At 71.1% G+C, this 57,671-nt stretch carries 53 protein-coding genes and 1 riboswitch (2 of these 54 cut by a window edge); of the genes, 9 read left to right on the top strand and 44 right to left on the bottom strand.

The annotated features are described in order from the left end of the window. The 10 genes from G412_RS0122380 to ribD form a co-directional block, all read right to left on the bottom strand. Positions 1-742 carry the 5' portion of a hemolysin family protein gene (locus G412_RS0122380; RefSeq protein WP_028814032.1) on the bottom strand. It extends 353 nt beyond the left edge of the window, so 742 of the gene's 1,095 nt are visible here — the first part of the coding sequence; it begins with the start codon at positions 740-742; its stop codon lies beyond the left edge, outside the window. Beyond that, a complete protein-coding gene (locus tag G412_RS0122385; protein WP_028814033.1) occupies positions 739-2,073 on the bottom strand; it encodes a hemolysin family protein in 1,335 nt (444 codons plus the stop codon). The genes G412_RS0122380 and G412_RS0122385 overlap by 4 nt, the downstream gene beginning before the upstream one ends. 181 nt (positions 2,074-2,254) lie before the next feature. Continuing rightward, complete coding sequence (locus tag G412_RS0122390) at positions 2,255-2,707, bottom strand: PH domain-containing protein (RefSeq protein WP_028814034.1); 453 nt, start codon at positions 2,705-2,707, stop codon at positions 2,255-2,257. 44 nt (positions 2,708-2,751) lie between these two features. After that, positions 2,752-3,609, bottom strand: a complete 858-nt coding sequence (hisG, locus tag G412_RS0122395) for an ATP phosphoribosyltransferase (protein WP_028814035.1) — start codon at positions 3,607-3,609, stop codon at positions 2,752-2,754. 63 nt (positions 3,610-3,672) lie between these two features. Continuing rightward, entirely contained in the window at positions 3,673-3,954 is a 282-nt protein-coding gene (locus G412_RS0122400) for a phosphoribosyl-ATP diphosphatase (protein ID WP_028814036.1), read from the bottom strand. A 35-nt stretch (positions 3,955-3,989) separates the two neighbouring features. Further along, entirely contained in the window at positions 3,990-4,475 is a 486-nt protein-coding gene (ribH, locus tag G412_RS0122405; RefSeq protein WP_028814037.1) for a 6,7-dimethyl-8-ribityllumazine synthase, read from the bottom strand. A 41-nt stretch (positions 4,476-4,516) separates the two neighbouring features. Then, complete coding sequence (locus G412_RS0122410) at positions 4,517-5,806, bottom strand: bifunctional 3,4-dihydroxy-2-butanone-4-phosphate synthase/GTP cyclohydrolase II (protein WP_028814038.1); 1,290 nt, start codon at positions 5,804-5,806, stop codon at positions 4,517-4,519. After that, entirely contained in the window at positions 5,803-6,456 is a 654-nt protein-coding gene (locus G412_RS0122415; protein WP_028814039.1) for a nicotinamide mononucleotide transporter family protein, read from the bottom strand. The genes G412_RS0122410 and G412_RS0122415 overlap by 4 nt, the downstream gene beginning before the upstream one ends. Further along, on the bottom strand, positions 6,453-7,070 hold the full coding sequence (locus G412_RS0122420) for a riboflavin synthase (protein ID WP_028814040.1): 618 nt from the start codon (positions 7,068-7,070) through the stop codon (positions 6,453-6,455). Before G412_RS0122420 ends, G412_RS0122415 begins: the two co-directional genes overlap by 4 nt. A 1-nt stretch (position 7,071) precedes the next feature. Next, the gene (gene ribD / locus G412_RS0122425) at positions 7,072-8,157 is read right to left on the bottom strand and encodes a bifunctional diaminohydroxyphosphoribosylaminopyrimidine deaminase/5-amino-6-(5-phosphoribosylamino)uracil reductase RibD (RefSeq protein ID WP_028814041.1); all 1,086 of its coding nucleotides are present in this window, start codon (positions 8,155-8,157) and stop codon (positions 7,072-7,074) included. Positions 8,158-8,367: 210 nt separating this feature from the next. Continuing rightward, a riboswitch (FMN riboswitch) is annotated at positions 8,368-8,498 on the bottom strand. Between the two features lie 184 nt (positions 8,499-8,682). Here ribD and G412_RS0122430 point away from each other — a divergent pair. Then, positions 8,683-11,013, top strand: a complete 2,331-nt coding sequence (locus tag G412_RS0122430) for a chitinase C-terminal domain-containing protein (RefSeq protein WP_028814042.1) — start codon at positions 8,683-8,685, stop codon at positions 11,011-11,013. 61 nt (positions 11,014-11,074) lie between these two features. On the opposite strand, the gene G412_RS0122435 is transcribed toward G412_RS0122430, so the two are convergent. Next, entirely contained in the window at positions 11,075-12,283 is a 1,209-nt protein-coding gene (locus tag G412_RS0122435) for an ROK family transcriptional regulator (protein WP_028814043.1), read from the bottom strand. Between the two features lie 115 nt (positions 12,284-12,398). On the opposite strand from G412_RS0122435, the gene G412_RS0122440 reads away from it, so the two are divergent. Both G412_RS0122440 and G412_RS0122445 read left to right on the top strand, forming a co-directional pair. Then, a complete protein-coding gene (locus G412_RS0122440) occupies positions 12,399-13,616 on the top strand; it encodes an MFS transporter (RefSeq protein ID WP_028814044.1) in 1,218 nt (405 codons plus the stop codon). Positions 13,617-14,211: 595 nt separating this feature from the next. Continuing rightward, on the top strand, positions 14,212-15,594 hold the full coding sequence (locus G412_RS0122445; RefSeq protein ID WP_028814045.1) for a uracil-xanthine permease family protein: 1,383 nt from the start codon (positions 14,212-14,214) through the stop codon (positions 15,592-15,594). Positions 15,595-15,661: 67 nt separating this feature from the next. Here G412_RS0122445 and G412_RS0122450 read toward each other — a convergent pair whose 3' ends face one another. Next, positions 15,662-16,912: a glycoside hydrolase family 6 protein gene (locus tag G412_RS0122450; protein ID WP_244283184.1), complete on the bottom strand. Its 1,251-nt coding sequence runs from the start codon at positions 16,910-16,912 to the stop codon at positions 15,662-15,664. Positions 16,913-17,032: 120 nt separating this feature from the next. Here G412_RS0122450 and G412_RS0122455 point away from each other — a divergent pair, with 120 nt between their 5' ends. Further along, positions 17,033-17,746: a DUF5995 family protein gene (locus G412_RS0122455; protein WP_028814047.1), complete on the top strand. Its 714-nt coding sequence runs from the start codon at positions 17,033-17,035 to the stop codon at positions 17,744-17,746. Between the two features lie 151 nt (positions 17,747-17,897). Then, positions 17,898-19,436, top strand: a complete 1,539-nt coding sequence (locus G412_RS0122460; protein WP_028814048.1) for a substrate-binding domain-containing protein — start codon at positions 17,898-17,900, stop codon at positions 19,434-19,436. A gap of 80 nt (positions 19,437-19,516) precedes the next feature. On the opposite strand, the gene G412_RS0122465 is transcribed toward G412_RS0122460, so the two are convergent. From G412_RS0122465 to G412_RS0122480, 4 genes are all read right to left on the bottom strand, one after another. Continuing rightward, the gene (locus G412_RS0122465) at positions 19,517-21,208 is read right to left on the bottom strand and encodes a flavin monoamine oxidase family protein (RefSeq protein WP_028814049.1); all 1,692 of its coding nucleotides are present in this window, start codon (positions 21,206-21,208) and stop codon (positions 19,517-19,519) included. Positions 21,209-21,270: 62 nt separating this feature from the next. Then, positions 21,271-22,068 (bottom strand): carbon-nitrogen hydrolase family protein, encoded by a 798-nt coding sequence (locus G412_RS0122470; RefSeq protein ID WP_028814050.1) that lies wholly within the window; start codon positions 22,066-22,068, stop codon positions 21,271-21,273. 403 nt (positions 22,069-22,471) lie between these two features. Next, positions 22,472-22,927, bottom strand: coding sequence for an Lrp/AsnC family transcriptional regulator (locus tag G412_RS0122475; protein ID WP_028814051.1), 456 nt, complete (start codon positions 22,925-22,927; stop codon positions 22,472-22,474). Positions 22,928-22,937: 10 nt separating this feature from the next. Continuing rightward, entirely contained in the window at positions 22,938-24,329 is a 1,392-nt protein-coding gene (locus G412_RS0122480; protein ID WP_208857920.1) for an amino acid permease, read from the bottom strand. A gap of 375 nt (positions 24,330-24,704) precedes the next feature. Between G412_RS0122480 and G412_RS35585 the strand changes: the two genes are divergently transcribed. Both G412_RS35585 and G412_RS0122490 read left to right on the top strand, forming a co-directional pair. Continuing rightward, complete coding sequence (locus G412_RS35585; RefSeq protein ID WP_051338546.1) at positions 24,705-25,751, top strand: GDSL-type esterase/lipase family protein; 1,047 nt, start codon at positions 24,705-24,707, stop codon at positions 25,749-25,751. A gap of 102 nt (positions 25,752-25,853) precedes the next feature. After that, complete coding sequence (locus G412_RS0122490) at positions 25,854-26,225, top strand: ATP-binding protein (RefSeq protein ID WP_028814053.1); 372 nt, start codon at positions 25,854-25,856, stop codon at positions 26,223-26,225. Between the two features lie 105 nt (positions 26,226-26,330). Here the strand turns inward: G412_RS0122490 and G412_RS0122495 are convergent, their stop codons facing one another. From G412_RS0122495 to fmt, 6 genes are all read right to left on the bottom strand, one after another. Next, on the bottom strand, positions 26,331-27,773 hold the full coding sequence (locus G412_RS0122495) for a GuaB1 family IMP dehydrogenase-related protein (RefSeq protein WP_028814054.1): 1,443 nt from the start codon (positions 27,771-27,773) through the stop codon (positions 26,331-26,333). A 163-nt stretch (positions 27,774-27,936) separates the two neighbouring features. Beyond that, on the bottom strand, positions 27,937-29,019 hold the full coding sequence (locus tag G412_RS0122500) for a sugar-binding transcriptional regulator (protein ID WP_078607259.1): 1,083 nt from the start codon (positions 29,017-29,019) through the stop codon (positions 27,937-27,939). Positions 29,020-29,098: 79 nt separating this feature from the next. After that, on the bottom strand, positions 29,099-29,785 hold the full coding sequence (rpe, locus tag G412_RS0122505; protein WP_028814056.1) for a ribulose-phosphate 3-epimerase: 687 nt from the start codon (positions 29,783-29,785) through the stop codon (positions 29,099-29,101). 153 nt (positions 29,786-29,938) lie between these two features. Next, positions 29,939-30,475 (bottom strand): cysteine hydrolase family protein, encoded by a 537-nt coding sequence (locus tag G412_RS0122510; RefSeq protein ID WP_028814057.1) that lies wholly within the window; start codon positions 30,473-30,475, stop codon positions 29,939-29,941. 51 nt (positions 30,476-30,526) lie between these two features. Continuing rightward, on the bottom strand, positions 30,527-32,002 hold the full coding sequence (locus G412_RS0122515; protein ID WP_028814058.1) for an RsmB/NOP family class I SAM-dependent RNA methyltransferase: 1,476 nt from the start codon (positions 32,000-32,002) through the stop codon (positions 30,527-30,529). A 37-nt stretch (positions 32,003-32,039) separates the two neighbouring features. Further along, the gene (fmt, locus tag G412_RS0122520; protein ID WP_028814059.1) at positions 32,040-32,990 is read right to left on the bottom strand and encodes a methionyl-tRNA formyltransferase; all 951 of its coding nucleotides are present in this window, start codon (positions 32,988-32,990) and stop codon (positions 32,040-32,042) included. 285 nt (positions 32,991-33,275) lie between these two features. Here fmt and G412_RS0122525 point away from each other — a divergent pair, with 285 nt between their 5' ends. Further along, a complete protein-coding gene (locus G412_RS0122525; RefSeq protein WP_028814060.1) occupies positions 33,276-33,818 on the top strand; it encodes a hypothetical protein in 543 nt (180 codons plus the stop codon). A gap of 180 nt (positions 33,819-33,998) precedes the next feature. On the opposite strand, the gene G412_RS0122530 is transcribed toward G412_RS0122525, so the two are convergent. The 14 genes from G412_RS0122530 to pyrR all read right to left on the bottom strand — a co-directional run bounded on the left by G412_RS0122530 (position 33,999) and on the right by pyrR (position 50,529). Then, positions 33,999-36,143: a primosomal protein N' gene (locus G412_RS0122530; RefSeq protein WP_028814061.1), complete on the bottom strand. Its 2,145-nt coding sequence runs from the start codon at positions 36,141-36,143 to the stop codon at positions 33,999-34,001. Between the two features lie 96 nt (positions 36,144-36,239). Further along, positions 36,240-37,448: a methionine adenosyltransferase gene (gene metK / locus G412_RS0122535; RefSeq protein WP_028814062.1), complete on the bottom strand. Its 1,209-nt coding sequence runs from the start codon at positions 37,446-37,448 to the stop codon at positions 36,240-36,242. A 242-nt stretch (positions 37,449-37,690) separates the two neighbouring features. After that, positions 37,691-38,893, bottom strand: a complete 1,203-nt coding sequence (coaBC, locus tag G412_RS0122540; RefSeq protein ID WP_028814063.1) for a bifunctional phosphopantothenoylcysteine decarboxylase/phosphopantothenate--cysteine ligase CoaBC — start codon at positions 38,891-38,893, stop codon at positions 37,691-37,693. Between the two features lie 103 nt (positions 38,894-38,996). Beyond that, a complete protein-coding gene (gene rpoZ / locus G412_RS0122545; protein WP_028814064.1) occupies positions 38,997-39,269 on the bottom strand; it encodes a DNA-directed RNA polymerase subunit omega in 273 nt (90 codons plus the stop codon). 28 nt (positions 39,270-39,297) lie between these two features. Then, positions 39,298-39,891, bottom strand: a complete 594-nt coding sequence (gene gmk, locus G412_RS0122550; protein ID WP_037649579.1) for a guanylate kinase — start codon at positions 39,889-39,891, stop codon at positions 39,298-39,300. Between the two features lie 39 nt (positions 39,892-39,930). Continuing rightward, the gene (locus G412_RS0122555; protein WP_028814066.1) at positions 39,931-40,254 is read right to left on the bottom strand and encodes an integration host factor; all 324 of its coding nucleotides are present in this window, start codon (positions 40,252-40,254) and stop codon (positions 39,931-39,933) included. A gap of 259 nt (positions 40,255-40,513) precedes the next feature. Further along, entirely contained in the window at positions 40,514-41,353 is an 840-nt protein-coding gene (pyrF, locus tag G412_RS0122560) for an orotidine-5'-phosphate decarboxylase (protein ID WP_028814067.1), read from the bottom strand. 5 nt (positions 41,354-41,358) lie between these two features. Continuing rightward, positions 41,359-42,468, bottom strand: coding sequence for a quinone-dependent dihydroorotate dehydrogenase (locus G412_RS0122565; RefSeq protein WP_028814068.1), 1,110 nt, complete (start codon positions 42,466-42,468; stop codon positions 41,359-41,361). Positions 42,469-42,547: 79 nt separating this feature from the next. After that, entirely contained in the window at positions 42,548-45,859 is a 3,312-nt protein-coding gene (carB, locus tag G412_RS0122570) for a carbamoyl-phosphate synthase large subunit (RefSeq protein ID WP_028814069.1), read from the bottom strand. Further along, on the bottom strand, positions 45,852-46,988 hold the full coding sequence (carA, locus tag G412_RS0122575; RefSeq protein WP_028814070.1) for a glutamine-hydrolyzing carbamoyl-phosphate synthase small subunit: 1,137 nt from the start codon (positions 46,986-46,988) through the stop codon (positions 45,852-45,854). The genes carB and carA overlap by 8 nt, the downstream gene beginning before the upstream one ends. Beyond that, entirely contained in the window at positions 46,985-47,566 is a 582-nt protein-coding gene (locus G412_RS0122580) for a PH-like domain-containing protein (protein WP_028814071.1), read from the bottom strand. Before G412_RS0122580 ends, carA begins: the two co-directional genes overlap by 4 nt. Continuing rightward, positions 47,563-48,849, bottom strand: coding sequence for a dihydroorotase (locus G412_RS0122585; protein WP_028814072.1), 1,287 nt, complete (start codon positions 48,847-48,849; stop codon positions 47,563-47,565). The genes G412_RS0122580 and G412_RS0122585 overlap by 4 nt, the downstream gene beginning before the upstream one ends. A gap of 2 nt (positions 48,850-48,851) precedes the next feature. Continuing rightward, positions 48,852-49,856, bottom strand: a complete 1,005-nt coding sequence (locus G412_RS0122590; protein WP_028814073.1) for an aspartate carbamoyltransferase catalytic subunit — start codon at positions 49,854-49,856, stop codon at positions 48,852-48,854. A 97-nt stretch (positions 49,857-49,953) separates the two neighbouring features. Then, positions 49,954-50,529, bottom strand: a complete 576-nt coding sequence (gene pyrR / locus G412_RS0122595; RefSeq protein ID WP_028814074.1) for a bifunctional pyr operon transcriptional regulator/uracil phosphoribosyltransferase PyrR — start codon at positions 50,527-50,529, stop codon at positions 49,954-49,956. Between the two features lie 195 nt (positions 50,530-50,724). Here pyrR and bldD point away from each other — a divergent pair, with 195 nt between their 5' ends. Next, positions 50,725-51,225 carry a transcriptional regulator BldD gene (gene bldD / locus G412_RS0122600; RefSeq protein WP_028814075.1) on the top strand — a complete coding sequence of 167 codons (501 nt, stop codon included), beginning with the start codon at positions 50,725-50,727 and terminating at the stop codon, positions 51,223-51,225. Between the two features lie 163 nt (positions 51,226-51,388). Here the strand turns inward: bldD and nusB are convergent, their stop codons facing one another. The 8 genes from nusB to aroC all read right to left on the bottom strand — a co-directional run. Next, positions 51,389-51,817, bottom strand: coding sequence for a transcription antitermination factor NusB (nusB, locus tag G412_RS0122605; protein WP_028814076.1), 429 nt, complete (start codon positions 51,815-51,817; stop codon positions 51,389-51,391). A 2-nt stretch (positions 51,818-51,819) separates the two neighbouring features. Then, positions 51,820-52,386 (bottom strand): elongation factor P, encoded by a 567-nt coding sequence (gene efp, locus G412_RS0122610; RefSeq protein ID WP_028814077.1) that lies wholly within the window; start codon positions 52,384-52,386, stop codon positions 51,820-51,822. A 71-nt stretch (positions 52,387-52,457) separates the two neighbouring features. Next, complete coding sequence (locus tag G412_RS0122615; RefSeq protein ID WP_037649583.1) at positions 52,458-53,573, bottom strand: aminopeptidase P family protein; 1,116 nt, start codon at positions 53,571-53,573, stop codon at positions 52,458-52,460. Positions 53,574-53,707: 134 nt separating this feature from the next. Next, on the bottom strand, positions 53,708-54,604 hold the full coding sequence (locus tag G412_RS35590; RefSeq protein ID WP_037649585.1) for a Pro-rich N-terminal domain-containing protein: 897 nt from the start codon (positions 54,602-54,604) through the stop codon (positions 53,708-53,710). A 120-nt stretch (positions 54,605-54,724) separates the two neighbouring features. Further along, entirely contained in the window at positions 54,725-55,165 is a 441-nt protein-coding gene (locus tag G412_RS0122625) for a type II 3-dehydroquinate dehydratase (RefSeq protein ID WP_028814080.1), read from the bottom strand. Further along, on the bottom strand, positions 55,162-56,256 hold the full coding sequence (aroB, locus tag G412_RS0122630; RefSeq protein ID WP_028814081.1) for a 3-dehydroquinate synthase: 1,095 nt from the start codon (positions 56,254-56,256) through the stop codon (positions 55,162-55,164). Before aroB ends, G412_RS0122625 begins: the two co-directional genes overlap by 4 nt. Then, entirely contained in the window at positions 56,253-56,735 is a 483-nt protein-coding gene (locus tag G412_RS0122635) for a shikimate kinase (RefSeq protein WP_051338550.1), read from the bottom strand. Before G412_RS0122635 ends, aroB begins: the two co-directional genes overlap by 4 nt. Before the next feature lie 38 nt (positions 56,736-56,773). Then, a protein-coding gene (aroC, locus tag G412_RS0122640; protein WP_028814083.1) for a chorismate synthase crosses the window boundary here: on the bottom strand, positions 56,774-57,671 show its 3' portion. The gene runs 287 nt beyond the window's last position; 898 of the gene's 1,185 nt are visible here — the last part of the coding sequence; its start codon lies off the right edge, out of view; it ends in the stop codon at positions 56,774-56,776.

Raw genomic sequence — 57,671 nt, forward strand, 5'->3', positions numbered from 1 at the left:
AGTAGCCGGTCCGCACCGTCAGCTCCTCGATCTCGCGCGGCGTGACCGACGGCTCCACGGTGACCAGTGACGCCCGGTCGAGCAGCACGTCGGTGACCGGCAGGCTGCCCAGCTCCAGTGCGTCCTCCAGCCGCTCCTGCTCCCCCGGCTCCAGGAGACCGGCCTGGCCCGAGTCCTCGACGAGCCGGTTGAGCTGCTCACTGGTGAACACCGCCTCCACCTCGTCCCTGGCCTCGACGCCGAACAGCCGCAGCACGGCCCGCGCGCACGCGCCGAGCCCCGCCGTGACCGGACGGCACAGCCGGGCGAATCCGACGAGCCCCGGGCTCAGCCACAGCGCGGTCCGCTCGGGCGCGGCCATGGCGAGGTTCTTCGGCACCATCTCGCCGATGACCAGGTGCAGGAAGACGACCACGGCGAGCGCGATCACGTACCCCAGTGGATGGATCAACCCCTCCGGCAGGTGCACAGCGTGGAAGACCGGCTCAAGGAGATGCGCCACGGTGGGTTCCGCGACCGCGCCGAGTGTCAGCGAGCAGACGGTGATCCCGAACTGCGCCGCCGCCATCATCTGCGGCAGGTTCTCCAGACCTTGCATGACCTGTCCGGCGCGGGACGAGCCGGCCGCCGCGAGCGGTTCGATCTGGCTGCGGCGTACGGAGACGAGCGCGAACTCGGCGCCGACGAAGAAGCCGTTGGCGAGCACCAGCAGCATGGCGAACAGCAGTTGGAGAACGCTCATCGCACGGCCTCCGTGACGGCCCGCGCGGTACGGACGAACCGCACCCGCTCGGCGCGGTAGCGGTCCACCTGCCGCACGGAGAGCCGCCAGCCAGGCAGTTCGGCGCGGTCGCCGGGGGCGGGGATGCGCCCCAGCAGGTCGGCGACCAGGCCCGCCACGGTCTCGTACGGCCCCTCGGGCACGTCGAGGCCTATGCGGCGCAGGGTCAGGACCCGGCAGCTTCCGTCCGCCTCCCAGGCGGGGCTGCCGTCCTCGGCGGGCGCGGCGGCCAGTTCGGGCCGCTCGGCGCCCTCGTCGTCGTGCTCGTCCCTGACCTCTCCGACGAGCTCCTCGACGATGTCTTCCAGGGTGACGACCCCGGCCGTGCCGCCGTACTCGTCGACGACCACGGCGATGGGCTGCTCGCTGCGCAGCCGTTCGAGAAGCTGCTGCACGGGGAGGGTCTCGGGGACCATCAGCGGCGGTACGGCGACCCTGGCCACCGGGGTCCGCAGTCGTGCGTGCGGCGGAACGGCGAGCGCGTCCTTGAGGTGGACCATGCCCACGACCTCGTCGATGCGGTCCCGGTAGACGGGGAAGCGCGAGAGGCCGGTGGCGCGGGTGAGGTTGAGTACGTCGGCCGCGGTCGCCGTGGACTGCAGGGCGCTCACCTTCACACGCGGCGTCATGACGTGCTGCGCGGTGAGCCCGCCGAGCGAGAGGCTGCGTACGAACAGGTCGGCGGTGTCCTGTTCCAGGGCGCCGGCCCGCGCGGAGTGGCAGGCGAGCGAGACGAGTTCACCGGGGGTGCGGGCGGAGGCCAGCTCGTCGGTGGGCTCGACGCCCAGCAGGCGTACGAGCCGGTTGGCGACCGCGTTCAGCAGGGAGATCACGGGCCGGAAGACGGTCGAGAAGAGGTGCTGCGGTCCCGCGACGAACCGCGCGACCTGCAACGGCCTGGAGACCGCCCAGTTCTTCGGAACGAGCTCACCGATCACCATCTGCACGGCGGACGCGAGCAGCATGCCGACCATGACGGAGACGCCGGGGACGGCTCCTTGGGGTATGCCGGCCGCGGTGAAGGGACCGGACAGCAGGTGGGCCAGCGCGGGCTGGGCCAGCATGCCGACCACGAGCGAGGTGATGGTGATGCCGAGCTGAGTGCCCGAGAGCTGGAAGGACAGCTCGCGCAGCGCCTCGACGACGGTGCGGGCGCGCCGGTCGCCTTCGGCGGCGGCGCGTTCGGCGTCCTGCTTCTCGACGGTGACCAGGCCGAATTCGGCGGCCACGAAGAAGCCGTTGGCAAGGATCAGGAGGAACGCTGCGGCAAGCAGCAGGAGGGAGATGGTCATGCCGCCGCCTCAGCGGAAGGGGCGGCGCAGATACTGCCGGACGATCCGTCCATTGCTGGAGGGAGTCACTCCTCGGGTCGCAGGTGCCCCGCGGGCCGTGGGGACCCTGAAACGCGGAGCGGGGCGCACTCGGCGCCGCCTCCCACAGAGTAAACGGGACCAGGGCGCGTCAGGCAGGTGCTCAGCCGGTGTGTGTGCCGGTGCCGCGGGATTCCGCGAGGGCGCGCAGGGCGCGGGCGTCGCGGATGGCCTGCTGCTTGGCGACACCGGGCTGGATGCCCAGGGCGGGCAGGCTGGTGCCGTCGCTGAGGTCGAGGAAGACCCACGCGTCACCCGGGCGCAGGTTGACCCGTACGATCTCGGCCCATTCCAGCCGGCGCCGGGTGGTCAGGTTGACCACGGTGACTCCTGCCTCGTCGGCCACGACCTTCGGGCGGCTCAGCAGCAGCAGTACGCCGAAGAGCAGCAGCGCGGTGAAGATGAACGCCGCCCGCTCGGCGCCGCTGAGCGTGTCGAGCATCAGCGCGACGGCGGTGATGACGGCGAACATCGCCACCCCGACGGTCACGAGGACGGCCCGCGTACGGGTCGGCCGGAAGGTGACCGGCAGGGTGGGGAGGTCGGGCTGTGACACGGCGGCGCGGTTCCTTAGCGGGAGTGCGGGCGGCGGTACGGCGATCAGAGGCGGCAGGCGTGGATGGCCGTGGTGAGGATGGCGCGGGCGCCGAGCTCGTACAGGTCGTCCATGACGCGCTGGGACTCCTTGGCCGGGACCATGGAACGGACGGCGACCCAGCCCTCGTTGTGCAGCGGTGAGATGGTCGGCGACTCCAGGCCGGGAGTGAGGGCGACGGCCGCTTCGAGGTGCTCGGCGCGGCAGTCGTAGTCCATCATCACGTAGCTGCGGGCGACCAGGACGCCCTGGAGGCGGCGCAGGAACTGGGCCACCTTCGGGTCGACGGCCTCCTCGGCGGAGACGCCGGTGCGGCGGATCACGACGGCCTCTGACTTCATGATCGGCTCGCCGATCACTTCGAGGCCCGCGTTGCGCAGGCTGGTGCCGGTCTCGACGACGTCTGCGATGACCTGCGCGACGCCCAGCTCGATGGCCGTCTCGACCGCGCCGTCCAGGTGGACGACGGCGGCGTCGATGCCCTCGTCGGCCAGGTGCTTGGCGACGATGCCCTCGTACGAGGTGGCCACCGTCATGCCGCCGAAGTCCTTGACGCCGGTCGCGGTGCCGGGCTTGGTGGCGTAACGGAAGGTCGAGCGGGCGAAGCCGAGCTGGAGGATCTCCTCGGCGCTGGCACCGGAGTCCAGCAGCAGGTCGCGGCCGGTGATGCCGATGTCGAGGCGGCCCGAGCTGACGTAGATCGCGATGTCGCGGGGGCGCAGGTAGAAGAACTCGACCTCGTTCTCGGGGTCGACGAGGCGCAGCTCCTTCGACTCCTTGCGCTGCTGGTAACCGGCCTCATGGAGCATCTCCGACGCAGGTCCGGAGAGGGAGCCCTTGTTGGGGATGGCGATGCGCAGCATGAGGTCAGGTTCCTTCTGTGCGGTGGGAGTCGTGGGTCGGTGCGTATGTGGGGGCCGTGCGGCTCAGAGGTGGGCGTAGACGTCGTCGAGCGAGATCCCGCGGGCGACCATCATCACCTGGACGTGGTACAGCAGCTGCGAGATCTCCTCGGCGGCGGCTTCCTTGCCCTCGTACTCGGCGGCCATCCAGACCTCGGCGGCCTCCTCGACGACCTTCTTGCCGATGGCATGCACGCCCTTGCCCACCAGCTCGGCGGTGCGTGAGGTGGAGGGGTCGCCGTTGGCGGCCTTGAGCTGGAGCTCGGTGAAGAGCTCTTCGAAGCTCTTGGTGGGTTTGTTCGCCATGATGGTCCTAAGAGTACGGGGTGGCACGCTGCCACTCAGCGCCAGGGTTCGGCGACCGTGCGCAGTGTGGTCGCGGTGGCGACGGCGGCGGTGACCGCCTCGTGGCCCTTGTCCTCGTTCGAGCCTTCGATCCCGGCCCGGTCGAGCGCCTGCTCCTCGGTGTCGCAGGTCAGTACGCCGAAACCGATGGGGACACCGGTGTCGACGGAGACCTGGGTCAGGCCGTTCGTCACGCCCTGGCACACGTACTCGAAGTGCGGGGTGCCGCCCCGGATGACGACGCCGAGCGCGACGATGGCGTCGTAACCGCGGCCCGCGAGGACCTTCGCGACGACCGGGAGCTCGAAGCTGCCGGGGACCCGCAGCAGGGTCGGCTCGTCGATGCCCAGCTCGTGCAGGGCGCGCAGCGCGCCGTCGACGAGGCCGTCCATGACCTTCTCGTGCCACTGCGCCGCGATCACCGCCACCCGAAGGTCTCCGCAGTTCTTCACACTCAGTTCGGGTGCGCCCTTGCCGCTCACGCGTCTCTCCTTCTTACTGACGTACTGGATTACTGACGTGGTTACTGGTTGCCGCAGGTGGAGGCGGAGGCGCCGTCCAGCCACGGAAGGTCGTGTCCCATCCGGTCCCGCTTGGTCCGCAGGTACCGCAGGTTGTGCTCGCCGGCCTTGACGGGCATGGGCTCGCGCCCGATGACAGTCAGGCCGTGCCGTACGAGCGCGGCGGTCTTCTCGGGGTTGTTCGTCATCAGCCGCACGCTCCGCACGCCGAGGTCTTCGAGGATCTGCGCACCGGCCGCGTAGTCGCGGGCGTCGGCGGGCAGGCCCAGCTCCAGGTTGGCGTCGAGGGTGTCGCGGCCGAGCTCCTGGAGTTCGTACGCGCGCAGCTTGGACAGCAGTCCGATGCCGCGCCCCTCGTGGCCGCGCAGGTAGACGACGACGCCGCGGCCGGTCTCGGTGATGCGCTGCATGGACGCTTCCAGTTGCGGCCCGCAGTCGCAGCGCTGCGAGTGGAAGATGTCGCCGGTCAGGCACTCGGAGTGGATCCGCACGAGGACGTCGTCGCCGTCGCCGATCTCACCGTGGACGAGCGCGACGTGCTCGACGCCGTCGACCGTGGAGCGGTAGCCGTACGCCGTGAAGTCCCCGAACGACGTGGGGAGCTGGACGGTGGCCTCCCGGCGGACCTTGGGGTCCGAGGTGCGGCGGTAGGCGATCAGGTCCTCGATGGAGATGATCGTCAGACCGTGCTTGCGGGCGAACGGGATCAGCTCGGGCAGCCGCAGCATCACGCCGTCCTCGCCGGCGATCTCCACGATGGCGCCGGCCGGGCGCAGGCCCGCGAGCCTGGCGAGGTCCACGGCGGCTTCGGTGTGGCCGTTGCGGACGAGTACGCCGCCGGGCTTGGCACGCAGCGGGAAGATGTGGCCGGGGCGGACGAAGTCGCCCGCGGTGGAGCGGCCGCTCGCGAGGAGCCGGAGCGTGGCGGCGCGGTCGGCGGCCGAGATGCCGGTGGTGACGCCGTGCGCGGCGGAGGCGTCGACGGAGACGGTGAAGGCCGTACTCATCGACTCGGTGTTGTTCTCGACCATCTGCGGGAGTTCGAGCCGCTCCAGCTCGTCGCCCTCCATGGGAGCGCAGATCAGGCCGCGGCACTCGCTCATCATGAACGCGACGATCTCGGGGGTCGCCATCTCGGCGGCGATCACCAGGTCGCCCTCGTTCTCGCGGTTCTCGTCGTCGACGACGACCACGGGGCGGCCGGCCGCGATGTCGCGGATGGCCTGCTCGACGGGGTCGAGGGCCAGGTCCTCGGCGTTGGCGGTGCTGTACCACGTGGGCAGGGCGGTCATGCTGCTGCTCCTTCCATGGCGGGCTTCACGCTCGTACGCGTGCGCTGCCACCAGTCGTAGGCACCCCAGAGGACGAGGGCGAAGTAGACGACGTACACAAGACCGGAGAAGGCGAGCCCGCTGCTGAAGGCGAGCGGTACGCCCACGAGGTCGACCAGCAGCCAGGCGAACCAGAACTCGACCAGGCCGCGGGCCTGGGCGACCATCGCGACGAGCGTGCCGACGAAGATGTACGCGTCGGCCCAGGGGCTCCAGGACAGCGACGGGTACAGCGTGAAGAGGCCGCCGACGGCCAGCGTGCCCAGTACCGCTCCGGCGAGCAGCAGTGCGCGCTCGCGCCAGGTGGCGAAGCGGACGGCGATCGAGCCGTCCCGGGCCTGCTGCCGGCCGAGCTGCCACTGCCGCCAGCCCCACAGGGCGACGCCGATGACCAGCAACTGCTTGCCGACGCCGCCGCTGAGGTTCGCGGAGAAGTACGCGGCGACGAGGATGACGCCGGACAGGAACTGGGCGGGCCAGGTCCATATGGAGCGCCGCCAGCCGAGCGCGAGGGCGATCAGGCCGATGGTGTTGCCGATCATGTCGGACCACAGGATGTGCTGGTCGAAGGCCGTGAAGGCCTCGCTGTTCAGCCAGGACACGGCGCTCACTTCACGGTCTCCTTCTGGCCGGACCCGTCTGCGCCCATGAGCCGCTCGACGTACTTCGCGAGTACGTCCACCTCAAGGTTGACCTGGTCCCCGGCCTGCTTGATGCCGAGGGTGGTGAGGTCGAGGGTGGTGGGGATGAGGCTGGTGGTGAAGTAGTCGTCCCCGGCCTCGACGACGGTGAGGCTCACGCCGTCGACGGTGATGGAGCCCTTCTCGACGACGTAACGGGCGAGGCCCGCGGGGAGCGAGACCTTGACGATCTCCCAGTGCTCGGACGGCTCGCGGCCGGTGATCGTGCCGGTGCCGTCGACGTGCCCCTGGACGAGGTGTCCGCCGAGGCGGCCGCCGAGCGCCATGGGGCGCTCCAGGTTGACGCGGGAGCCGGTGGTGAGGGCGCCGAGGCTGGAGCGCTTCAGCGTTTCGGCCATCACGTCGGCGGTGAACTCACCGTCCCCGCAGTCCACGACGGTGAGGCAGACGCCGTTGACGGCGATCGAGTCACCGTGCTTGGCGTCCTCGGTGACCAGCGGCCCGCGCAGTCGGAAACGGGAGGCGTCACCGAGGTTCTCGACGGCGGTGACCTCACCCAGCTCTTCGACGATTCCGGTGAACACTTCAGTGCTCCTTCGATACGGGGGTGGCGGGGACGGCGGTGATGCGCAGATCGGGGCCGACGCGGACGGTCTCGGTCACGTCGAGCCGCAACGCCTCGGTGATGGTGGTGATTCCGGCGTCGGCGAGGGCGGCGGGGCCGGCGCCGAGGAGTACGGGGGCGAGGTAACCGGTGACCGTGTCGACCGCCCCGGCGGCGACGAAGGCGCCGGCCAGCGTCGGCCCGCCTTCGAGGAGTACGGAGCGCACGCCGCGGGTGTGCAGGGCGGCGAGGAGCGCGTGGATGTCGAGGCCGGTGGCGGCGCGTGGCAGCCGTACGACCTCTGCTCCCGCTTCGGCCAGGTGCGCGGCGTCGGCGTCCTCGGCGACGGCGATCAGGGTGGGCGCGGCGTCATCGAGGACGCGGGCGCCGCGCTTGACGGCGGTGGCGTCGGTGTCGACGACGACGCGCAGGGGCTGGTTGACGCCGTCTGTGCCGTCAGTGCCGCGTACGGCGAGATGCGGGTCGTCGGCGCGCATCGTGCCGGAGCCGACGATCACGGCGTCGGCCTCGGCGCGCAGCCGGTGGACGTCGGCGCGGGCCTCGGCGGAGGTGATCCAGCGGCTGGTGGAGTCGGCGGCGGCGATACGGCCGTCGAGCGTCGCGGCGTACTTCCACCGGACGTAGGGGCGGCCGAGGCGTACGGACGTCAGCCAGGCGGCGTTGCCCGCCTCAGCCTCGTCGGCGAGCAGCCCCTGCTCCACCCGGACCCCGGCCGCGCGCAAGGTGTCCGCGCCGCCGGTGGCCTGCGGGTTCGGGTCGGCGACGGCGTAGACGACGCGGGTGATTCCGGCGGCGATCAGGGCCTGGGCGCAGGGGCCGGTGCGGCCGGTGTGGTTGCAGGGTTCGAGGGTGACGTACGCCGTACCGCCGCGCGCCCGCTCCCCCGCTTCCCGCAGGGCGTGCACCTCGGCGTGCGGGCCGCCAGCGCGCTGGTGGAATCCGGCGCCGGCGAGCTGCCCTTCGGCGTCCAGGACGACGCATCCGACGACCGGGTTGGGGCTGGTGGAACCGAGTCCACGGGCGGCGAGCGCGAGCGCCCGGCGCATGGCGTTCGCGTCGGTCGTGGCTGCTTCGGCTGCGGTGGCCACCGGGTCCTCCTGCCTCTTCGGGCACGGACTCCGGGGCTGTCGATGACGACAGAGAGCGGGAACAAACGCCAACGGGTGCGGGGGCGCCGTAGCCGGAAAAAGAGGGGTCGCCCCTGGGGGACGAGCCGAACCGCCGACAGCGGCGTACCCATGACCGGTGACGGCCCGCCGCGCACTGCCTCCCATCCGGACTTTCACCGTCGGTACAGGAATTTCACCTGTTCAACCGGCCACTGGAGGTGACCGGGTCGCGGACTGTAACCGCCGGTTCGGAATTACACCGACCCCGGAGTGCGCTGCTGCTGGTACAGGGTCAGTGTGCCACGCCGGTGGAGTGCCATGCACACGATCGCCTGTGGCCCGACTCACAGAGGTTGGTCCATACCTATTGACGCTCTGGTCTAGTCCTCTTAGCGTCTGCGTCACACGACGATCACCCCTCGTTCGTTGCGCCAGGCCGACCCTCCCCAGGAGGAACAGACCGTGCTGTCCCCCACCCGAGCGAGAACCTCGCTGCTCGCCACCGGCGCCACCGTCGCCGGGCTGCTGATCAGTTCACTCGCCGGAGGCGTCTCGCACGCCGCCGGCCATGAGTCCTGCCGCCCCGACGGCCTGTACAAGACCCCGGGCGTCGACGTCCCGTACTGCGCGGTCTACGACGCCGAGGGCCGCGAGAAGATGGGAGCCGACCACCAGCGCCGCGTCATCGGCTACTTCACCGGCTGGCGTACGGGCAAGAACGGCGAGCCCGCCTACGTCGCCTCCGACATCCCGTGGGACAAGGTCACCCACCTCAACTACGCCTTCGCGCACATCGGGAGCGACCACAGGATCTCGGTCGGCTCCGACGGCGAGAAGAACGCCGCGACCGGGATGACCTGGCCGGGCGTGACGGGTGCGGAAATGGACCCGGCGTACTCCTACAAGGGTCACTTCAACCTGCTGAACAAATTCAAGAAGCAGCACCCGGACGTCAAGACGCTTGTATCGGTGGGCGGTTGGGCCGAGACCGGCGGGTACTTCGCGGACAACGGTGACCGGGTGAATTCCGGCGGCTTCTACGCGATGGCGACCAACGCGGACGGCTCGGTCAACCAGGCGGGCATCGACACCTTCGCGGATTCGACGGTCGCGTTCATCAAGAAGTACGGCTTCAACGGCGTCGACATCGACTACGAGTACCCGACGACAATGAAGGACGCGGGCAATCCGCTGGACTTCTCGTACGCGAACGCGCGCCGCGCCGGGCTGGTCAAGGGCTACGCGGCACTGATGAAGTCACTGCGCGAGAAGCTCGACCGGGCGGGCGCGGCCGACGGGAAGCACTACCTGCTGACGGTGGCCGCGCCTTCGTCCGGATATCTGCTGCGCGGGATGGAGACGTTCCAGGTCCAGAAGTACCTGGATTACGTCAACATCATGTCGTACGACCTCCACGGCGCCTGGAACGAATACGCCGGCCCCAACGCCTCGCTCTTCGACGACGGCAAGGACGCCGAACTGGCGGCGGCGGGCGTGTATTCCACCGCACAGTACGGCGGGGTTGGCTATCTCAACCCCGACTGGGCCTATCACTACTTCCGCGGCTCGATGCCGGCCGGACGCATCAATATCGGACTGCCCTATTACACCCGCGGACACAAGAATGTGCAGGGCGGTACGGACGGTCTGTGGGGCAAGGCACCCTCGACGAACTGTCCAGCCGGCGCGGGGCTGACCAAGTGCGGCGACGGAGCGTCGGGAATCGACAACCTGTGGCACGACAAGGACACGGCGGGCAAGGAGTCGCCGGCCGGGTCCAACCCGATGTGGCACGCGAAGAACCTGGAGAAGGGCGTCGTCGGGGACTACGTCACGCGGTACGGCTTCCCCGCCGACACCAGGCTGACCGGCACGTACACCCGTAAGTACGACGCGACGCTCGTCGCGCCCTGGCTCTGGAACGCGCAGAAGAAGGTCTTCCTGTCGACCGAGGACGAGCAGTCGGTCAGGGCGAAGGCCGACTACGTGGTGGACAAGGGCATCGGCGGCACGATGGTCTGGGAGCTCGCGGGCGACTACGACTGGAACGCGGCCAAGGGCCAGTACGAGGTGGGCGACTCGCTGACGACGGTGATGTACGAGAAGTTCAAGTCGGCGTCGCCGTACGGCGCGAAGCGGTCCACGATCGACCTGCCGGCGAAGGCGCTCGACATCGGTGTGGACTTCGGGCAGTTCCCGCTGGGCGACTCCAACTACCCCATCAGCCCCAAGCTGAGGATCACGAACAACTCGAAGGCGACACTGCCCGGCGGCACGGAGTTCCAGTTCGACTACGCGACCTCCGCACCCGCCAACGCCAAGGACCAGTCCGGCTTCAACACGAAGATCGTCCGCAGCGACCACACCGCCCCCGACAACATCGGCGGCCTCAAGGGCGACTACAACCGCGTCTCGCTGAAGCTGCCCGCCTGGCAGACGCTGGCGCCCGGCGCCTCGGTCGAGCTGGACTTCGTCTACTACCTGCCGACGTCGACCCCGTCCAACTGGACGGTGACCTTCGGCGGCCAGTCCTACGCCCTGGCAGGGGACCTGGCGCGCGGTACGACGGTGGTGGACCCGGTGACGGACCCCGGCCCCGGTCCGGACCCGAGCCCCACGCCGAGCCCGGGTGGGCCGTGCGCCGGGCCCGCGTGGGCCGTTTCGTCCGCGTACGGCAGCGGTACGACAGTCGCCCACAAGTCCCACCACTGGAAGTCCAAGTGGTGGACCAAGGGCGAAGAACCGGGTACTACCGGTGAGTGGGGCGTCTGGCAGGACCTCGGAGCCTGCTGACGCCCGGTCGAAACGCCCGGCGGCGGTGACCGGCCCTTCCCGCCGCCGGGTCTTTTTCCCGCTAGGGCCTGTCCGGCGGAACTGGGTCGGAAAGGCCCTGGCTCCGGGGCGCGAACACGTCGTCCTGGGCCGCGTCCCGCGCCGCGAGCAGCGCGCCCTGGAGCACCGCCGCGCCGCCCAGTTCCCCGGCCCGTACCTCCGTGCGCAGCGGCGACATCGTGGCCAGCCTGTCGGCGACGCGGGCGGCGAGGGCCGCGCCGCCCGCATGACCGCTCTCGCCGCCCAGGACCACGCAGCCCAGGTCGAGGATCGCGGTGACGGCCGCCGCGCCGACGGCCAGGTGGGCGGCGAGGGCGTCCAGGAACGGCTCGCCCGCCCGCCCCGCCGCGAGGGCCGCCCGTACACCGGCGGCGGCGGAGGTGTCCCCTGTCGTCGGGATGCCGTACCGCGCGGCGAGTTCCGCGATCGCGGCGGCGCCGGCCAGTGAGTGGAATCCGCCGCCGCAGTCCGTCGCCGACGGCAGCCCCGCGGTGCCCGGCACCGGCAGGAAGCCGATCTCGCCCGCGCCGCCCGAGGCGCCCCGGCGCAGCTTGCCGTCGAGGACGAGCGCCGCGCCGACGCCGTGGCCGAGCCAGAGCAGTACGAAGGTGTCGCGGTCGCGGGCCGCGCCGAGGCGCTGCTCCGCGACGGCGGCGAGGTTGGTCTCGTTCTCCACCAGCACCGTGGCGGGGAGCCGCTCCTGGAGGGCTGCGACCAGCCTGCGGTGCCATGCAGGGAGGCCGGTGGTCTGGCGCAGTTCCCCGGTCGCCGGGTCGATCAGGCCGGGCGCGCCGATGCCGACGCTGTGCAGACGCCGGGCGCCGGCCTCGCGGGCGGTGCGCTCCAGGAGTGCCACCGCCTGCTCCACAGCGGGTTCGGTGCCGGTCGCGTCGCCGTCGATCGGCAGCGTCGCCTCGGCGAGGGTCGTACCGACCAGGTCGGCCACGACGACGGAGACCCCTTGGGTCCGTACGTCGAGCGCGGCGAGGTGCGCGCGGTCCGCGACGATCCCGTACAGCCGGGCATTGGGGCCGCGGCGCTGCGCTCCGGTCTCCCCCACGACGGTGATCAGGCCCGCGCCCTGGAGCCGTTCGACCAAGTCGGCGACGGAGGGGCGGGAGAGTCCGGTCAGCGTCTTGAGCTGTCCTGCCGTCAACGGACCCTCGTCCTGGAGCAGCTTCAGGGCGAAGCGGTCGTTGATGACCCGGGCGGTGCTCGGTGAGGCGGGCATGCCACGGATCCTCTCAGACGTGCCGCTCTATTTATCAGGCAGGGTTCCTGATAGTTTCCTCCGGCACGCTGGATGTCACGCTGGAAGTGATGGGCGAACGGGGAGGGCGCGACGTATGACGGGCGAAATGGTCTTCGGGCAGCGGGAGTTGAAGCGGGCACGGTACGCCGTGGCCGCCGTCTTCTGTGTGCACGGGGCGGTCACCGGCAGCTTCGCCACCCGTATCCCGTGGATCGTGGACCACACGGGCGTCAGCGCCGGTCAGCTCGGGCTCGCGCTGGCCTTCCCGGCGATCGGAGCGTCGGTGGCGATGCCGCTGGCCGGTGCGATCAGCCACCGGTTCGGGGCGCGGGGCGCGCTGCGCGGGCTACTCGTGCTGTGGACGCTCGCGCTGACGCTGCCCGCGCTGGCGCCGAACCTGCTGACGCTGTGCGCCGCGCTGTTCGTGTACGGCGCCACGGCGGGGATGTCGGACGTGGCGATGAACGCGCTCGGTGTCGAGGTCGAGAACAGGCTCGACAAGTCGATCATGTCCGGGCTGCACGGCATGTGGAGTGCGGGCGCGCTGACCGGCTCGGCTGCGGGCACGCTCGCCGCGCACCTGGGCAGCGACGCGCGGCTGCACCACGCACTGGCCGCCGTCGCGCTGACCGTGCTCGGGCTCGTCGCCTGCCAGGGGGTCATCGACCTGCGCAGCGCACCGGACGCGGAGGCTCCGCCGCGCTTCGCGCTGCCGCCGAAGTCGGCGCTGGTGATTGGCGCGATCGGGTTCTGCGCGGTCTTCGCGGAAGGCGCGAGCCTGGACTGGTCGGCGGTCTACCTGCGGGACGTGCTGGACACCTCGCCGGGCGTCGCGGCCGCGTCGACGACCGCGTTCGCGCTGACGATGGCGGTGGCGCGGCTGGCCGGGGACCGGGTGGTCGACCGGTTCGGTCCGGTGCGTACGGTCCGGGTGGGCGGCGTCGCGGCGACGGCCGGTGGCGTACTGGTCGTCGCCGCGCACCATCCGGCGCTCGCCATGGCGGGCTTCGCGCTGATCGGGCTCGGCGTCGCGGTGGTCGTGCCGCTGGCCTTCGCCGCGGCGGGACGCTCCGGACCGAACCCGAGCCAGGCGATCGCGGGCGTCGCGACGATCACGTACACCTCCGGGCTGATCGCCCCGTCGGCGATCGGCGCGGTCGCGGACGCGACGTCGCTGGTGGTGTCGTTCGGGGTGGTGACGGCGCTGGCGGCCGGGCTGGTGGCGGGCGCGGGGGTACTGCGCGGCGCGGGCCGGGTCTCGGCGGGCGCCGGGAGCGACACCCCTGCCGCGACGGCCGCGACGAAGAGCTGAAGAGCCAGGGGGCGGTTCGCTGCGCGGGCTTCTTTCCCTGACCCGCCCCTTCCCGGCTGTGACATTTCGCGGCTCCGCCGCGTGGGCCCGGCTGCTCACCCACCCCGGCCACTCCAGCCCCTCCGGTCGGCTCCGCCAGGTCGGGCGCCGCCCCGACTGCTCGCCCACCCGGCCACCCCAGCCCCCCCGCTCGGCTCCGCCACGTCGGGCTCGGCCCCAGCAGCTCGCCCCCCCGGCCACTCCAGCCCCTCCGGTCGGCTCCGCCGGGTCGGGCTCCGCCCCGACTGCTCGCCCACCCGGCCACCCCAGCGCCTCCGCTCGGCTCCGCCACGTCGGGCTCCGCACCAGCAGCTCGCCCCCGGCCACTCCAGCCCCTCCGGCGTTTGAGGAGCGGGGTCCGGGGTGGAGCCCCGGTTCGGGAAGGGGCGGGTCGGGGAAGGCCCGCGCAGCGGCCGGTTCGCACGCGACGCCGCCCCGCCTCACCTGCCCTGCCCGCGCGCCCCGCCCACGCGCCCCGCCCGGCAAGAGCGGATTCTTTTCGGCCTTAGCATGGCTTGGATCATATTTGACCGAATCTGGATGTACTGGAGCCTCAATGAACCTCGGGGTGCGCTGGACCCTGCACGGCGACGGGCGGACCCCCGCCCCCGGAGCCGTCGTACGGCCCGACGAGCGCCTCTCCTGGCCCCGTACGGCCGGGCTCGGCGCCCAGCACGTGGTGGCCATGTTCGGGGCGTCGTTCGTCGCTCCGGTGCTCATGGGGCTCGACCCCAACCTCGCCATCATGATGTCCGGCGTCGCCACGGTCATCTTCCTGCTGGCCACCCGCGGCCGGGTGCCGAGCTACCTCGGCTGCTCGCTCTCCTTCGTCGGCGTGGCCGCCACGATCCGCGCCTCCGGCGGTGACAGCGCCACCGTCACCGGCGCGGTCCTCGTCGTCGGCGCGACGCTCTTCCTCGCCGGTCTCGCCGTACAGAAATTCGGCGCCCGCATCATCCACGCCGCGATGCCCCCGGTCGTCACCGGTGCGGTCGTCATGCTGATCGGCTTCAACCTGGCCCCGGTCACGGCGTCGACGTACTGGCCGCAGGACCAGTGGACGGCCCTGCTGGTGATGCTCTTCACCGGGCTCGCCGTGGTCTGCCTGCGCGGTTTCTTCTCGCGCGTCGCGATCTTCCTCGGCCTGCTCTTCGGGTACGCCGTCTCCTGGGTCTTCGACCGGATCTTCGGCAAGATCCACTCGCCCATGGGCGGCCCGGAGGCCGTCGACCACTGGCGGCTCGACCTCTCGGCGGTCGGGCAGGCCGACTGGATCGGCCTCCCCTCCTTCCACGCGCCGAGCTTCGAGTGGTCGGCGATCCTCGTCGCGCTGCCCGTCGTCATCGCTCTGATCGCGGAGAACGCCGGGCACGTCAAGGCCGTCGGCGAGATGACCGGCGACTCCCTCGACGACAAGCTCGGCACCGCCATCGCCGCCGACGGCGCCGCGTCCATGCTGTCCACCGCCGTCGGAGGCCCCCCCAACACGACGTACTCCGAGAACATCGGCGTCATGGCGGCCACCCGTGTCTACTCCACCGCCGCCTACTGGGCCGCCGCCGGTTTCGCGCTGCTCTTCGGCCTCTGCCCGAAGTTCGGCGCGGTGGTGGCCGCCATTCCCGGCGGCGTACTCGGCGGGATCACCGTCATCCTGTACGGCATGATCGGCCTGCTGGGCGCCCAGATCTGGCTGAACGCCCGCGTGGACCTGCGCAATCCGCTGAACCTGGTGCCGGCCGCCGCGGGCATCATCATCGGCGTCGGCGGCGTCAGCCTGAAGATCACGGAGAACTTCGAGCTCAGCGGCATCGCGCTCGGCACGATCGTCGTGATCACCGGCTACCACACGCTCCGCGCCCTCGCCCCCGACCACCTCAAGGAGCAGGAGCCGCTGCTGGACGCGGGCACGTCGACGTACGACACTGTCAAGAGCCAGTAGGCACTGGCCGGTTACGGCGTCGGCGCGGGCGGTCGTCAGCTCAGCGTCGCCTCCAGAGCGGCCGACTTCAGTCGCCCCGCGCCAGCTGATAGGCGTAGTCCGGTGTGAACGTACCCGCCGCTCCCTTGCAGCCGTCGGACTCCCCCGGCAGCTTGATCCAGAGGTAGGCGTCGACCCGCGCCTCGCCGGTCCGAGTCGTCGGTGCCCGGCCGAGGGCCCGGCCCGCCGGGTCGCACCACTGCCCCCCGGCCGGCGGGCCGTTGCCGTTTCTGCTGGTGTCGATGACCGCGCCAAGACCCGCCGGGCCGCCGAGCGCGGCCAGCACGCGCCGGGCGTAAGCGGCCTCGTCGGCGGTGCGGTGGAAGTTGGAGACGTTGGTGAAGATGCCGTCGCTGTTCGACCTGGCGCCCGCCGCGCGCAGGGCGGCGGCCTGTTTGCCGGCCGGGTGCCAGCCGGAGTGGCCGGCGTCGAAGTAGACCTTCGCCCGCGGATTCGCGGCGTGCAGGGTGCGGCCCGCGCGTGCCAGCGAGGCGAAACGCGCCTGCCGTTCACCCGCGGAGAGGCAGTCGGAGAGGGCGATCGAGTCGGGCTCCAGAATGACGATGACCTCGCCACCACCGAGCCCCGCCGCGAAGTCCCCGATCCAGTCGTCGTACGCCGCCAGGTCCGGCGCACCGCCCTGCGACGCACCCCCGCAGTCCCGGTCAGGGATCGCGTACGGCACGAGGACCGGGATCCGCCCCGCCGTCGCCGCGGCCGAAGTCACGGACCTCACCTGTGCGGTGACGGCGCCCGGGTTGTACGCCGCGAACCAGACGGCGGCGGGCCGGTCGGCTATCCGGTTCTTGATGAGCGGGTGTCTGGGGTCGTCGCGGTTCGCCCTGACCCAGTCGAGCACCTGGGACTCCGGGTGCCGGTAGAGGGCGGCGGAGCCCGGCGGGGAGGACGGCGGCCGCGCCGGAGGCTCCGGCGTGGGCTGGCCCGGCGACGGCTCGGCGCGCGTCGGCGCCGGACGCGAGGGCGACGGACGCGAGGACGAGCGCGAGGGCGAGGCCGTGCGCGACGCCGGCACCGGGGCCTGCGTGGAAGGCGTCGCCGAAGGGCTCGGCCGCGCGGGCAGCGGCCCCGGAACCGGCGTTCTGCTCGTCTGGGGCCTTGCGCTGTTCCTGTGGTCCGCCTCGCCCGTCACCGCGGACAGCACGCCCGTCACCGCACCGACGGCTACGACCGCCGAAGCCGCGAAAGCCATCGCGTTGCGGCGTTTGGCGCGTCGCCGCTCGGCGCGCTCGATCCTGCGCCGCGCACGTAAACCTGGCACCCTGGTTCTCCCCCCGGATGGCCGATCCCCCGGCGCCCGCGACGCGGTTCGTTCCCCCGTATTGGGGAAGCCCGCACCTACGGCGCCCGGTGAAAAGCCTAGGGCTGCGACGCTGCCCGTATGGCGCAGATCGAGCACTTCCCAGCTCAGACGGACCGCTCCCGGACCTCGGTCGACACTGTTGTGGCGCGGATTCGTTCCTTCCACTGCGACTGGCCGCCGTCGGACGGTCTCGCGGTCTTCAACCGCGTCTATCTCGCGGTCACCGAGGAGATCGACCGGCGTATCGACGGCGGCCTGTTCCCTGACGCCCGCACCGCCGCCACCCTCGATGTGCTCTTCGCCGAGCGCTACCTGACCGCCGTCGACGCCTCGTCGGCGGGCCGGCGGGGGCCCGCCTGCTGGCGACCGCTGCTGCAGTACCGGCGCCATCCGGGCGTACGGCCGCTGCAGTTCGCCCTCGCCGGGATCAACGCGCACATCGGGCACGATCTCGCGCTCGCCGTGGTCGACGCCTGCCATGCGCTCGATTGCCGGCCGGCCGATCTGGAGGGGGACTTCGACCGGGTGGGCGACACACTCGTGGCGCTGGAGGAGCGCATCCGCGAGGAGCTGATGCCGGGACCCGATCTGCTGGAGATCGCCGATCCGCTGACGCATCTGCTCGGCTCGTGGAGCCTGGAACGGGCCCGCGACGCCGCCTGGTCCGCCGCCCGGCTCCTGTGGGGACTGCGTGAACTGCCGGAGCTGGCCGAGGACTTCACGCAGCGACTGGACGCGGGGGTGGGACTGGTCGGCCGGATGCTGCTGACCCCGCTGCCCTGCGGCGACTGATCCCCGGCCCGCGCCGCGGCCCCCGGTGAAGCCGCGGTGAACAGCGTCTGTCGGACAGCCCGAGCCCGCGTTCCCGCCCCGCGCCTCGCCCTACCGTGACCCGCACAAGCGCGCGAACAGGCGTGCGCCGGCCGGCTGGGCGAGGACACAGGTGGAGTGGTTGAACCCCGAGAACGTCGTAGCGCTGATCACCGCCGTGGTGGGCGTGGCGGCCGCTGTCGGCCCCTTCTGGTACGAGCGCCGGGTCCCCCGCCGCAAACGCATCGGCTACCGCGTGCAGATGGACACCCCCATTGGCGGCGACGCGCGCAACGGTCACGACACCGTGCGGCTCGGCCTGTTCGACGACTCCCCCGACATGTCCAACGCCACCCTCGTCCTGCTCCGTATCGAGAACGACGGCGCGCAGGGCATCTCGGCCACCGACTACACCGGACCCGACACCCACGGCCTCACCGTCCACTTCACCGACCGCACGGTCCGGGGCGTCGCGGTCACCCAGCCCAACCCCGAACACGCCCACCTGATGGCGCACTTCACCGCCGAAGCCGGGATGCGGCACCACCAGAACCGGGTCCACCTGCCGAAGGTGCCGCTGAACCGGGGCCAGCACTACAAACTTCTCGTCCTGCTCGGCGGAGGCGGCGTAGGCAGTGCGGTCCGGGTGACCGGCGGCATCCAGGACGGCGCGGTGATGCCCAACGAGAGCACCACGCCGGACGACAAGACGCCGCTCTTCAGCAGACCGGCCCGCACCCTCATCCTCGCGCTCGCCGTGTGCGTCATCGCCCTCGCGACCCTCACCGTCGTACGCGACGACCAGGCCCCGCCGCCCATGGGCTGCGCCACCGGGGAGCTGACCGTCACCGGCTCGACGGCCTTCACGCCGGTCGCCGGGGAGCTGGCCGAGAAGTACCAGGCGGAATGCCCCGGCTCGAAGATCACCGTGGATACGCACGGCAGCACCGCCGGAATCCGCGCGCTCGACGAGGCGGGCAGCGCCGCCGAGGACGGCTCGCCACCCGTCATAGCGCTCTCCGACGGCCGCAAACCGAACGGGTATCCCCAGTTGCGCGAGAGCCGGGTGGCCGTGTCCGCCTTCGCCCTGGTGCTCAATGACCGAGTGCCGCTCAAGGGCCTGACGACCGCGCAGGTACGGAGGCTGTACGCCGGCACCGTCAGCAACTGGAAGGAGCTGGGCGGGCCCGATCTGCCGGTGCGCCTCGTCAGCCGGGACGCCAACTCCGGTACCCGGCAGGTCTTCCAGCGCCGAGTCCTGGGCACGGGCGAGCCCGCCAACTCCTCCCAGGACTGCGTCGGCAGGGACGACGGGCGGGCCGGTGTCATCCGCTGCGAGCTCGACTCGACCGAGCAGGTGCTGGCCAAGGTGGCCTCGGTCCCCGGCGCACTCGGCTACAGCGAACTGCGCTCGGGGTCCGGCGCCGGACCCAAGGGCCTGCACCGCCTGCGCCTTGACGGCCGCGAGCCGAGCATCGAGAACATCGGGACCAGCGGATACCCGTACCACGAGATCGAGTACGCCTACACGTACGGCAGCCCGCCCGCCGACTCGCTGGTCTCCAGCTTCCTCGTCTACATGACACTCGGCAGCGGCCAGGGCATCATCCGCACGCACGGCCATCTGCCGTGCGCGGCGCCGGAGGCGGCGAAGCCCTGCGCCGGCGGGTAGGCGACAGGGCGGTGTGATGACCGCCCGGGGCCGGCCGGATCGCGGCCGGCCCCGAGCGGTACGTTCTGCGGTCCCCCTGGTCAGTCCTCCGGCAGCTCGACCGGGGCGATCTCGTCGTAGAGGTCGCCGGGGCCCGGGTTCGTCGGGTCGGTCGTACCGCCGAAGTGGTGCATGACGCCCCACACCGCGTTCAGCGCGGTCTGTACGGCGCCCTCGGCCCACCCGGCCGTCCACGAGATGTCGTCGCCCGCGAGGAAGATGCCGCGCTTGTCCTCGGGGAGGCGGTCCTGCATGAAGTGGGTGAACAGACGGCGCTGGTAGCGGTAGTGGCCGGGCAGGTTCGCCTTGAACGCGCCCATGAAGTACGGCTCGTTCTCCCACGACACCGTGACCGGGTTGCCGATGATGTGGCGGCGGATGTCGACCTTCGGGTAGATCTCGCCGAGAGACTTCAGCATGACCTCCATCCGCTCGTTCGCGGACAGCGGCAGCCACTTGAGGCTGTCGTCGCACCAGGTGTACGAGAGGCAGATGGTGGCCGGCTTGTCGGGACCGTCGTCCAGCAGGTACGTACCGCGCGTCATCCGGTCGGTGAGCGTCATCGACATGACGTCGCGCCCGGTCTCCTCGTCCTTGTCCAGCCAGAACGGCCGGTCGACCGGGACGAAGAGCTTGGAGCTCTCCATGTAGTGCGTACGCTCCATCGCCGTCCAGTGGTCGATGGGGAACAGCGAGTCGTCGCACGTGATCTTGGAGAGCAGCATCCAGGACTGCGCGGTGAAGATCGCCACCGGGTACGTACGGATGTCGCCGGAGGCGTCGGTGACGGTGATCCGGTTGCCGGCCGTGCGGTGCAGCCGCGTCACGGCGGGCTTGGGCTCGCCCTCGTGGAGGGACTTCAGCGACGTACCGAGCGGCCAGTGCACGAGCTTGGCCGGCTCGCGCTCCCAGAGCCGGACGGGGAGCTGCTGGCTGCCGCCGACGATGCCGCGGTGGTGGTCGTCCGCCTCGGTGTAGACGACGCGCAGGATCTCAAGGATCGAGTTCGGGAAGTCGGTGTCCCAGCCGCCGGTGCCGAAGCCGACCTGGCCGAAGATCTCGCGGTGCCGGAAGGACTTGAAGGCCTCGGACTCGCAGAGGAAGCCGTAGAACGTCTGGTTGTCGAGCTTCTCGACGAGCTTGGCCCAGATCTCACGGATGCGCGGTACGTCGCGCTCCCGCATGGCCTGGTTCATGTCGGAGAAGTCGGCGCCCTCTTCGAGGCAGGCGTTCCAGGCGTTCATCACGTCGCGGTAGACCTGCGGCAGGTCGTCGACGGTGACGGCGTAGTGCGACTCGCCCTTGAGGTCGACGACGGTCGACGGCGTCTCGGGGGCGAGAGGGTTCGGGAACGCCTTGGTCTCCAGCCCCACGAGGTCGATGTAGTGCTGGAGCGCCGTGGAGGACGGCGGGAAGCGCATCGCGCCCATTTCGGCGGTCAGGGCCTCGTCGCAACCCTCGAAGCCGACGGTGCGCAGCCGGCCGCCGATCTGGTCGGCCTCGTAGACGACGGGCTTGAGACCCATCTTCATCAGCTCGTACGCCGCGATGATGCCGGACAGGCCGCCGCCGATGACCGCGACCTCGGTGCCGTGCTCGGTCGCCGGTATCTGGCCGAGGCCCGCCGGGTGCGCGAGGAAGTCGTCGTACGCGTAGGGGAAGTCCGGACCGAACATGGTGATCGGCGGCTGCGCGTCGGTGTGCTGGACGGCTGTGGGCACCGTGGACGTCATGGGGTACGGACTCCTTGCAAAGCGGAAAAGAAAAGGGGGCGAGGCCGGTCGGGTGTCAGGTCTCAGACCAGCGACGCGTACAGGCCGGGGCGGCGGTCGCGCAGGTACGGGTTGTTCTCGCGCGAGGCCCGCAGGAACTCGGGGTCGGCGTCACCGAACACCAGCTCCTCGCCGCGCCCGGCGCGGGCACGGGACGCCCCGTCGGGACCGGCCAGGCAGCTCAGCCCGACGAACTCGAACTCGCCCTCGGGGCCGGTCCGGTTCACGTAGGCGACGTACATCTGGTTCTCGAAGGCCCGGACGGGCACGACGTTCTCGGCCACGAACTGGAACGGGTGCATCTGTGCGGTGGGCACCAGCAGCAGGTCGGTGCCCGCGAGCGCGTGGGCGCGGACGTTCTCCGGGAATTCGACGTCGTAGCAGATCATGAGGCCGATGGTCAGGCCGCCGAGCTCGGCCTGGACGACCGCGTCCTCGCCGGGCGTGAACCACTCCTGCTCGAAGCAGCCGAAGAGGTGCGTCTTGCGATAGTTCGCGAGCCGCGCGCCGTCGGGCCCGATGAGCTGGGCGGAGTTGTACACGACGTCCCCGTCACGCTCCGGGTAGCCGTAGTGGACGGCGAGTCCGTGGCGTACGGCGATGTCCGCGACGGCGTCGGCGGCCTCACCGTCGGCGGGCTCGGCCAGCCGGTGCACGTCGGCGCCGATGGCGTAGCCGGTCAGGAACATCTCCGGGCAGACCAGCAGCCCGGCCCCGGCAGCCGCCGCACGGCCCGCGGTCTCGTCGAGGACCTTGAGGTTCTCGTCGACGGACCCGGGACGGCCGGAGCTCTGGAGGAGTGCGGTGCGCAACGGCGGCATGGCTGACCTCGGGCAGGTGGGGAGGGGTGTGCGGGAGACGTAATGACGGTACGTTCCGCGCTCGTACCGGGACAAGGCGCGACCGTTGCGGACCGACCGTCGATCCGTTGCGCAATCGGGGCGGCCGGCAGTGATTCATTGCGCGTACGCCGATGAGTCCGCGTCGTACGGTCCGTACACCTGCCGGAGTACCGCTGGCGGAGCCTCCCGCCGCCCGTCGGAGCGCGGGTACCGACGCTCGGCGCGATGCCTGGCGGGGGGTCTCGGCGGAAGAGTGAGGGCCGTCCGGACGACACCCGGAGAACTTGCTGGCGCCGCACCGGCGAGGCCGGCGTTTGAGGAGCGGGGCCTGGGGCGGAGCCCCTGCGCGGCGGAGCCGCAGGAGCCCCCACCCCCGTCCCTCCTACGCCGGCGACCCCGACGAGAAGCGCCTCAGCAGCGGCGAAAGCACCAGCACCGACTTCGTCCGCTCCACGAACGGCTCCCCCGCGATCCGCTCCAGCACCCGCTCGAAGTGCCGCATGTCGGAGGCGAAGATCTGGACGACGGCGTCCGCGTCACCGGTGACGGTCGACGCGGACACCACCTCCGGGTAGCGCGACAGGCCACGACGGATGTCCTCGGGGGACGTGTTGTGGCGGCAGTACATCTCGATGAAGCCCTCGGTTTCCCAGCCGAGCGCGGCCGGGTCCACGCGTACGGTGAACCCGGTGATCGCTCCCTCGGCGCGCAACCGGTCCACCCGCCGTTTGACGGCGGGGGCGGAGAGACCGACCTCTGAGCCGATGTCGGCATAGGAGCGGCGGGCGTCCTGGGCGAGGGCGTGGACGATGCGTTCGTCGAGATCGTTCAGTCGCACTACGGGTGGATCACTTCTCTGCGGTGGCCAGACTGGAGCGGCGCAAGCCGTAGAAGAAGTAGACCACGAGCCCTGCGACCATCCAGCCACCGAAGGCGAACCAGGTGGGTGCGGGGAGCTTGCCCATCAGGTACACGCAGCAGCCGAAGCCGAGCACCGGGGTCACCGGGAACAGCGCCAGCCGGAACGTACGGGGCATGTCCGGTCGCTTGTACCGCAGGATGATGACGGCGATGTTCACCAGGCCGAAAGCGAAGAGCGTACCGATGCTGGTCGCGTTGGCGAGCTCGCTCAGCGGAATGGCAGCGGCGAGGATGCCGCAGAACAGCGAGACGATCACCACGTTGGCCTTGGGCGTGCCGGTGCGCTCGTCGACCTTGGCGAAGACCTTGGGAACAAGGCCGTCGCGGGACATCGCGAAGAGGATGCGGGTCTGGCCGTAGAGCACGGCGAAGACGACGCTGGCGATGGCGACGACCGCGCCGGCGGCGAGAACCGAGCCCCAGACGCTGTGGCCGGTGACGTCGTTCAGGATCTGGGAGAGGGCCGCCTCGGTCCCGTCGAAGTCGTCCCACGGCATGGCACCGACGGCGACCAGGGCGACGAGGCAGTAGAGGACGGTGACGATCAGCAAAGACAGCATGATCGCGCGCGGCAGGTCGCGCTTGGGGTTCTTCGCCTCTTCGCCCGCGGTGGATGCCGCGTCGAAGCCGATGTACGAGAAGAACACCGTGGCGGCTGCGGCGCTGATGCCCGTGATGCCGAGGGGCGCGAGCGGCGTGTAGTTGCCGGCCTTGATGCCCATGAAGCCGATGGCGCAGAAGAGCACCAGCGTCGCGATCTTGATGACGACCATGACCGTGTTGACGCGGGCGCTCTCCTTGGCGCCGCGCATCAGGAAGACCATGGCGAGCAGGACGACGACGAGCGCCGGCAGGTTGATGAAGCCGCCCTCACCGAGCGGTGCGGACACCGACTCGGGGATGGTCACGCCGATCGTGCCCTCGAGCAGTTCGTTAAGGTACTGGCCCCAGCCGACCGCGACGGCGGCGACGGATACGCCGTACTCCAGGACCAGGCACCAGCCGCAGATCCACGCGACGATCTCTCCCATCGTGGCGTAGGAGTAGGAGTAGGAGGAGCCGGATACAGGTATCGAGCCGGCCAGCTCCGCGTAGGAGAGGGCCGAGAACAGGGCGGTGAGGCCGGCGATGACGAACGAGATCGCGACGGCGGGTCCGGCCGCCGAGGTCGCCTCACCGAGCACGACGAAGATCCCAGTGCCGAGCGTGGCACCGATGCTGATCATCGTCAGCTGCCACATGGTGAGCGAGCGGCGGAGCGTACCGCCCTCGCCCTGGCCGCCCTCGGCGACGAGCTGCTCAACGGGCTTGCGCCGCATCAGCCGGCTGCCGAGCGGCGGACGCTCAGATTCCGGTTGGGGAGTGACGGGTGGCGCTGCGTCCAACACTGGGGTGGCTCCTTATCGCTGCCGATCGGGAAGGCGGCGACCGCAGCGGTTCGCTCGGGGCGTAGGAAATCAGCCCGGAGCTCGGGAACCGCCGAGCAGGCGGTCCCCGCCACTCCACGTACAGCGCGAAGCCTACGAGGTCTGCGTTCACATCCGTAATGCAGCAACCTTGCGTACCGACGGACGATCATTGCGCACAACCCCGACCCATGGCGCTTCGTTGCGCCCGACCTTTCGATATCCCTTTTGTCCGGTACGACGGACATCCCGTGACCGGCGTACGCACACCGACGACCGGAGGCGATCATGACGACCACAGACCGGGCAGCCGGGCCGGACCTGACCGGCCCGCCGGGATGGCTGGATCCCGCCCCCTACCTCCGCGGCGTAGCCTGGCGCGACAACGGCCGCCCCGTGCGCGCCGACCCCGCCGACCTGGACCGGCTGCCGTGGGACACCGCCGAGCGCGCCGCGGTCCCCGTCGGCGTACGGCTGGAGTTCACGGCGCGGGGCGCCACCGCCGTAGACATCCGCTACCGCGCCGCCCTCCCCACCCGCGCCGACGAGCTGCGCGACTTCGCGCACACCTTCGCGCTGTGGCACGACGGCGCTCTCGTGACGGAGGTCACCGAGGCCCCGGAGCGGGAGACGGTCGTACGCATCGGGCTGCCGGACCGGCGCGGACGGTTCACGGTGCACCCGCCGGAGAGCCAGTGCCCCGAGATCCTCGGTCTGCGCCCGGTCGGCGGCTCCCTCGCGCCCGCCCCGCCGCAGCCGCGCTGGCTGGTGCACGGCGACTCCATCACCGAGGGCTGGTGGTCCACCCGCCCCGCCCACGCCTGGCCGGCGGCCGCGGGCCGGGCGCTCGGCCTGGACACGGTGAACCTCGGCCACGCCGGCGCCGGCCGCGGCGAACTGGCCGTCGCCCAGCAGATCGCGGACCTCCCGGCCGACGTCCTGACCCTCGCCTTCGGCACCAACTGCTGGTCCCGCACCCCGTTCTCGGCGCCCCTGCTGTACGAGACGGTCCAGGCCTTCCTCGGCCTCGTACGCCAGGGTCATCCGGACACCCCGATGCTCGTCCTCTCCCCAGTCCTGCGCCCCGAGGCGGAGCGGACCCCCAACGCCCTGGGTGCCACCCTCGCCGACCTCCGCACGGCCCTGGAGGAGGCCACGGTGGCCCGCGTGGCCGCGGGCGACGACCGGCTGGCGCTGCTCCCAGGCCGGGACATCCTCGGTCCGGAGCACCTGGAGGACGGGCTGCACCCGAACGACACGGGACACGCCCTCATCGCCGAGGCGGTCGCCGCCGCCCTGCGCGGGACAGGCTTCGTCACGCCACCGGGCGACTAGCCCCGCGCGCTGTTCGCCCACGGCTTGAGTACCGGCGGGGCCAGAGGGTCATGGGACGGCAAACCGCGGGTAAGTGAGCCATTGCTGACTGAGGAGCCGCCCATGGTTGTCCTGGACTCACCCCTGGAAGACAGCGCGACGGCCAGGGAGGCCGCCGCCGACTACGTCGCCCGGCACTGCCCCTGGGCCGACCTCGACGCTGTGCTGCTCGTGGTCAGCGAGCTGGTGGCCAACGCCGTGCGGCACACCTCCGGCTGGTGGCGCCTCACCCTCCGCGCGGGACGCGAGGAGCTCGTGGTGGAGATCGACGACTCAAGCGACCAGCCGCCCGTGCCCCGCGAACCGGACTTCGGCGGCGGCGGCGGGTTCGGCTGGCACATGGTGCAGCGGCTCGCGGGCCGGGTCGAGGTCCGCCCCCTGCCCGAGGGCAAGCGGGTACGGGCCATCTGGCCGCGCCCGGCCGACGCGAACTAGACGACGCCCACACACGAGCTGGACGCCCACACACCAGCGGCCGGTCCCCGCACGAGCGGGAACCGGCCGGATGGTGGTCACTGCCGGAGCATCACTGCCGGAGCGTCAGCTCCAGCTTGCGTGCAGCGGCTTGCCCTCGGCGTAACCGGCGGCGCTCTGCACCCCGACGATCGCCTTCTCGGCGAACTCCTCCAGGGAGCTCGCACCGGCGTACGTGCACGAGGAGCGGACACCCGCGATGATCGAGTCGATCAGGTCCTCGACGCCCGGACGGGCCGGGTCGAGGAACATGCGCGAGGTGGAGATGCCCTCCTCGAAGAGCGCCTTCCGCGCCCGGTCGTACGCCGACTCCTCGCTCGTACGGTTACGCACGGCGCGCGCGGAGGCCATGCCGAACGACTCCTTGTACGCGCGGCCGTCGGCCGAGTGCTGGAGGTCGCCGGGCGACTCGTACGTACCGGCGAACCAGGAGCCCACCATGACGTTGGACGCGCCCGCGGCGAGCGCCATCGCGACGTCGCGCGGGTGACGGACACCGCCGTCGGCCCAGACGTGCTTGCCGAACTTCTTCGCCTCGGCCGCGCACTCCATGACAGCGGAGAACTGCGGGCGGCCCACGCCGGTCATCATGCGGGTGGTGCACATCGCGCCGGGGCCCACACCGACCTTGATGATGTCCGCGCCGGCCTCGATGAGGTCGCGCACGCCCTCGGCGGCGACGATGTTGCCCGCGACGATCGGGACCTGCGGGTCGAGCGCGCGCACGGCCCTGACCGCGGCGATCATCGACTCCTGGTGCCCGTGCGCGGTGTCCACGACGAGGGTGTCCACGCCGGCGTGGAGCAGCTGCTTGGCCTTGCCCGCGACGTCGCCGTTGATGCCGACGGCGGCCGCGATGCGCAGCTTGCCGTCCGCGTCGGTGGCGGGCGTGTAGAGGGTCGCGCGCAGGGCGCCCTTGCGGGTCAGGACACCGGCGAGGCGGCCGTCCTTGTCGACGGCGGGCGCGTACTTGTGGTTGGCGGCGTCGAGCCGGTTGAAGGCCTCACGCGGGTCGATGCCGGCGTCCAGCAGGACCAGGTCGCGGGTCATGACCTCGGACAACTGCGTGAAGCGGTCGACGCCGGTCAGGTCGTGGTCGGTGACGACACCGACGGGACGGCGCTCGGCGTCCACGACGACGCCCGCGCCGTGCGCGCGCTTGGACAGCAGCGACAGCGCGTCGGCGACGGTCTGCGAGGGGGTCAGGACGATCGGGGTGTCGAGCACGAGGTGGCGGGTCTTCACCCAGGAGACGACCTCAGCGACGACATCGATCGGAATGTCCTGCGGAATGACGACGAGCCCGCCGCGGCGGGCCACGGTCTCGGCCATCCGGCGGCCGGCGATCGCGGTCATGTTCGCGACGACCAGCGGGATGGTGGTGCCGGAGCCGTCGGGCGACGTGAGGTCCACGGCCTGCCGGGAGCCGACGGCCGAACGGCTCGGCACCATGAATACGTCGTCGTACGTGAGGTCGTACGGCGGCTTCAGATCGTTGAGGAAACGCACGTGCTGAACATCCCAGTCGTTCGGAGTTGGCCCCCGGGCATTTCAGCCGGGGAAAAACGCACGTACTTCAGTGTCCCATGCCCATGCTGATACACCCTCCGGGCCGATCATCCAGGCCACAGCGGGTGCACTCGTCGGATCCTCCGAAGCGAAGGGGCCGTGCTCAGTCGTCGGGGTCTGCCCGGTCCAGCGCGGGCCGCGGCGCCGCGCCCGTCTCGCTCAGCAGGAAGTCGGCCGCGGCGGTGTCCGTGACCAGGCTGGTGACCAGGCCCGATCTGAGTACGGCGTCGATGGCGGCCGCCTTGCGCAGTCCGCCCGCGATGGCCACCACCTCGGGGATACGCCGCAGCCGGTCCGCCTCGACGGTGATGCACCGCTCGCCCAGATCGCGCCCGACCCGGCGGCCCTCGGCGTCGAAGAGGTGCGCGGACATCTCGGCGGCGACGCCCAGGGAGGCGTAGTGCGCGCGCTCCTCGTCGGAGAGCATGTCGTGGACGGTGGAGATGCCCGGTTCCCACGAGCCGATGGACACGGCCGCGACGGTGACCTTGTCGAAGTACTCGAAGGCGCGTGCGATCCCGGTCTGGTTGCGCAGCGCCGCCGCGGTCGCCGGGTCGGGCAGCAGCATCGGCGCGTAGATCGGGTGCGCCTCGCCGCCGGAGACCTGCGCCGCGCGCCGTACGGCCTCCACGGATCCGCGCTCCGCCGTCCCCGCGTCGTACACGCCGGTCAGCTGGACGACCGTGCACGGCGGCAACTGGTGCAGGGCGGCCGCCATGTGGATCGTGGAGCGGCCCCACGCCAGACCCAGTACGTCGCCCTCGTTCACCAGCTCGCCGAGGAGGTCGGCGGCGACCTCGCCCAGGTTCTCCGGGTCGGTGGGCGCGCTGCCGGCGAAACCTGGAGATCCGGGGAGGGCGTCCTCGGTGGCGTCGGCCGGGGATTCGACGACGACCGCGTGCCGCAGGCCGTAGCGGGCGCGCAGCGCGTCGGAGCGCTCCGCGTCCAGCTCGGCGGGCACCCTGATCTCGATCCGTACGAGATCGCGTTCGAGAGCGGTCTCCAGGACCCTGGCCACCTTGAAGCGGCTGACGCCGAACTCCTCGGCGATCTGGATCTTGGACTTGCCCTCCAGGTAGAAGCGGCGGGCCATGGCCGCCGCCTGGACCAGCTCTGCGGGTCCCATCCGCAGGGCTGACCGGCCCGCCGACATTGCAGACACCGCGATCTCCTCACTGCTGTTCACACTCTGGGCTCGCTGTTCATCCTGTCAGATCAGCAAGACCTTGATCAGCCCCGAAGGGCGGCGTTCACCGAGCCGTGGCTCAGTGGTCGCATGCCCATCCGGCCGCCGTGGTGGCGCCGGTCGCCTGGTCGCGCAGCATGCGCACCGCGGCGGCCGGGTCGTCCGTCCCGTAAACGGCGGAACCCGCGACGAAGACGTCGGCGCCCGCCTCCGCGCAGCGCTCGATCGTCGACGCCGATACGCCGCCGTCGACCTGGAGCCACAGCTCCAGTCCGTGCTTGGAGATCAGCTCACGGGTGCGGCGGATCTTCGGCAGCATGATGTCGAGGAACGCCTGGCCTCCGAAGCCGGGCTCCACGGTCATGATCAGCAGCATGTCGAGCTCGGGGAGCAGGTCCTCGTACGGCTCGATGGGCGTGGCCGGCTTCAGCGCCATGGAGGCGCGGGCGCCCTTGGCGCGGATCTCACGCGCCGTGCGTACCGGGGCGGCGCACGCCTCGGCGTGGAAGGTGACCGATCCGGCGCCCGCCTCGACGTACTGCGGGGCCCAGCGATCGGCGTCCTCGATCATCAGGTGGCAGTCCAGCGGGATGTCCGTCGCCCGGCTCAGCGACTCCACGATCGGGACGCCCAGCGTGAGGTTGGGGACGAAGTGATTGTCCATCACGTCGACATGGAGCCAGTCGGCGCCTTCGACGGCCTTCGCCTCCTCCGCCAGGCGGGAGAAGTCTGCGGAGAGGATACTGGGATTGATCTGAACAGCCATGGGCCAAGCCTGCCACGTTCCGGGGCCTTTCCACTCCCCGGTAGGTCCCCCGGTACGGGCCGGAGGCGCCGGGGATGAGCGCAGTCCTCACAATCCTGGCTATTCGCCCCGCGGCAGGGGCCATTGAGGCGCCCTGCCGAAGAAGCTGCGGGCTCACCACTCGATGTCGTCGCCGGACACGATCTCGGCATGCATGTTGCGGCGCATCATCTCCAGGGCCGCCTCGGCCAGCGGAGGATGGATGTGCGCCACGGCGTCCCTCGGGACGGTCACCCGCAGATGCCGGATGTGCGCGTCGAGCGCCGAGTACAGCACACACTGCTCGGTGACCTGGCCGCAGAGCACCACGTGATCGATCTCCAGCGAACTCAGCAGGTAGCCGAGCGGTGTCTCGTAGAAGATCGAATGGCGTGCCTTGACCACGAACAGCGAGTCGTCGTCCGGCTGGAGGGGCCGCACCAGTTCCGCGTGCGGCCCCGACAGCGCCGTATCGACGATCTCACCGTGGTGGGAGCGCCATTCGCCGAAGTTGTCGTTGGCGTAGACGACCGGAACGCCGCTCTCCCTGGCGCGCTTGAGCAGCCGGACGATCGCCGGTACGGCCTCGCGCGCCGAGGGGAGCAGCAGGTCCGCGTCGTCATGGTCATAGGTGTTGATCATGTCGATGACGATGAGAGCGGTCTTTCCCATACGCCCCAGGGTTCCCGAAAACCGGCTGCCGCCCCACTCGGGGAGCGCCGCCTAAGCGGTCCGGCGCAAAAGTGCGAGGTACATCGCGTCCGTGCCGTGCAGGTGCGGCCACAGCTGTACGTCGGGCCCGTCGCCCAGCGCCGGAACTCCGGGCATCAGCGGCCTGGCGTCGATCCACTCGGCCTCGACCGGCTGGTGTCCGCCGCGCCCCTTGGAACCGCGCCCCTTGACCACGTCGTCCACGACGATCCGGGTCTCGGCGAGGTGCGGGGAACAGGTCGCGTACCCCACCACTCCGCCCACGCGCACCGCGTTCAGCGCCTCGCGCAGCAGCCCGCGCTGGAGTGGCGCGAAGCCCTCCAGGTCCTCGGCGCGGCGGCGCCAGCGCGCCTCGGGGCGGCGGCGCAGCGCGCCGAGCCCCGAGCACGGAACGTCCATCAGGACGCGGTCGAAGGAGCCCGGCAGCCAGGGCGGGTTCAGGCCGTCGGCGGCGACGACCTGGTACGGGCCGGGGTTGCCCACGAGTGCCCGCTCCACGAGGCGGGCGCGGTGCGGCTGCTTCTCGGCGGCCAGCAGCGCGGCGCCGCGCTGGGCGGCGAGGCCGGCCAGCATGGCCGCCTTGCCGCCGGGCCCGGCGCAGCCGTCGAGCCAGCGCTCGTCCCGCCCCTCCACCGGCGCGTTGGCGAGCGCGACGGCGACGAGCTGACTGCCCTCGTCCTGGACTCCCGCGCGGCCCTCGTGGACGGCGGCGATGGCGCCCGGCTCGCCGCCCTCGGCCAGCCGTACGGCGTACGGGGACCAGCGGCCGGGCAGCCCCGAGTCCTCACCCAGTGCGTCCAGCAGCTCGTCGGCGGTGGAGCGGCCGGGGCGGGCGACGAGCGTCACCTCGGGCCGCTCGTTGTCGGCCTCCAGCAGATCCTCGATGCCGGCCCGGCCCCCGCCCAGGGCGTCCCACAGCGCGGAGACGATCCAGCGCGGGTGGGAGTGGACGACGGACAAGTGCGCCTCGGCGTCGTCGTCGTACGGCGGAGCGACCTGCTCCACCCAGGCGTCGAGGTCCTTCGCGGAGATCTTCCGCAGCACGGCGTTGACGAACTTCGCGCGCCCCTCGCCGAGCACCACGCGCGCCAGTTCCACGCTCGCCGAGACGGCGGCGTGCGTGGGGATGCGGGTGCCGAGCAACTGGTGCGCGCCGAGCGCCAGCACGTCCAGGACCGGCGGGTCCACCTCGCGCAGCGGCCGGTCGATGCAGGCGGCGATGACCGCGTCGTACGTGCCCTGGCGGCGCAGCGTCCCGTACACCAGCTCGGTCGCGAGCGCTGCGTCGCGCTCGTCGAAGCCGCCCTTGGCGCGGGCCTTCTTGAGCAGCGGCGGCAGGACGAGGTTCGCGTACGCGTCACGCTCGTCGACGGCGCGCAGCGCCTCGAAGGCGAGGAAGCGGACCGGGTCCTTCTGGGGGCGCCGGTGCGGCTTGGCGGGACGCTTGGAGGCAGGCTTGGCGGGGCTGCTGCTTGGCTGGTCACTCACGAAAAAGGTGCTCCGCTTGAGAGGGGGACGAACCCTCTCAGCGTACGTCCGCCGGGCCGAGGTGTTCGCCCGGGGCGATGCGCACGCCGCGCGCCCAGTCGGCGGCGAGCATCGGCTTCTTGCCCTGCGGCTGGACCCAGAGGAGCTCGACGGGGTGCGATCCGGTCCCGGCGTACACGTTCTTCTTCGACGCGGCCAGCTCGCCGGGCGCCAGGCCCGGGTCGGTCCGCTCCGGCAGCGGCTTCACGGCGACCAGCTTGAGCCGCTCGCCACGGAACAGCGTCCAGGCGCCGGGGGCGGGCGTGCAGCCGCGCACGACGCGGTCGACGCGCAGCGCGGGCGCCGCCCAGTCGATCTGGGCGTCCTCGACGGTGATCTTGGGTGCGAGCGTGATGCCCTCGGCGGGCTGCGGTACGGCGTGCAGCGTGCCGTCCTCGATGCCGTCCATGGTGGCGGCGAGCAGCCCGGAGCCGGCGAAGGCGAGCCGGGTGAGCAGGTCGCCGCTGGTGTCGGTGGGCCGTACCTGCTCGGTGAGCACTCCGTACACAGGACCCGAGTCGAGGCCTTCCTCGATCAGGAACGTCGACGCGCCCGTGACCTCGTCGCCCGCGAGGATCGCGTGCTGCACGGGGGCGGCGCCGCGCCAGGCCGGCAGCAGCGAGAAGTGCAGGTTGACCCACCCCTTGGCCGGGATGTCCAGGGCGGCCTTGGGCAGCAGCGCACCGTACGCCACGACAGGGCAGCAGTCCGGCGCGATCTCGCGCAGCCGCGCGAGGAAGTCCTCGTCGCGCGGCCTGGCCGGCTTGAGCACCTCGATGCCGGCCTCTTCGGCGCGCGCGGCGACGGGGCTGGCGACGAGCCTTCGGCCGCGTCCCGCGGGGGCGTCGGGCCGGGTGACGACGGCGACGACTTCATGCCGGTCGGAGGCGATCAGGGCGTCCAGGGCGGGTACGGCGACCTCGGGGGTGCCTGCGAAGACGAGCTTCATCGGTGGCGCGGGCCTCTCGGGCAGGAAGGGCGGAACAGGGTGCGGCGTCAAGAGGCGCACCAGTCTATGGGCCGTCGGGGGCCCCGTCCTCAGGGGGCGTACGCCCATCTGCGCGCCCCGCGCGGATGCGGACACGCCCCCGCAGCGTGACCCCGGCGCCGGGTGACGCGTTGGTCAAGAGAGATTGACCGAAACGGCCCGCACACGCGGCCCCGACCCCTTTCCGCTTCCTTCCTGTTTCCCTTCTTCCGCCCCTTCTTTCACGCCGGTTCGAGAGGCTTGTTCATGGCCGACCACGCAACCCACGACGCCCAAGCACGGGCCAGCCTGCATCTGTTGGTACGGGACATCGAGCGGGTCCGCCGGCAGGTGGACGCACTGCGCACCCTCACCGCCCAGCTCGGCAACGTCTACCGCCCGCGTCGCTCCGGCCCTTCCACGGGCTTCGTCGTCTACGGGCGGGCCCCGGCGCCGACCGTCCGCCTCGCGCAGGAGCTGCGGGACAGCGTCGAGACACTGGTGACCGCCGCCGTTGACTTCGACCGTTCGCTCGGTTTCTCCTGGGACGCGGTCGGTTCGGCGCTCGGAGTGACCAAGCAGGCGGTGCACCGCCGTTACGGCGCGCGGCGGGCCGCGACGCAGGCGAGCTCCCCCGCCGAATCCGAGCTCACGGTCGAGACGGCGACCGCCACCCGCACGCTGGCTGCCCCACCGTCCCTGCCGTCCGTGCCCGCCGCCCGCTCCATGCCGCCGCAGCCGACGGCCGCCGCGCAATCGCTCCGCGAGGAGATCCGCCCGAACGCCTTTCCGGGCCCCCGCAACGGCTGACCGTCCCCCACGGGGAGCCGGACGGGCTGGATGTGTGCACCCCCGGCACACCCAGCCCCTCCGGCGCTTGAGGAGCGGGGCCCGGGGCAGCGCCCCACGCGGCGGAGCCGCACCATGCAATAGCCGGGAAGGAGCGGGGCCGGGCACAGCGGCGCAGGCAGCCCCCACGCCCCGCCCCACTCACCCGATGTCCGGCGGATCGATCCTGATGCGCACCGGATCGCCGCCCCCACGGGCCAGCCGCGCCGCCTGCGCCGCCTTCAGCGCCGCGGCCAGTGCCGCCCCGCTCCCCGGCGGAACCCGCACCAGCGCCCGCTCCCACACCTCACCCACCGGCGGGTCACCGGGCCGGCGGGGCCGCCCGGGCTCCGCCACCCGCAGCGGCACCGGCCCGAGGACCTCCGCGTCGTCCGGCAGCTCCGCCGCCGCCAGAAACGCGGCGACCGCCTCCGGCCGGCCGCTCACCGCCGCCATCCGCGACACCGGCGGAAAGCCCAGCTCCGCCCGCTCCGCCAGCTCCCGCTGCGCGTGCCCCACCGGGTCCCACCGCACCAGCGCCTGCACCGGCCGCAGCGAAGGCTCGGCCACGACAACCACCGTGCCGCCCTCCCCCTGCCCCCTGACCAGCGCCGCCGCGCTTATCCAGCGCCGCAGCGCCTCCTCCCCGACGCGCAGGTCCTGCCGCCCGAGCATCGCCCAGCCGTCGAGCAGCAGCGCCGCGGCGTAACCGCCTTCGGCCACGGGCTCGGCCCCCGGCGTACTGACGACGAGCGCGGGCACCCCCGGCACGCCCTCCAGCACGTGGTCGCGCCCGGATGTACGTACCGGCACGGCGGGAAACGCCCGCCCCAGCTCCTCCGCGGTGCGCCACGCCCCCACCACCTGCGCCCGCAGGCGCATGCTCCCGCACTCACCGCACCGCCACCCGGCGGCGTCCCTGCCGCACCAACCGCAGTGCAGTTCCCGCTGGTCGGCCGCTTCGACAGGCCCGGCGCAGTGCCGGCATCTGGCGTGCGTACGACATCGCTCGCAGGCCAGGCTCGGTACGTACCCGCGCCGGGGCACCTGCACCAGCACCGGACCGGACTTGAGCCCGTCCCGCACGGTCGGCCACGCCAGGCTGGGCAGCCGCGCGGTCCGCGCGGCACCGTCGCGGGCCACCTCCTCGTCCCCCACCGTCCGGATCAGCGGCGCCGCCACGCGCACCTGCTCACGCCCCGCCCGCAACGGCGCGGCCCACTTGCTCTCGACCAACTGGGCCGCCTCGACGGTGCAGCTCGTGGCCCCCAGCAGGAACCCGCATGTGCTGTGCTGCGCCCGCAACTCCAGCACCTCCCGCACATGCGGAAACGGCGCGTGGTCGTCGCTGTGACTCGAATCCCCGTCGTCCCACACCGCCACGAGCCCCAGATCCGTCACCGGAGCGAACATCGCGGCCCGCGTCCCGATCACCGCCCGGACCGACCCCCGCCGCGCGGCCAGCCACTGCCGGTACCGCTTCTGGGGGCCGGCATCGGCGGTCAGCAGCGTGTGGTGTCCCTTCCCCACCAGCGCGGTGAGCGCGGCGTCCACCCGGGCCGCACTGCGCCCGTCCGGCAGCACGACCAGCGCCCCCCGCCCGGAGGCCAGCGTCGCGGCCACCGCACGCGCCAGCTCGTCCGGCCAGTGCGGCCCCGGCAGCGCGTTCCACACGGCTCGCGGCGCCCCGCCCGTGGCCAGCTCCCGCAGAAAGGCGGGCCCATGGGCGTACCGCTCCCACGTTCCGGGCTCCGGCGCACCGGGCGGCGGCAGCGGCTCGGGCGAGGGCTTCTGCTCGGCCGGCCCGTTCCTCGGCGGAACAGCCAGTTGCAGTACGTCGGCGAGGCTCCCCGCGTACCGGTCGGCGATCGCCCGCGACAGCGCCAGCAGCTCCGGGCTGAGCACGGGCTCCGGCGACACCACATAGGCGAGCGCCGCCAGCGGCCCGGCGTAGTCCGACTCGGCCCGCCGCTCGATGAGGAAGCCGTCGATCATCCCCCCGCCCTCACGACGCCCCTCGCGTACGTTGTGCGCCCCGGCCCCGAACCGCACCCGGACCCGCACCCCCGGCTGCGCGACGGCGTCCAGCTCCTCGGTCACGGCGTAGTCGAAGTACTGGTCGAGATGCAGCACCCCCTTGTTGACCAGCACCCGCGCGACGGGCAGCTCCTTCGCCAGCGGCGCCCCACGCCAGGTCCGCGGCTTGGCCTTCGGAACCTTCGCCTTCCGCACGGTCTCCCGAATGAGCGCAAGCTGCTCCGGCACCCCGCCCGCGGGCTCTTCGGGCCGCTCATCGTTCCTGCTCACAGCCAAATTCCTACCAGACGCCACTGACAGTGCGACACGCCGAAGGCCCCGGACCGATACGGTCCGGGGCCTCGGCCGAGCAGTGTGGCGGGCCGGTCAGAGACCCGCCGCCGCGCGCAGTGCGTCCACGCGGTCCGTGCGCTCCCACGTGAAGTCGGGAAGCTCGCGGCCGAAGTGGCCGTACGCCGCGGTCTGGGCGTAGATCGGCCGGAGCAGATCGAGGTCGCGGATGATCGCGGCCGGGCGGAGGTCGAAGACCTCGGCGATGGCGTTCTCGATCCTCTCGGTGTCGATCGTCGCGGTGCCGAACGTCTCGACGAAGAGGCCCACCGGCTCGGCCTTGCCGATCGCGTACGCGACCTGGACCTCGCAGCGCGCGGCGAGGCCCGCGGCCACGACGTTCTTGGCGACCCAGCGCATCGCGTACGCCGCCGAGCGGTCGACCTTGGACGGGTCCTTGCCCGAGAAGGCGCCGCCGCCGTGACGGGCCATGCCGCCGTACGTGTCGATGATGATCTTGCGACCGGTGAGGCCGGCGTCGCCCATGGGGCCGCCGATCTCGAAACGCCCGGTCGGGTTGACCAGCAGGCGGTAGCCCTCGGTGTCCAGCTTGATGCCGTCCTCGAGAAGGCCGCTCAGGACGTGCTCGACGACGAACTCGCGGATGTCGGGCGCGAGCAGCGAGTCGAGGTCGATGTCCGAGGCGTGCTGCGAGGAGACGACGACGGTGTCGAGGCGGACGGCCTTGTCACCGTCGTACTCGATGGTCACCTGGGTCTTGCCGTCGGGACGCAGGTACGGGATCGTCCCGTTCTTGCGGACCTCGGACAGCCGGCGCGAGAGCCGGTGCGCCAGGTGGATCGGCAGCGGCATCAGCTCGGGCGTCTCGTCGCACGCATACCCGAACATCAGGCCCTGGTCGCCCGCGCCCTGCTTGTCGAGCTCGTCCTCATCGCCCTCGACCCGCGTCTCGTACGCCGTGTCGACACCCTGCGCGATGTCGGGGGACTGCGCGCCGATGGACACCGAAACGCCGCACGAGGCGCCGTCGAAGCCCTTCTTCGAGGAGTCGTACCCGATGTCGAGGATCTTGTTGCGTACGAGCGTGGGAATGTCTGCGTAGGCCTTGGTCGTCACCTCGCCGGCGACGTGCACCAGGCCGGTGGTGATCAAGGTCTCCACGGCGACCCGGGAAGCCGGGTCCTCCCGCAGGAGCGCGTCGAGGATCGTGTCGCTGATCTGGTCAGCGATCTTGTCGGGGTGGCCCTCGGTCACGGACTCCGAGGTGAACAGGCGGCGGGACACATCGCTCCCTGGGGTTGCAGCGGCTGCTGGCTGAGCATTGATGGAACGAGCCGGGAGCTGCGCCCGGCGTCGTTCCGAGGACCAGTTTATCGGTCGCTTCCGGTCGGCGGACCACGCGTCTCGCTTGTTGGGAGCCCTGTGACCAGCGGCACTGCATTGTGCAACACGGCCAACGCCCTCCGCCAGAGGGCGAAACGCCGGATTCGCAAGGACTTGGGGCGCCCGGTGAAGCACACCAAGAATTAACCGAGCCGACGTGTCACCAGGTCCCAGACCGTGTCGGCCAGCGCTTCCTTGGGTCCGTACGGCACCGGAGTCTCGCCCCCGTCGGCGTCGAGCACGACGGCTTCGTTCTCCTCGGAGCCGAACGTCTTGCGCTCCCCCACCTCATTGACAACCAGCAGGTCACAGCCCTTGCGGCGGAGCTTGTCCCGGCCGTTGGCCAGGACGTTGTCGGTCTCGGCGGCGAAGCCGACGACCACCTGTCCGGGCAGTGCGCGTTCGGCCGAGATCTCCGCGAGGATGTCGGGATTACGGACCAGCTCGACGGCGGCGGGCTCCTGGCCGTCCTTCTTCTTGATCTTTCCCTCGGCGTACACCGCCGGCCGGAAATCGGCCACGGCGGCCGCCATGACCACCACGTCCGCGTCCGCCGCCGCCTTCAGCACGGCCTCACGAAGCTGCACCGCTGTGCCGGCACGGACTACATCGGCGCCCGCCGGATCGGGCAAACCCGTGTTGGCCTCGACGAGCGTGACCCGGGCGCCGCGCGCGACGGCGGTACGGGCCAGGGCGTACCCCTGCTTGCCGGAGGAACGGTTCCCCAGGTAGCGGACCGGGTCGAGCGGCTCTCGCGTACCACCCGCGCTGATCACGACGTGCCGGCCCGCGAGGTCGGGCCCGGCCGCGCCCCGTGCGAGGACCCGGCGGCAGACTTCGAAGATCTCGTCGGGGTCGGGCAGCCGGCCCTTGCCGGTGTCGACGCCGGTCAGCCGGCCCACCGCGGGCTCGATGACGACCGCGCCGCGGCGGCGCAGCGTGGCGACGTTCTCTTGGGTGGCCGGGTGCTCCCACATCTCGGTGTGCATCGCGGGCGCGAAGATCACCGGGCACCGGGCGGTGAGCAGCGTGTTCGTGAGGAGGTCGTCGGCCAGCCCGTGGGCGGCCTTCGCCAGCATGTCGGCGGTGGCGGGGGCCACCACGACCAGATCGGCGGCCTGCCCGATCCGTACGTGCGGTACCTCGTGCACCGACTCCCAGACCTCGGCCGAGACGGGGTTGCCGGACAGCGCCGACCACGTGGCGGCGCCGACGAAGTGGAGCGACGCCTCGGTCGGCACGACCCGCACATCATGGCCGGATTCCGTCAGCCGGCGCAGCAGCTCGCACGCCTTGTACGCGGCGATGCCTCCGCTGACCCCCAGCACGACCTTGGGCTTGTCCACTGCGTCTCCCCGCTTCGTACGACGGTTACGTCCCCTATGACACACCACAGGCCCGGCAGTCTCACTGCCGGGCCTGTGGTGAAAAGATTCCTGCGCCTGCTGACTACTGCGCCGGGCCCTCAATGGCCTCGGAGGTCAGCAGACCCGCGTTGATCTCGCGCAGGGCGATCGAGAGCGGCTTCTCGTGGACGTGGGTGTCCACCAGAGGGCCGACGTACTCGAGCAGGCCCTCACCGAGCTGCGAGTAGTACGCGTTGATCTGACGCGCACGCTTCGCCGCGTAGATCACGAGGCTGTACTTCGAGTCAGTAGCCTCGAGCAGCTCGTCGATCGGCGGGTTGATGATGCCCTCGGGCGTGGAAATGGAAGAGGACACGCTCTACCTTCCGATAAGTGAACAGAGATCAAGCAACTTCCATCAAGGCTAGCAGCTCGCGCGCCACGTCCTCGACGGAGGTGTTGACCAGGGTGGTGTCGAACTCCGCCTCCGCTGCGAGTTCGATCTTCGCGGCCTCAAGTCGGCGCTCGATGACATCGGGCGCCTCCGTGCCGCGACCGGTCAGCCTGCGGACCAGCTCGTCCCAGCTGGGCGGGGCCAGGAAGACCAGTAGAGCCTCCGGCATCGATTCACGGACCAGCCGTGCGCCCTGGAGATCGATCTCCAGGAGCACGGGCTCGCCCGCTTCGAGCCGGTCGACCACGGCACGCCGGGGCGTGCCGTAACGATTGCCGGCGAACTCGGCCCATTCCAGCAGCTCACCGTTGGCGACGAGCTTGTCGAACTCCTCGTCGCTCACGAAGAAGTACTGGACGCCGTGGCGCTCGCCGGGTCGCGGCTTGCGTGTGGTGGCCGACACCGAGAGCCATACCTCGGGGTGGACCTTGCGCATATGGGCGACGACCGTGCTCTTGCCGACACCCGAGGGGCCGGAGAGCACGGTCAGCCGCGGACGTACGTCCGGGGGTACGGGGGTCGTCCCCCGGGATGTTGCAGCCATGGATGCGATTATCCAGGTTCTCGGGGGTGCCCGAGAACGTCAGGCGGCGCCGCCGCCGAACTCGCGCTCCAAAGAGGCGATCTGGTTGGAGCCGAGACCGCGCACACGACGGCTCTCGGAGATCCCGAGCCGCTCCATGATCTGCTTCGCGCGGACCTTGCCCACGCCGGGCAGAGACTCGAGCAGGGCGGAGACCTTCATCTTGCCGACGACGTCATTCTCCTGTCCCTGCTTGATGACCTCGTGGAGCGAGGCGCCGGAGTGCTTGAGTCGATTCTTGACCTCGGCCCGCTCCCGGCGAGCCGCGGCGGCCTTTTCGAGCGCGGCTGCGCGCTGTTCAGGGGTAAGGGGCGGAAGAGCCACGCCTACGTCACCTCGGATGTCGAACTGTCGGATACGGACCGGTGAGGAACCTAGTCGCCCCACACCAGGCGAGCAACGAACAGCGAGCTGCGAAACAACGAGCTGCACGTTTGCTCTCGTCGGAGACTAGCGGCCATGGCCGCTCCAGTCAGCGAGAAGCGGCGAAAAGTCCTGGTCAGCCTCTGTCGACTAAGGCATATCAGACATAACACCCCGGTTTTCGGTCAGGATTCCGTCAACATGAATCGCCGGGCCACCGTCAAGCCGCCGATACCGCCACCCTGACCTCGTCGGCGAAGCGAGAAGCGGACTCTCGCAGTCCGGCTACGTCGGGCCCGAAGCGGAGCACACCGCGGCTCACACTCGGTACGACATTGCCGACCGCGGACCCGAAGACGCCCGGCAGATCGGCCGGCGTCGCGCCCTGCGCCCCGATGCCGGGAGCCAGCAGCGGGCCGTTGATCGCCAGATCGACGCCCGCGTCCCCGAGCGTCGCGCCGACCACCGCGCCGACCGAGCCGAGCGGCTCGGCGCCCTCGTTCTCGGCCGCCATGTGGTCGAGCATGAGCTGGGCGAGCGACCGGCCGCCGGCGGCGGTGGCCCGCTGGACCTCGGCGCCCTCCGGGTTGGAGGTGAGCGCGAGTACGAACACGCCGCAGCCGTTGATCACAGCCGCGTCCAGCGCCGGACGCAGCGAGCCGAAGCCGAGGTACGGCGACACGGTGACGGCGTCCGAGAAGAGCGGCGAGCCCTTGTGGAGGTAGGTCTGCGCGTACGCTCCCATCGTGGAGCCGATGTCGCCGCGCTTGGCGTCCATGAGCACCAGCGCGCCGGCCGCCCTGGCCTCCTCGACCGCCTTCTCCAGGACGGCGATGCCGCGCGAGCCGAAGCGCTCGAAGAACGCCGACTGCGGCTTCAGTACGGCGACCCGGTCGGCCAGCGCCTCGACGACGGTGCGGGTGAAGGTCTCCAGGCCCTTGATGTCGTCATTGAGGCCCCACGCGCTCAGCAGCGAGGCGTGCGGGTCGATGCCGACACACAGCGGCCCACGGGTGTCCATGGCGCGGCGCAGCCGGGCGCCGAAGGGTTCGACAGTCACTGCGGTCACCTGGAGGTCTCCCGGTTCTCGGCGCCGACCGCGTCGGCGAGGGTGGCGTACGGGCTGGCGGCGAGGCGCTCGGCGAGGCCCTGGTGGATCGCGCGGGCCCAGAACGGGCCCTCGTAGATGAAGGCGCTGTACCCCTGCACGAGCGTCGCGCCCGCCAGGATCCGCTGCCAGGCGTCGTCGGCGTTCTCGATGCCCCCGACGCCGACCAGGGTGATCCGGTCGCCCACACGGGCGTACAGGCGGCGCAGGACCTCCAGGGAGCGCGCCTTGACGGGCGCTCCGGACAGTCCGCCGGTCTGCTTGACCAGGGCCGGGTCGGACTTCAGGCCGAGGCCCTCGCGGGCGATGGTGGTGTTGGTGGCGATGATGCCGTCGAGGCCGAGCTCCAGCGCCAGGTCGGCGACGGCGTCGACGTCCTCGTCGGCCAGGTCGGGCGCGATCTTGACGAGGAGCGGGACGCGGCGGCCGGTGACCGTACGGTCGGCCGCCTCACGCACTGCCGTCAGCAGCGGGCGCAGCGACTCGGTGGCCTGGAGGTTGCGCAGTCCGGGGGTGTTCGGGGACGAGACGTTGACGACCAGGTAGTCCGCGTGGGCGGCGAGGCGCTCGGTGGAGGTGACGTAGTCGCCGACGGCCTCCTCCTCCGGGACGACCTTCGTCTTGCCGATGTTGACGCCGACCGTTGTCCTGAAGACCGGGTTACGGGCCGCCAGACGGGCCGCCACGGCCTCGGAGCCCTCGTTGTTGAAGCCCATGCGGTTGATGAGCGCCCGGTCCTTCACGAGGCGGAAGAGGCGCTTCTTGGGGTTGCCGGGCTGCGACTGTGCGGTGACCGTACCGATTTCGATGTGGTCGAAGCCGAGCATCGACATCCCGTCGATGGCGACCGCGTTCTTGTCGAAGCCGGCGGCGAGGCCGAACGGGCCGTGCATGCGCAGGCCGAGCGCCTCCGTGCGGAGCGAGGTGTGGCGGGGCGCGAGGACGGCGGCGAGGAAGGTGCGCAGGACCGGGACGCGGGCGGCGAGGCGGATCCAGCGGAAGGCCAGGTAGTGGGCCTGCTCGGGGTCCATGCGCTTGAAGACGAGGTTGAAGAAGAGTTTGTACATGGGTGCTTTCCTCAGGAGGGCCGGGGAGGGCTGGGCATGAAGAGGGGGACACCGCATTCGGTGTCCCCCTCCTGGGCCGCTAGACCTCGCGGGCCGCTGTCAGGTGTTGTGCGTGTTCCTGAAGGGAACGGACCCCGACATCGCCGTGGGTGAGCGCGTCGATGCCCTGGACGGCGGCCGCGAGGGCCTGGACCGTCGTGAGGCAGGGGACGCCGCGGGACACGGCGGCCGTACGGATCTCGTAGCCGTCGAGGCGGCCGCCCGTGCCGTACGGCGTGTTGACGATGAGGTCGACCTGGCCGTCGTGGATGAGCTTGACGATGGTCTTTTCACCGTGCGGGCCTTCGCCCTCGCTCTGCTTGCGTACGACGGTGGCGTGGATGCCGTTGCGCTTGAGCACCTCGGCCGTGCCGGACGTCGCGAGCAGTTCGAAGCCGTGGGCGACCAGTTCGCGCGCCGGGAAGATCATGGAGCGCTTGTCGCGGTTGGCGACCGAGATGAACGCGCGGCCCTTCGTCGGCAGCGGTCCGTACGCCCCGGCCTGCGACTTGGCGTACGCCGTGCCGAAGACCGAGTCGATGCCCATGACTTCACCCGTGGAGCGCATCTCCGGGCCGAGGACGGTGTCCACGCCGCGGCCCTGGATGTCGCGGAAGCGGCTCCACGGCATCACGGCCTCCTTGACGGAGATCGGCGCGTCCAGCGGCAGCGTGCCGCCGTCGCCGGTCTTCGGCAGCATGCCCTCCGCGCGCAGCTCGGCGACGGTCGCGCCCAGCGAGATGCGGGCGGCGGCCTTCGCGAGCGGCACCGCGGTCGCCTTCGAGGTGAAGGGGACGGTGCGCGAGGCGCGCGGGTTGGCCTCCAGGACGTACAAGATGTCCCCGGCCATGGCGAACTGGATGTTGATCAGTCCGCGTACGCCGACGCCCTTGGCGATGGCCTCGGTGGAGATCCGCAGCCGCTTGATGTCGAAGCCGCCGAGGGTGATCGGGGGCAGCGCGCAGGCGGAGTCGCCGGAGTGGATGCCGGCTTCCTCGATGTGCTCCATGACGCCGCCGAGGTAGAGCTCGGTGCCGTCGTAGAGCGCGTCGACGTCGATCTCGATCGCGTCGTCGAGGAAGCGGTCGACCAGGACCGGCCGGGTGGGGCTGATCTCGGTGGACTCCGCGATGTACGAGGACAGGCGCGTCTCGTCGTACACGATCTCCATGCCGCGTCCGCCGAGCACGTACGACGGGCGTACGAGGACCGGGTAGCCGATCTCGTCGGCGATGGCCTTGGCCTCGTCGAAGGTGGTCGCCGTGCCGTGCTTGGGGGCGGGGAGACCGGCCTCGGCGAGGACGCGGCCGAAGGCGCCGCGGTCCTCGGCGGCGTGGATGGCCTCCGGCGGGGTGCCGACGACCGGTACGCCGTTGTCCTTGAGCGCCTGGGCGAGGCCCAGCGGGGTCTGGCCGCCGAGCTGGACGACGACGCCCGCGACCGGGCCCGCGAGGGTCTCGGCGTGGACGATCTCCAGCACGTCTTCGAGCGTCAGCGGCTCGAAGTACAGGCGGTCGGAGGTGTCGTAGTCCGTGGAGACGGTCTCCGGGTTGCAGTTGACCATCACGGTCTCGTAGCCCGCGTCGCTGAGCGCGAAGGAGGCGTGGACGCACGAGTAGTCGAACTCGATGCCCTGGCCGATGCGGTTCGGACCGGAGCCCAGGATGATCACCGCGGGCTTCTCGCGGGGCGCGACCTCGGACTCCTCGTCGTACGAGGAGTAGAAGTACGGCGTCTTCGCGGCGAACTCGGCGGCGCAGGTGTCGACCGTCTTGTAGACCGGGCGCACGCCGAGCGCGTGCCTGACCTCGCGTACGACGTCCTCGCGCAGGCCGCGGATGCCGGCGATCTGGGCGTCGGAGAAGCCGTGGCGCTTCGCATCCGCGAGCAGGTCCGGGTCGAGCTTGTCGGCGGCGGCGAGCTCGTCGGCGTGCTCCTTGATGAGGAACATCTGGTCGACGAACCACGGGTCGATCTTCGTGGCGTCGAAGATCTCCTCGGGGGTGGCGCCGGCCCGGATGGCCTGCATGACGGTGTTGATGCGGCCGTCGGTGGGGACCTTGGCGATCTCCAGGAGCTCGGCCTTGTCGCCGGGCTCGCCGGTGAAGACGAACTGGCTGCCCTTCTTCTCCAGCGAGCGCAGGGCCTTCTGGAGCGCCTCGGTGAAGTTGCGGCCGATCGCCATGGCCTCGCCCACCGACTTCATGGTGGTGGTGAGGGTGGCGTCGGCGAGCGGGAACTTCTCGAAGGCGAAGCGGGGCACCTTGACGACGACGTAATCGAGCGTGGGCTCGAAGGACGCCGGGGTCTTCTCGGTGATGTCGTTCGGGATCTCGTCGAGCGTGTAACCGACGGCGAGACGGGCGGCGATCTTCGCGATCGGGAAGCCGGTGGCCTTGGAGGCCAGCGCGGACGACCGCGAAACACGGGGGTTCATCTCGATGACGATGATCCGGCCGTCGTCGGGGTTGACGGCGAACTGGATGTTGCAGCCGCCGGTGTCGACGCCGACCTCGCGGATGATCGCGATACCGACGTCGCGCAGCCGCTGGTACTCGCGGTCGGTCAGCGTCATCGCCGGGGCGACGGTGATCGAGTCGCCGGTGTGCACGCCCATCGGGTCGAAGTTCTCGATGGAGCAGACGACCACGACGTTGTCGTTCCTGTCGCGCATCAGCTCCAGCTCGTACTCCTTCCAGCCGAGGATGGACTCCTCAAGGAGCACCTCGGTGGTCGGCGAGAGCGTGAGGCCCTGTCCGGCGATGCGGCGCAGCTCCTCCTCGTTGTGCGCGAAGCCGGAGCCGGCGCCGCCCATGGTGAAGGAGGGGCGTACGACGACGGGGTAGCCGCCGAGCGTCTCGACGCCCGCGAGGACGTCGTCCATGGTGTGGCAGATGACGGAGCGGGCGGACTCGCCGTAACCGATCTTGGCCTTGACGGCCTCGACGACGCCCTTGAAGAGGTCGCGGTCCTCGCCCTTGTGGATGGCCTCGACGTTGGCGCCGATGAGCTCGACGCCGTACTTCTCCAGCACACCCTGCTCGTGCATGGAGATCGCGGTGTTGAGCGCGGTCTGGCCGCCGAGGGTCGGCAGCAGCGCGTCGGGGCGCTCCTTGGCGATGATCTTCTCGACGAACTCCGGGGTGATCGGCTCGACGTACGTGGCGTCGGCGATCTCCGGGTCGGTCATGATCGTCGCCGGGTTGGAGTTGACCAGGATGACGCGCAGGCCCTCGGCCTTGAGGACGCGGCAGGCCTGCGTGCCGGAGTAGTCGAACTCCGCGGCCTGGCCGATGACGATCGGACCGGAGCCGATGACCAGGACGGACTGGATATCGGTGCGCTTAGGCACGCTGGCCCTCCATGAGCTGTACGAAGCGGTCGAACAGGTACGCGGCGTCGTGCGGGCCGGCAGCCGCTTCGGGGTGGTACTGGACGCTGAACGCGGGCTGGTCGAGCAGCTGGAGGCCCTCGACCACGTCGTCGTTCAGGCAGACGTGGGACACCTCGGCGCGCCCGTACGGGGTCTCGGAGACCTTGTCGAGCGGGGCGTCGACGGCGAAGCCGTGGTTGTGCGCGGTGACCTCGACCTTGCCGGTCGTGCGGTCCTGCACGGGCTGGTTGATGCCGCGGTGTCCGTACTTCAGCTTGTACGTGCCGAAGCCGAGCGCCCGGCCCAGGATCTGGTTGCCGAAGCAGATGCCGAACAGCGGGGTCCTGCGGTCGAGGACGGCCTTGACGACGGTGAGGTCGACGGTGGACGGGTCGCCGGGGCCGTTGGAGAGGAACACTCCGTCGGGGGCGACGGCGTACACCTCCTCGGCCGTGGTGGTGGCGGGCAGGACGTGCACCTCGATGCCGCGCTCGGCCATCCGGTGCGGGGTCATGCCCTTGATGCCCAGGTCGATCGCGGCGACGGTGAACTTCTTCTCACCGATGGCGGGGACGACGTACGGCTCCTTGGTGGCGACCTCGGCGGCGAGCGAGGCGCCCACCATCTGGGGGGCCTCCTTCACGCGGGCGAGCAGCGTCTCCTCGTCGGCCAGTGCCTCACCGGAGAAGATGCCGACGCGCATCGCGCCGCGCTCGCGCAGGTGGCGGGTCAGCGCGCGGGTGTCGATGCCGCTGATGCCCACGATGCCCTGGTCGACGAGCTGCTCGTCGAGGGAGCGGCTGGAGCGCCAGTTGGAGGGGATGCGGGCGGGGTCGCGTACGACGTAACCGGCGACCCAGATCTTCTTCGACTCGTCGTCCTCGTCGTTCACACCGGTGTTGCCGACGTGCGGGGCCGTCATGACGACGACCTGACGGTGGTACGACGGATCGGTGAGGGTCTCCTGGTAGCCGGTCATGCCGGTGTTGAACACCGCCTCGCCGAAGGTCTCCCCCACGGCCCCGTAGGCACGGCCGCGGAAGCTGCGGCCGTCCTCCAGGACGAGTACGGCGGGAGCCTTGCCGGCTCCCCGGGTGGAGATCGTCATCGTGCGGTGCCTTCCGTCGTAATGGACTGGTTCATGGAGTTGATGGCCTCGACCCAGGCCGTGTGCTCGGCCGCGCGGTCGGAGCGGAAGCCGGAGTCGATCTGCTTGTCGCCGTGCTGCCAGGTGACGACCAGCAGGCCGCCCTCGGCGAGGACCTTGCCCGCGATGCCCTTGTCGAGCCTGGCCTCGCGGAGCTGCCCGGCCGGTACGAAGAAGTCGGCCGCTCCGGGGCGTACGACATCGAGACCGGCGTCGGTGAGCGTCAGCTCGACCCTGCTGCGCGTGCCGAGGCCGTGGGCCACGATCCGGTCGAGCCACTGCCCGGCGGTCGTCGAGCCGTGGTAGCGGCCGCTCATACTCAGCTTCGCTTCACCGGGCGCCTCGGGTGCGGTGGGGAGTTCCGGCAGGTCGGACTGGAGAACGGCGCGCCACTTCCAGCCCTGGCGCATCAGCCAGTACACGAGCGCGATGAAGAGCAGCAGTCCGACGACCCAGCCGATGCGGGCGGCCCAGTCGGTCACTTCGGCCGACTTGCGCTCCGCGGCGGCGCCGGCGGCCAGATGGATGAAAGGTGTCACGCCAGATTCCCGTCGACGACCGTTGCGCGGCCCCGCAGCCAGGTGTGGGTGACGCGTCCCGGCAGCTCACGGCCCTCGTACGGGGTGTTGCGGCTGCGGGAGGCGAAGCCCGAGGGGTCCACGGCTCCACGGTAAGCCGGATCGACCAGCGTGAGGTTGGCAGGCTCGCCTGCCGAGACGGGGCGGCCGTGGCCCTCCAGCCGGCCGATGGCCGCCGGGCGGAACGACATGCGGTCCGCGACGCCCGCCCAGTCGAGGAGGCCGCTGTCGACCATCGTCTGCTGGACGACGGACAGGGCGGTCTCCAGGCCGACCATGCCCATGGCCGCCGCCGCCCACTCGCAGTCCTTGTCCTCGTGCGGGTGCGGGGCGTGGTCGGTGGCGACGCAGTCGATGGTGCCGTCGGCGAGTGCCTCGCGCAGCGCCATGACGTCGGCCTCGGTGCGCAGCGGCGGGTTCACCTTGTAGACCGGGTTGTACGTACGGACCAGCTCGTCCGTGAGCAGGAGGTGGTGCGGGGTGACCTCGGCGGTGACGTTCCAGCCCTTGGACTTGGCCCAGCGGACGATCTCCACCGAGCCGGCCGTGGACAGGTGGCAGATGTGCACGCGCGAGCCGACGTGGGCGGCGAGGAGCACATCGCGGGCGATGATCGACTCCTCGGCGACGGCGGGCCAGCCGCCGAGTCCCAGTTCGGAGGAGACGATGCCCTCGTTCATCTGGGCGCCCTCGGTGAGGCGGGGCTCCTGGGCGTGCTGGGCGACGACGCCGTCGAAGGCCTTCACGTACTCCAGCGCGCGGCGCATGATCACGGCGTCGTCGACGCACTTGCCGTCGTCGGAGAAGACCTTCACCCCGGCGGCGGAGTCGTGCATGGCGCCGAGCTCGGCGAGCTTCTTGCCCTCCAGGCCGACGGTGACGGCGCCGACCGGCTGCACGTCGCAGTAGCCGGACTCTTTGCCGAGGCGCCAGACCTGCTCGACGACGCCGGCGGTGTCGGCGACCGGGAAGGTGTTGGCCATGGCGTGGACGGCGGTGAAGCCGCCGACGGCAGCGGCCTTCGTACCGGTCAGGACGGTCTCGGAGTCCTCGCGGCCGGGCTCGCGCAGGTGGGTGTGCAGGTCGACGAGGCCGGGCAGCAGGACCTTGCCCTCGGCCTCGACGACGGTCGCGCCCTCGGCGCTCAGGCCCGTACCGACCTCGGCGATGGTCTCGCCGTCGATCAGGACGTCCTGCGGCTCGCCGCCCAGTACCTGCGCACCGCGGATCAGGATCTTGCTCATCGTTACTTGTTCTCCTCGGTGCGTGCGGGGGCGGGGCTGATGGCGGACGCGGCCTTTGAATCAAACACAGCGCCGCCCAGAAGCAGGTACAGGACGGCCATCCGGGTCGAGACGCCGTTGGCGACCTGCTCGACGGCCGTGCAGCGGTCGGAGTCCGCGACCTGCGCGGTGATCTCCATGCCCCGGTTCATCGGGCCGGGGTGCATGACGATGGCGTGCTCGGGCATGCGGGCCATCCGGTCGCCGTCCAGGCCGTAGCGCCGCGAGTACTCGCGCTCGGTCGGGAAGAAGGCGGCGTTCATCCGCTCTCGCTGCACACGCAGCATCATCACCGCGTCCGACTTCGGCAGCACCTCGTCGAGGTTGTACGAGACCTGGCACGGCCAGTGCTCGACACCGATCGGGACCAGGGTGGGCGGCGCGACCAGCGTCACCTCCGCGCCGAGGGTGTGCAGCAGGTGGACGTTGGAGCGGGCGACCCGGCTGTGCAGTACGTCGCCGACGATCGTGATCCGGCGCCCGTCCAGGTCATGCCCTATTCCGGCGTCGGGACCGACGAGCCTGCGGCGCATCGTGAAGGCGTCGAGCAGCGCCTGGGTGGGGTGCTCGTGCGTACCGTCGCCCGCGTTGACGACCGCGCCGTCGATCCAGCCGGAGGTCGCGAGGCGGTAGGGCGCTCCGGAGGCGCCGTGCCGGATGACGACGGCGTCGGCTCCCATCGCCTCCAGGGTGAGCGCGGTGTCCTTGAGCGACTCGCCCTTGGAGACGGACGACCCCTTGGCGGAGAAGTTGATGACGTCGGCGGAGAGGCGCTTGGCGGCGGCCTCGAAGGAGATGCGGGTGCGGGTCGAGTCCTCGAAGAAGAGGTTGACGACCGTACGTCCGCGCAGGGTCGGCAGCTTCTTGATCGGCCGGTCCGCGACGCGGGCCATCTCCTCGGCGGTGTCGAGGATCAGTACGGCGTCGTCGCGGGTGAGGTCGGCGGCCGAGATGAGGTGACGCTTCATCTGGTGCTCCGTGGTTCGTGAGGGGCGCGTGTGTGGAGGCGGGCAGGAGGGCAGGCCGGTGCGCGGACCCGGGTTGTCCGGGTCCGTACGGGCTGCGCTACCGCTCGCCGACCGGAGCGGTCTGCTGGAGGCCGAGCAGCACGGCGTCGCGGCCGTCCTCCTCGGAGAGCTGGACCTTGACCGTCTCCCGCAACGACGTGGGGAGGTTCTTGCCGACGTAATCGGCGCGGATCGGCAGTTCGCGGTGACCGCGGTCGACGAGGACCGCGAGCTGCACGGCGCGCGGCCGGCCGATGTCGCCGAGCGCGTCGAGCGCGGCCCGGATCGTGCGGCCGGAGAACAGCACGTCGTCGACGAGCACGACGAGCCGGTCCTCGATGCCGTCACCGGGGATCTCGGTACGGGCGAGGGCCCGCGCGGGACGCATGCGCAGGTCGTCGCGGTACATGGTGATGTCGAGGGAGCCGACCGGCACCGTGCGGCCGGTGATGTGTTCGAGCCTGGCGGCCAGCCGGCGGGCCAGGAAGACACCGCGGGTGGGAATGCCGAGGAGCACCACGTCGTCGGCGCCCTTGGCGCGTTCGACGATCTCGTGGGCGATGCGGGTCAGTACCCGCTCGATGTCAGGGCCCTCAAGCACAGGGCGCGGAGCATCGGATTCAACCGTGTCCATTGGAAACGGACCTCCTTCTCCGCCTCACGGGACGGACCTTAAAGGACGTCGGAATTGCGTCCCCACCGTACCAGCACTATTCGGCAACCCTTGCGATACCCCTCGACTAGGCGGTCTGGACCCATTCGGCTTGACGCACCCAAGTAACGCTGCGTAACCTCACAGTGAGTTACCAGTCCGCGTCCGGGGAGCCATATGTCCAGCGAATACGCAAAACAGCTCGGGGCCAAGCTCCGCGCCATCCGCACCCAGCAGGGCCTTTCCCTTCACGGTGTCGAGGAAAAGTCCCAGGGCCGCTGGAAGGCCGTCGTGGTCGGCTCGTACGAGCGTGGCGACCGCGCCGTGACCGTGCAGCGCCTCGCCGAGCTTGCGGACTTCTACGGCGTCCCGGTCCAGGAGCTCCTGCCGGGTACGACGCCCGGCGGCGCCGCCGAGCCGCCGCCGAAGCTCCGCCTCGACCTGGAGCGCCTCGCCCACGTCCCGGCCGAGAAGGCGGGCCCGCTCCAGCGTTACGCCGCGACGATCCAGTCGCAGCGCGGCGATTACAACGGCAAGGTCCTGTCGATCCGCCAGGACGACCTGCGCACGCTGGCCGTCATCTACGACCAGTCGCCCTCGGTCCTGACCGAGCAGCTCATCAGCTGGGGTGTGCTCGACGCGGACGCGCGCCGTGCGGTCGCTCACGAGGACGTCTAGTCCGAGCGCCACCAGCAGAAACGTAACGCCGGTGCCGGCGGAAGCTTCGCGCTTCCACCGGCACCGGCGTTTTGCGTCTGTTCCCCGTCGATGACGAAAGGGCCCGCAGTACGCCGTGAAGCGCACTGCGGGCCCTTTCAGCCGTCGAACAGCCCGGCTCGGGCTACTCGCGACGCAGATTCGGCTTGAGCTCCTTGAAACGGCCGAGGAGGCCGTTCACGAAGGACGGTGAGTCGTCGGTGGAGAACTCCTTGGCGAGCTGCACCGCCTCGTCGATCACCACCGCGTCGGGCGTCTCGTCCATCCACACCAGCTCGTACGTGCCGAGGCGCAGGATGTTCCGGTCGACGACCGGCATCCTGTCGATCTCCCAGTCGACCGCGTACGTGGCCATGAGGTCCTCGATGCGGTCCGCGTACGTCGCGTAGCCCTCGACGAGCTGCATCGTGTACTCGCTGACCGGCGGCTGACGGGTGTCGGTCCTGGCGTGCCGCATCCAGTCCGCGAGGACCGTCTGCACGGACTCACCGCGCTGGTCGGCCTCGAAGAGGATCTGGAAGGCGCGCTTGCGCGCCGTGTTCCGGGCAGCCACGGTTAGCTGTTCACCCGGCCGAGGTAATCGCTGGTGCGGGTGTCGACCTTGATCTTCTCACCGGTGGTGATGAAGAGCGGGACCTGGATCTCGTGGCCGGTCTCCAGCGTCGCGGGCTTGGTGCCGCCGGTGGAGCGGTCGCCCTGGACGCCCGGGTCGGTGTGCTGGATCGTCAGCTCGACGGCGGCCGGCAGCTCGACGTAGAGCACCTCGCCCTCGTGCTGCGCGACGGAGGCGGTGAAGCCCTCGACCAGGAAGTTGGCGGCGTCGCCGACGGCCTTGCGGTCGACCATGAGCTGGTCGTAGGTGTCCATGTCCATGAAGACGAAGTACTCGCCGTCCATGTACGAGAACTGCATGTCGCGCCGGTCAATGGTGGCCGTCTCGACCTTCACGCCGGCGTTGAACGTCTTGTCGACGACCTTGCCGGAGAGCACGTTCTTGAGCTTGGTGCGCACGAAGGCAGGGCCCTTGCCGGGCTTGACGTGCTGAAACTCGACGACGGACCAGAGCTGGCCTCCGTCGAGCTTGAGCACCATGCCATTCTTGAGGTCGTTCGTGGAAGCCACGGTTGCGGAATCTCCTGGACTGAAGGCTGGTGGGACTGCTGTGACCCGGGGGTCGCGCTGCGGCTCAGGTGCTACAGCGCGAGCAGCTCCTTGGTCGTGATGGTGAGCAGCTCGGGTCCGCCGTCCGCCTCGGGGCGGACGACGAGCGTGTCATCGATCCGGACACCGCCCCGGCCCGGGAGGTGGACCCCCGGTTCGACGGTGACCGGCACACAAGCGTCCAGTTTACCCATGGCCGCAGGTGCCAGCTGCGGGTCCTCCTCTATTTCGAGTCCGACACCGTGCCCGGTGCGCGGCGCGACGGCCTCGCCGTGGCCCGCCGCGGCCAGTACGTGGCGGGCCGCGCGGTCGACCTGGCGGTACTCGGCGCCCGGTACGAGAGCCTCCCGGCCCGCCCGCTGAGCGGCGAATACGACGTCGTACAGCTCGATCTGCCACTCGGCGGGCGTCGTGCCGATGACGAAGGTACGGCCGATCTCGCAGCGGTAGCCGCGGTAGTTGGCGCCGAGGCAGACGGAGAGAAAATCACCCTCCTCCACGCGCCGGTCCGACGGCCGGTGCCTGCCGAGGCCGGAGTTCGGCCCGGTGGCGACCGAGGTGGGGAAAGCCGTCCCGTCCGCGCCGTGGTCGACCAGGCGGCGCTCCAGTTCCAGCGCGAGGTGCCGCTCCGTGCGGCCCACCAGGATCGATTCGAGCAGCTCGCCGAGGGCCTGGTCGGTGATCTCGGCCGCGATGCGGATGGACGCGATCTCTTCCTCGTCCTTGACGATGCGCAGCTGCTCGACGGCGCCGGCGAGGTCGCCGAGGCGCAGCGTCGGGGCGACCGAGCCGAGCGCCCGGTGCCTGGCGACGGTGAGGTGGTTCTCCTCGACGGCGAGCGACTCCGCGCCGGCCGCCGCGGCCGTCCTTGCCGCCGCGACCACGGCGTCACCGCCGGGCGCGGGCAGGACCATGATCCGCAGCTGTTCGTCGGGGCGGCCGTCGGCGGGGTCGGCGGTCGGCGTACCGGGGCAGATCAGTACGTCGGCCTCCCCGGCGGAGGGCCCGAGCAGCAGCACGGCGCCGGGTGGCGCTCCGCCCGCGAGGTAGCGGACGTTGGCGGGACGGGAGACCAGTGCGGCGCCGCTGCCGGCAGCGGCGCACCGGTCGCGCAGTCGTCCACGACGGGCCGCATACAGCTCTGACATGTTTCGAGCGTACGAGCGCGGGCGCCGTCCGGCCGGTTCAGCGCGTCCGACCGGGCGGCGAGGCCGTCTGTACGAAGCCCCTCTGTACGAGAAGGGCCGTACGAGAAGGCGCCGTACGAGAAGACGCCGCGCCGCTACCAGGCGGGCGGGCTGGCTATGGAGCGGGCGAGCACCTCGTCCAGTACGCGGGCGGTGGTCGGTACGTCGTACTGCGAGTTGTCGATGATCGGCAGCCCCGAGCCGTACCACCCGGCCATCCGGCCGTGGATACGGGCGACTTCCTCGTCGGACAGGCGCCGGTTGCCGCTGCGCTGGGCGTTGCGCTCCAGCACGATCTCCAGGCCGGGCAGGATGACCACGGGCAGCAGGCCGGGCCCCACATGGCGCTTCCAGCCGCCGAGCCCGACGACGGGACGGTCCGGGAAGACGGCGTCGTCGACGATGCACGAAATGCCGTTGGCCAGGAAGTTGCGGGCGGCGAAGCCGCAGGTGCGGCGGGCCAGGCGGTACTGGGCCTCCGACTGGTCGTTCCAGCCCGACTGCGGATCGGCGAACCCGGAGCACACCCATTCGCGTACGTCGTCGAGGCTGATGTGCGCGGTCGGCACCCGGCGGTGCCGCGCCCAGTGCTTGGCGACGGTCGTCTTGCCCGCGCCCGCGGGGCCGATGAGCAGCACCGCGAGCGTCGTGCCGCCGGTGTCCGTGGGCGCGGCGGCGGGCGGCGGCGCGGGGACCGGGACCGGACCGCCGGGCGGCAGCTGGATGTGCCCGGTGCTCTCGCGCGACGGTGGCCGCTGGGCGTGCTGCGGGACCGGTCCGCTCCAGCCGGGAGCCGGGGCGTGTCCGGGGGCCTGAGGCGCCTGGGGCGGGTGTGGGGGCCCTTGTGGCCCAGGGGGTCCGGGGGGTCCGGGGGGTCCGGGGGGTCCGGCAGGAGGTCCCGCGTGCGGTCCGGCGGGGTGCGGGGCGCCGTGTGCCCACCCTGCGGCGGGCCCGTGGGGCGGTGGCAGCGGAGCCCCCACTGCGTGCTGCATCCGGTGCGACTCCGTCTCGTACAGGCGACTCTTGGCGGACCAGGACGGCCCGGGCCTACCGAAAGGTACCTGCCCCCGCCGTTCTACTGTGAACGGCGGGGGCAGGTCCAGAGTGCCCGCTCAGCCGTCGAGTTCCTCGGCGAGGGCGCGCAGGGCGAGCCGGTACGAGCCGATGCCGAAGCCCGCGACCGTACCGCTGGCCACGGCGGCGACCACCGAGGTGTGCCGGAATTCCTCGCGTGTGTACGGGTTCGAGATGTGCACCTCGATGAGCGGCGCGGTCCGCTGGGCCGCCGCGTCCCTCATTCCGTACGAGTAATGCGTGAAGGCACCCGGATTGAGAACAACCGGAATTGACCCGTCCGCGGCCTCGTGGAGCCAGCGGATCAGCTCGCCCTCGTCGTTCGTCTCGCGTACGTCGACGTCGAAACCGAGTTCCTTGCCGAGCCGTCCGCACTCCTCGACGAGCCCGGCGTACGACGTCGCGCCGTACACGTCGGGTTCGCGCGAGCCGAGCCTGCCGAGGTTGGGTCCGTTGAGAACGAACACCCGCCGCGTCACTTGGACACCTCGCCGTAGGCCGCCAGCAGCACCGCCGGGTCGGGGCCTTCGAGCACGGTCGGCTTGGCGAGCCCGTCGAGGACGATGAAGCGCAGCAGGTTGCCGCGCGACTTCTTGTCGACCTTCATGTTCTCCAGGAGCTTGGGCCACTGGTCGGCGCGGTAGGTGAGCGGCAGCCCGACCGACTCCAGCACCGTGCGGTGCCGGTCGGCGGTCGCGTCGTCCAGACGGCCCGCGAGACGGCCCAGTTCGGCGGCGAAGACCATGCCGATGGAAACAGCCGCGCCGTGGCGCCAGTTGTAACGCTCGTTCTTCTCGATGGCGTGCGCGAGGGTGTGACCGTAATTCAGAATCTCGCGCAGACCGGATTCCTTCAGGTCGCTCGACACCACGTCGGCCTTGACCCGGATGGCGCGCTCGATCAGCTCGGCGGTGCGCGGGCCCTCGGGCGTACGGGCCGCCGCCGGGTCCTCCTCGATCAGGTCGAGGATCACCGGGTCGGCGATGAAGCCCGCCTTGATGATCTCGGCGAGGCCGCTGATGTAGTCGTTGACCGGCAGCGAGTCGAGCGCCGCCAGGTCGCACAGCACACCGGCCGGCGGGTGGAAAGCGCCGACGAGGTTCTTGCCCTCGGCGGTGTTGATGCCCGTCTTGCCGCCGACGGCCGCGTCGACCATGCCGAGCACGGTCGTCGGTACGGCGACCCAGCGCACCCCGCGCAGCCAGGTGGCGGCGACGAAACCGGCCACATCGGTGGTGGCTCCCCCGCCGACTCCGACGATCACGTCCGTACGCGTGAAGTTGGTCTGCCCGAGCGCTTTCCAGCAGTACGCCGCGACCTCGACGGTCTTGGACTCCTCGGCGTTCGGCAGCTGGATCGCGATGGCCTCGTACCCCTGGGCGGCGAGGTCCTCGCGGATCGCCTCACCGGTGCCGGCGAGCGCCTCCGGGTGCAGGACGGCGACGCGCTTGGCCCGGTCGCCGATCAGTCCGGGCAGCTCACCGAGCAGCTGCCGGCCGACCAGCACCTCGTAGGGCTCCGCACCCTCGCTGCCGCCGATCTGGATACGGGTGACTGCCTGCTCCGTCATGCTTCCTTCACTTCGAGTGCGTCGAGGACCGCCTGCGCGACCTCTTCGGGGGTCCGGTCGTCCGTCTCGACCACCGCGTCGGCCACCTCGGCGTACAGATGCCGGCGCGCTTCCATCAGTTGCTTCCACTGCTGGCGCGGGTTGACGGCCAGCAGCGGGCGGGCGGTGTTGAGCCCGACGCGCTTGATCGCCTCGGTCACGTTCATGGAGAGGTAGACGACGGGGAGCCCGGCCAGGGCCGCACGGGTGCCGTCGTCGAGTACGGCGCCGCCGCCGAGCGCCAGCACGCCCGTGTGCCCGGCGAGCGCCGCCTTCACGGCCTCCCGCTCCAGTTCACGGAAGCGCGCCTCGCCCTCGTCGACGAAGATCTCGGCGATCGGCCGGCCCTCGGCCTCGACGATGTCGGCGTCGGTGTCCCGGTACGCCACGCCCAGCCGCTCGGCGAGCAGCGCACCGACCGTTGACTTGCCGACGCCCATGGGCCCGACGAGTACGACGACCGGCCCGTCTGTCGCACTCACCGGACGACCAGGGTGTCGAGGTAGCTCCGCACATTGCGCCGGGTCTCACCCACGCTGTCGCCGCCGAACTTCTCCGCGACCGCGTCCGCGAGGACGAGCGCGACCATGGCCTCGGCCACGATCCCGGCCGCCGGTACGGCGCACACGTCGGAACGCTGGTGGTGCGCGGCTGCGACCTCGCCGGTGGCCGTGTCGATGGTGGCGAGGGCGCGCGGCACGGTCGCGATGGGCTTCATCGCGGCCCGTACGCGCAGCAGCTCACCGGTGGACATGCCGCCTTCGGTGCCGCCGGCGCGTCCGGAGGTACGGCGTACACCGTCGGCGGTCGGCACGATCTCGTCATGGGCCTTCGAGCCGGGCACGCGCGCGAGGTCGAAGCCGTCACCGACCTCGACCCCCTTGATCGCCTGGATGCCCATCAGCGCGGCGGCGAGCCGGGCGTCGAGCCGGCGGTCCCAGTGCACGAACGACCCGAGCCCGACGGGCACGTTGTACGCCAGTACCTCGACGACACCGCCCAGCGTGTCGCCGTCCTTGTGGGCCTGGTCGATCTCGGCCACCATCGCCTTCGACGCGTCGGCGTCCAGGCAGCGCACCGGGTCCTCGTCGAGCTTCGCCTCGTCGGCGGGCACGGGCAGCACGCCGTACGGCGCCTTGGCGGAAGCCAGCTCCACGACGTGCGACACGATCTCGACGCCGGTGGTCTGCTTCAGGTACGACCGGGCGACGGTGCCGAGCGCGACACGGGCCGCGGTCTCGCGGGCACTCGCCCGCTCCAGGACCGGCCGGGCCTCGTCCAGGGCGTACTTCTGCATACCCGCGAGGTCGGCGTGTCCGGGGCGCGGGCGGGTCAGCGGCGCGTTGCGCGCCAGCTTGGCCAGCTCCTCGGGGTCG

The sequence above is a fragment of the Streptomyces flavidovirens DSM 40150 genome, from assembly GCF_000429085.1.
Lineage (GTDB): Bacteria > Actinomycetota > Actinomycetes > Streptomycetales > Streptomycetaceae > Streptomyces > Streptomyces flavidovirens.

Excerpts from the sequence above, each read along its gene's own strand:
- G412_RS0122635 (WP_051338550.1), bottom strand. The coding sequence starts at position 56,735 with ATGGGCGTCGGCAAGTCAACGGTCGGTGCGCTGCTCGCCGAGCGGCTG.
- G412_RS0122510 (WP_028814057.1), bottom strand. The coding sequence starts at position 30,475 with ATGGGAAAGACCGCTCTCATCGTCATCGACATGATCAACACCTATGAC.
- G412_RS0122385 (WP_028814033.1), bottom strand. The coding sequence starts at position 2,073 with ATGACCATCTCCCTCCTGCTGCTTGCCGCAGCGTTCCTCCTGATCCTT.
- aroB (WP_028814081.1), bottom strand. The coding sequence starts at position 56,256 with ATGACGGAGCAGGCAGTCACCCGTATCCAGATCGGCGGCAGCGAGGGT.
- G412_RS0122440 (WP_028814044.1), top strand. The coding sequence starts at position 12,399 with ATGACGGGCGAAATGGTCTTCGGGCAGCGGGAGTTGAAGCGGGCACGG.
- G412_RS0122490 (WP_028814053.1), top strand. The coding sequence starts at position 25,854 with ATGGTTGTCCTGGACTCACCCCTGGAAGACAGCGCGACGGCCAGGGAG.
- G412_RS0122585 (WP_028814072.1), bottom strand. The coding sequence starts at position 48,849 with ATGAGCAAGATCCTGATCCGCGGTGCGCAGGTACTGGGCGGCGAGCCG.
- G412_RS0122410 (WP_028814038.1), bottom strand. The coding sequence starts at position 5,806 with ATGACCGCCCTGCCCACGTGGTACAGCACCGCCAACGCCGAGGACCTG.
- G412_RS35590 (WP_037649585.1), bottom strand. The coding sequence starts at position 54,604 with ATGCAGCACGCAGTGGGGGCTCCGCTGCCACCGCCCCACGGGCCCGCC.
- G412_RS0122445 (WP_028814045.1), top strand. The coding sequence starts at position 14,212 with ATGAACCTCGGGGTGCGCTGGACCCTGCACGGCGACGGGCGGACCCCC.
- G412_RS0122470 (WP_028814050.1), bottom strand. The coding sequence starts at position 22,068 with ATGCCGCCGTTGCGCACCGCACTCCTCCAGAGCTCCGGCCGTCCCGGG.
- G412_RS0122455 (WP_028814047.1), top strand. The coding sequence starts at position 17,033 with ATGGCGCAGATCGAGCACTTCCCAGCTCAGACGGACCGCTCCCGGACC.
- G412_RS0122435 (WP_028814043.1), bottom strand. The coding sequence starts at position 12,283 with ATGCCCGCCTCACCGAGCACCGCCCGGGTCATCAACGACCGCTTCGCC.
- gmk (WP_037649579.1), bottom strand. The coding sequence starts at position 39,891 with ATGGCTGCAACATCCCGGGGGACGACCCCCGTACCCCCGGACGTACGT.
- fmt (WP_028814059.1), bottom strand. The coding sequence starts at position 32,990 with ATGAAGCTCGTCTTCGCAGGCACCCCCGAGGTCGCCGTACCCGCCCTG.
- G412_RS0122400 (WP_028814036.1), bottom strand. The coding sequence starts at position 3,954 with ATGGCGAACAAACCCACCAAGAGCTTCGAAGAGCTCTTCACCGAGCTC.
- hisG (WP_028814035.1), bottom strand. The coding sequence starts at position 3,609 with ATGCTGCGCATCGCCATCCCCAACAAGGGCTCCCTCTCCGGACCTGCG.
- G412_RS0122525 (WP_028814060.1), top strand. The coding sequence starts at position 33,276 with ATGGCCGACCACGCAACCCACGACGCCCAAGCACGGGCCAGCCTGCAT.
- pyrR (WP_028814074.1), bottom strand. The coding sequence starts at position 50,529 with ATGGACACGGTTGAATCCGATGCTCCGCGCCCTGTGCTTGAGGGCCCT.
- ribD (WP_028814041.1), bottom strand. The coding sequence starts at position 8,157 with ATGCGCCGGGCGCTCGCGCTCGCCGCCCGTGGACTCGGTTCCACCAGC.
- G412_RS0122565 (WP_028814068.1), bottom strand. The coding sequence starts at position 42,468 with ATGTACAAACTCTTCTTCAACCTCGTCTTCAAGCGCATGGACCCCGAG.
- G412_RS0122615 (WP_037649583.1), bottom strand. The coding sequence starts at position 53,573 with ATGTCAGAGCTGTATGCGGCCCGTCGTGGACGACTGCGCGACCGGTGC.
- carA (WP_028814070.1), bottom strand. The coding sequence starts at position 46,988 with ATGACGATCTCCACCCGGGGAGCCGGCAAGGCTCCCGCCGTACTCGTC.
- G412_RS0122480 (WP_208857920.1), bottom strand. The coding sequence starts at position 24,329 with ATGCGGCGCAAGCCCGTTGAGCAGCTCGTCGCCGAGGGCGGCCAGGGC.
- G412_RS0122465 (WP_028814049.1), bottom strand. The coding sequence starts at position 21,208 with ATGACGTCCACGGTGCCCACAGCCGTCCAGCACACCGACGCGCAGCCG.
- rpe (WP_028814056.1), bottom strand. The coding sequence starts at position 29,785 with ATGGCTGTTCAGATCAATCCCAGTATCCTCTCCGCAGACTTCTCCCGC.
- G412_RS35585 (WP_051338546.1), top strand. The coding sequence starts at position 24,705 with ATGACGACCACAGACCGGGCAGCCGGGCCGGACCTGACCGGCCCGCCG.
- G412_RS0122590 (WP_028814073.1), bottom strand. The coding sequence starts at position 49,856 with ATGAAGCGTCACCTCATCTCGGCCGCCGACCTCACCCGCGACGACGCC.
- bldD (WP_028814075.1), top strand. The coding sequence starts at position 50,725 with ATGTCCAGCGAATACGCAAAACAGCTCGGGGCCAAGCTCCGCGCCATC.